Raw genomic sequence first — 57,671 nt, 5'->3', positions numbered from 1 at the left:
CGTGGCACGCGGATAGCTGCGGTGGAACTCCATCAGCGCCCGGTCGAAGATCGGCGAGACCACATGGCTCGCAACCGCAATCGTAACATGGCCGGTGACGTCGTCACTGACGCCGCGCACGAGTTGCGGCAGTTGCGAGATCGTGCCGAAGACCTCGACGCTCTGTTCGTAGAGCAGCTGTCCCACTTCGGTGAGTTCAAAGCGCGTCGCATCCCGCTCGACCAGGCGCCGCCCGACGCGGTCTTCAAGCCGCCGAAGTGCATTGCTCACGCTCGGTTGCTTGAGGTTTAGCCGCTCGGCCGCACGCGTGATGCTTTTGACCTCAGCAATCACCACGAAGGTGCGCAAAAGGTTCCAGTCGAGCTCCCAGACGAGCCGTTCCAATCGGGGTGAAGTCATTCCTGAAATCTATGCCTTCTATTTCCATTATCTATTTGCGCAATGCTGAAGCAGAAGCAATCATGAAATTCGGAAGGCGCCTGCGTGCCAGCCCAAGCGCACCAGAAGGCGCATTCACCCAGAGGAACAAGGAACATTTCATGAAGAGCCTATTCTCCGGCCTGCTGGCCGCGACGCTGACCATCGCTGCAACTTTCTCCGCTGTCTCGGCGAAGGCCGATGACCTCGAGAACGTCAAGGCGGCCGGCGAACTGAAGATCGCCATGTCGGGCCAATACCCGCCGTTCAATTTCGTCAATGAAGAAAACCAGGTCGTCGGTTTCGACGCGTCGATCGGCCAGGCAATTGCCGAGCGTGTCGGCGTTAAGGGCACGTTGGTCACAACCGCCTGGGACGGCATCATCGCTGGCCTGCTCGCCAACAAATACGATACGATCGTCGGCTCGATGACGATCACGCCGGAGCGGGAGAAGGTCGTCGATTTCGTCGGTCCCTATTACCATGCCGGTCGCGCCGTCTTCGTCAGCGAGGAATCCAGTGTTCAAAAGCTCGACGAACTCAAGGGCAAGACGCTTGGCGTAACGCTCGGCGAAACGCACGAGAAGTGGGCACGCGAGCAGGGCGGCTGGGACGTCCGTACCTATAAGGGCTTGCCGGAGCTGCTGATGGAATTGAAGAGCGGTCGTGTCGACGCGATCGTCGTCGACAACATTCCGGTCATGGTCGCCGTCAAGGAAACAGGCGAAAAGGTCCGTCGCCTGGAAACGCCAGACATCGAAGGCGGCAGCGTCGCGATCGGCATTGCTATCCGCAAGAACAATCCGGAACTGAAGGCGGCGATGCAGAAGGCGCTTGAGGACATGCTGGCAGACGGGTCCTACGAGAAGATCGCCATGGAATGGGTCGGCAGCGATATCCGCTGATCCCCAAGCTTCCTGTCTCTCCGGCCGCCGCATGAGTCGCGGCCGGAGCTCATGAATTCGCCTTCCGGAGTTTTCCCATGGACGTTTCGCTGGTTGAGCGCGTCTTCCCGTTTTTCGTGGAAGCGGCGTGGATCACGATCGAGATTTCGGTACTTGCGCTTGCGCTCGGACTGGTGGTGGCGTTCCTGATCGCCGCCGCCAAGATGTCGCGCTCGTTGCTGCTGCGCGCCTTCGGTACCGCCTATGTCAGCCTGTTTCGCGGCACGCCGTGCCTCATCCAGCTCTTCGTGCTGTACTTCGGTGGTCCGCAGGTCGGAATCAATCTGGAGCCATTTGCTGCCGGCGTCATTGGCCTTGGTCTCAACATCGGCGCCTACATGGCGGAATCCATCCGCGGCGCGGTGCTCTCGGTCGATCGCGGCCAGACGGAGGCAGCACGCTCGATCGGCTTCAGCCGGTTCCAGACCATGCGCAAGGTGATCTTGCCGCAAGCCGCGCGCCTGATGATCCGGCCGCTCGGTGTCAACGCGGTCGCCCTCGTCAAGGGATCAGCACTCGTCTCGACGATTTCAGTGGTCGAGCTCACCTATACCGCGCAGCGCTACATCGGTTCGACTTACAAGCCGTTCGAGATCTTCGGCGTTGCCGCCGTGCTCTACATGATCATCGTCTATGTCGTCGCGCGGGTCGTCGATCTCGTCGACCGACGCTACGCCATCGCTTGAGGGGGAGACGCGCATGCAAGGTCTCGATTTCAGCGTCGTTCCCCCCTATGCCGATATCCTCTGGCTGGGCGTCTGGTGGACGGTTGTCCTGACCATCTCCGCCGCCCTGATCAGCTTCGTCTTCGGCATCGTTTTCGCCCTCGTCGTGCTCTATGCACCGAAGACCGTGGCCCTGCCGGTGCGGGCGTTCATGTGGCTGTTCATGGGTACGCCGCTGCTCCTCCAGCTTTTCCTGATCTACTACGGGCTCGGACAGCTGGGCTTCAAGATCCTGGCGCTGATCGCCGGCATCATCGGCCTCGGCCTGCATTTTGCCGTCTACAATGCCGACATCCTTCGCGCCGGTATCGTGGCAGTCGATGCCGGACAGACGGAGGGCGCCCGCAGCCTTGGCTTCGGCCGCATGCAGACGCTGCGCTACTTCATCGTACCGCAGGCGATCCGCAACACCATTCCGGCAATGGGCAACAACCTGATCGTGCTGCTGAAGGAATCCTCGCTCGTCTCGATTATCGGCATCGCCGAACTCGTCCACGCCGCACAGCTCGCGATCAGCGAGACTTTCAGGCCGTTCGAATTCTACATCACGGTCGCGGCTCTCTATTACATCCTCAATCTCGTCCTTGAAGCGGGTCTGCGCCAGGTCGAAAAGAACGTGGAGGTTTCACGATGACGGCTCAGAGACCTATGGTCGAAGTCAAGGGTGCCCGCAAGAATTACGGCGCCTTGGAAGTCCTGAAGGGCATCGATCTCTCCGTGGCGCGCGGCCAGATCGTCGCGATTATCGGCCCGAGCGGTTCGGGCAAGAGCACGCTCTTGAGATCGATCAATCATCTGGAGACGCTGAATGGTGGCGAAGTCTGGCTTGATGGCGTTCAGGTCAACCAGAACCTGAGAGGTCAGGCCTTCGAAAGGCACATCAATGCGGTGCGCCAACAGATGGGCATGGTGTTCCAGCACTTCAATCTGTTCCCACACCTGACCGTGCTCCAGAACATCACCATGGGGCCGATCATTCTGAAGGGCATGGCAAATGCGGCGGCGCGTGAACTCGCCATTGAACTCCTGTCGAAGGTCGGCCTTGCCGACAAGGTCGATGCCTTTCCGTCCCGGCTTTCCGGCGGACAAAAGCAACGCGTCGCAATCGCCCGGGCGCTTGCGATGCAGCCGAAAGTGATGCTCTTCGACGAGGCGACTTCGGCCCTCGACCCGGAACTGGTCGACGAAGTGAATGCGGTCATGAAGCAACTCGCCGCCGAGCACATGACCATGCTGATTGTCACACATGAGATGCGGTTTGCCGGTGAGGTCGCCGACCGTGTCCTGTTCATGGATGGCGGTGTCGTCGTCGAGCAGGGGGCGCCAGGCGAGATCTTCCGCCAACCGACGCAGGAGCGCACGCGGGCCTTCCTCAAGAAGTATCTGGCGGCGTGAAGGGGGGCATGATGGAAAAGAACAACCAGTACCCCGATTTCGGCCTGACGCCGGACCAGCGCCGCGAAGCGGTCCTCGGTCACTATTACGAATATCCGGGCATGGATGGGGAGCGCGGCGAGATCTGGTGCTACACCGATGCCTATGCCTATCCGCCCGGCGCCACGGTGCGCCTGCAGGTCAGCTCGACGGCACCCCGCTTCTCGCTTGAAATCGTTCGCGACGGTGCAGTCGAGCAGAGCGTTGTGAAGCGTGACGGTCTTGCCGCGTGCTGGCAGGAGACGCCTGACCAGTGCTCGGTCATCGGCTGCGGCTGGGAGACGAGCTTCGAGTTCAAAGTCGAAGACGATTGGCCTTCCGGCGCCTACCGCATCACACTGAGAGCAGAGGGCAGGGACGGCACGCCGATCCATTGTCATCATCTCTTCATCGTGCGGCCGGTCGCTGGCCGAAAGCCGGGCCGCGTGCTGCACGTCGCTGCGACCGGCTCCTGGACCTCCTACAATACCTGGGGCGGATCCAACCACTATCAGGGCATCACGGGTCCCAACCGCGATCAGTATGCGACGACGGTCAGCATCGAGCGTCCCTTTTGCCGTGGCTTCGTCGTGCTGCCGGCCGACGCGCCGCGCGTGCCGCTAGAAATCTACGCGCCAATGGCCGTCGCTCCGCGTTACCCGCATATGGAATGGGCCTACGCCAACGGCTATTCCAAGAAATATGCCTCCTCCGGCTGGGCGAGCTACGACAGTCATTTCTTCCGCTGGGCGGAGCGGCAGGGCTATTCCGTCGATCTCGCCAGCCAGTACGAACTGCATTTCAATCCTGAGATCCTTGACGGCTATGATTGCGTCGTCTTCGTCGGCCACGACGAATACTGGACCTGGGAAATGCGCGATGCGGTCGACACCTACGTCGAGCGCGGCGGCAGGGCGGCCCGCTTTGCCGGCAACTTCATGTGGCAGACGCGCCTCGAAGACGGCGGCAAGCGCCAGGTTTGTTACAAGTACCGGTCACGGGCCGAAGACCCCGCCTATCGCTCGGCCGATCCGACGCGCACCAGCGGTTCCTGGGAGGCCGCCGAGATCGGTCGGCCGGGTGCGGCGACCTTCGGGCTCAATGCCACTCGCGGGCTTTATGTCGGCTGGGGCGGTTGCGCCCCGCGCGGCGCACGGGGCTTTCCGGTCTATCGGCCCGAGCATTGGGCTTTTGCCGGAACGGGCATCTACTACGGCGATATCCTCGGCGCGGAAGGTCATGCCTTCGGCTATGAGGTCGATGGTCTCGACTACATCATCCGCGGCGGACTGCCGGAGCCTGCCGAAGACAGTGGTGCGCCGAAGGGCCTCGAAATCCTCGCGCTCGGCATGTCGTCGTTGAAGGAAGAAAGTGCCGACATTCCCGCTGACGACCAGTTCCTCTCGGATGCCGACGCGAAATTCGTCGCCGAGACGCTGATCGGCGACGATGGCCCGCGGGCCGTCGAACGCGTCAAGCGCGGCTCAGGCATGATCGTCAATTTTCCGCGCGGCAAGGGCGAGGTCTTCCACGCCGGAAGCTGCGAATGGGTGGCGGCACTCAAACGCGGCGACGCGATGGTCGAGCGCGTCACCGCCAACGTTCTCAATCACTATCTCAACCGCTGACAGAGACTTGCCATGCTCAAGACGACAGCTTCCAACGAACGACCCGCCTCTCACCTCTTCTACCAGTCGCGCCTGCGCCGTCCGCTGGTTGACCGCGCTGAAGGCATCTATCTCTGGGATCAGGACGGACGCCGGGTGATCGACGGTTCTAGCGGCGCCATGGTGGTCAATATCGGCCATGGCAATCGCAATGTGCTCGACGCGATGAAGCGCCAGATGGATCGGGTGACCTTCGCTTACCGGCTGCATTTCGAAAACGAGCCTGCGGAAGACTTGGCCCGCCGCGCCGCCGAAAAGCTGCCTCAGGGCATGGACAAGATCTTCTTCGTGTCAGGCGGCTCGGAAGCCGTCGAGTCCTGTCTCAAGCTCGCGCGGCAATGGGCTGTCGCCACCGGTCAGAAGGATCGCTGGAAGGTAATTTCGCGCTTTCCCTCCTATCATGGTGGCACGCTCGGCGCCTTGGCCGTCACCGGTTATGCCGCACTCTCAGATCCCTTCTCTTCGATGATGCGCGAGATGCCGAAGGTGCCGGCGCCAACCGCTTATCTCGACCGGGACAACCTGACGATGGAGCAGCGCGGCATCAAATATGCCGACATGCTGGAGGAGAAGATCCAGGCGGAAGGCCCCGAAACGGTGCTGGCCTTCATCATGGAGCCGATCGGCGGCGCCTCGACCGGAGCTCTGGTGGCGCCCGACAGCTACTACCCGCGCATTCGCGAAATCTGCGACAAGTACGGCATCCTGTTGATCCATGACGAGGTGATGAGCGGCGCCGGCCGCACCGGAAAGTTCCTCGGTGGCGACCACTGGAATTGCCGCCCGGACCTGATCGCTCTCTCCAAGGGCTTCGCTTCCGGCTATTGCCCGCTCGGTGCCATGGCCGCACCGACGCGGATCGTCCAGCCGGTTCTCGATGCCGGCGGTTTCCAACATGGCTTCACTTATGCCGGCAATCCGCTTGCCTGCGCCGCCGGTCTTGCCGTTCTCGACGAGATTGATCGGCTTGGCCTTATAGACAATGCCGCCGCCATGGGCGAGGCGTTGAAGGCAGAACTGGTGGCGCTGTCCGGTCGCTTCCCTTTCATCGGCGACGTGCGCGGCAAAGGATTGCTGCTGGCCGCCGAGTTCGTTTCCGACCGCGAAACGATGAGGCCGTTGCCGAAGGAGTTGAACGCACACCAGCGCATGGTCGATCTCGCCTATGAACGCGGCCTGATCATCTATTCCAGGCGCACGCGCGGCGGCGTCGAGGGCGACCATTTCCTCGTCTGCCCACCGATGATCATCACCCGCGAGCAGGTCGGCGAGATCGTCGGCATCCTCGGTGATGTTCTCGAAGTCCTTGCCGAAGAACTCAACCTTCCCGTCAATCGCTGAGGGCTTGACCATGACGAAAGCCAAGACATCGCGCAAAGTGATCATCACCTGCGCGGTGACGGGATCGGTGCATACGCCGACCATGTCGCCTTACCTGCCGATCACGCCCGACCAGATCGCCTCCGAAGCGATTGCAGCGGCCGAGGCCGGCGCTTCCATCCTGCATCTACACGCGCGTAACCCGGAGGACGGCCGTCCGTCCGCCGATCCGGCATTGTTCATGAAATTCCTGCCGCGCATCAAGCAGTCGACCGATGCGGTCGTGAATATCTCCACCGGCGGCTCGTCGCTGATGGCGCTGGAAGACCGGCTTGCCGCATCCCTTCGCGCCGAACCGGAAATGTGTTCGCTGAATATGGGCTCGATGAATTTCGCGCTGTTTCCGGCGCTCGACAGACCGACGGAATGGAAGCACGAATGGGAGCCGGAGCTTCTGGAAGCAACGCGCAGTTCGATCTTCAAGAACACCTTCGCCGATATGGAGTTCATCCTAACGCGGCTCGGTCAGGGCTGCGGCACGCGCTTCGAATTCGAATGTTACGACGTCGGCCATCTCTATTCTCTGGCGCATTTCCGCGATCGTGGCCTGGTGTCCGGTCACCTTTTCATCCAGTTCGTGTTCGGCGTTCTCGGTGGCATCGGCGCCGACCCCGAAAATCTCACGCACATGAAGCGCATCGCCGACAAGCTCTTCGGCGACGACTACAGCTTCTCGGTGCTGGCTGCCGGCCGCCACCAGATGCCGATGATCACAATGGCTGCCGCCATGGGCGGCAATGTGCGCGTCGGGTTGGAAGACAGTCTCTATAACGGCCGCGGGACGCTTGCGACCAGCAACGCCGAACAGGTCCACCGCATCCGCGCAGTTCTCGAGGCCTTGTCGCTGGAGGTTGCCACGCCAGCCGAGGCACGCGATCTTCTCGGCCTCAAGGGCGGAGACAAGGTCGCGTTCTAATGCCGCAGCCCGCCGCTAAAGCGCGGGCCGCCATGGCCATGGGAGTAAAGGAAGAATAGGTGATGACACTAGGAGCCGATGCCTTGGATGTGGCGATCCGCCCCGGGCGGCCGGAGGATGCCGAGGCAATGCACCGGGCAATCCTTGAAATGGGGCGCGGGCTTGGCATGGAAGCCAAGATTACCAGCAGTACCGAGGATTTTCGCCGATGCGGCTTCGGGCCTGAGGCCGCCTTCGGAAGTTTCGTCGCGGAAGCGCGCGGAAAATTGGTCGGGCTTTGCCTCTTTTTCCCGATCTTCTCCACCTGGCGGGGTCGGCCCGGCGTTTTCATCCAGGACCTGTATGTCGATGGACGCCTGCGCGGGCAGGGCATCGGTGAGCGGTTGCTACGCGAGGCGGCAAGCTGGTCGAAGGCGCGGGGTGGCGACTACTTGCGACTGGCGGTCGATGCCGAGAACTTCGCCGCTCAACGCTTCTACGAGCGGCTCGGCATCACCTGGCAGAAAGCCGACCATGAACACGCCGCCTATGGTGACGCCTTTCTGGCGCTCGCCGATGGACTGAATTGATGAGGATGGAGCGAGCATGAAAGCCTTCTATGCAGAGGAACAGAAGCGCCACGACCCGAAAGCCTTTCTGTCGAGCGGCGCGCCGAAGCCGAATCCCGAACAGCCAGAGCGCGTCGAGCGATTGGTCGCCGGGGCGAAGGCGGCAGGCTGCGAGATCTTGCGGCCCCGCGATCAAGGGCTCGGCCCGATTGCCGCGGTGCATACGCCCGAATATCTCGATTTCCTCGAACACATCTACGCACGCTGGCAGCGTATCGCGGAGGCCTCGGAGGAGGTTATCCCGAACATTCATCCGCTGGCGCGCGATGGTCGGTATCCGGCTTCGGCCGTCGGGCAGGCGGGTTATCACATGGCTGACACCGCGTGCCCGATATCCGGTGAGACATGGGACAGCGTGCGCTGGAGCGCCTGGAGTGCGGTGGAAGCGGCAGATGCAGTCATGGCGGGGGAGCGCGCGGCTTATGCGCTATGCCGGCCGCCGGGGCACCACGCCTTCGCCGACGTCGCCGGCGGCTTCTGTTTCGTCAACAATTCGGCCGTCGCCGCACAGCGCTTTCTCAAGAGCGCTGCCCGCGTCGTGATCCTCGATGTCGACCTGCATCACGGCAACGGCACGCAAGGCATCTTCTATCAGCGCGCCGACGTGCTCACCGTCTCGATCCACGCGGATCCCGTGCGTTTCTATCCGTTCTTCTGGGGCCATGCCGATGAGCGCGGCGAGGGCCCGGGTCTGGGCTACAACTTCAACCTGCCGCTCGAACGCAAATCCGGCGATGCGCAATTCCTGGCCGCACTCGTTACCGCTTCTCGCCGGATCCGAGCCTACGCGCCGGATGCGCTGGTCGTGGCGCTCGGACTCGACGCCTACGAAGGAGATCCCTTCGGCGGCCTCTCCGTGTCGACGCCAGGATTTGCCCGCATTGGCGAAGCGATCGCCGGACTGGGGCTTCCCACGGCAATCGTCCAGGAAGGCGGCTATCTCTGCGATGCGCTGTCCGACAATTTGACGGCCTTCCTTACGGGCTTTGGTTCAGCCTCGCGTTAGCCGATCGAAGGCGCCAGTCGTCACCAACGCGAGTGACGGTCTAGAGTCAGGAATACGGCTGTGTCGACCACCCGACGGACGTTGAGGGCGCCGGCTCCCTCAACGTTAACCAGCGGAAGAACGGACGACGCGCTCCGCGTGAACTGACACGACCAAGCGCTTATTTTCTCGAAATAATAGCCGTTTTACCCGCCGGTCTCGAAGGATGTCCGGCGGCCGTCTTTTTTTGACCGTTTCGCTGAAGATGAGAGGCCCTCCATTCGTGAAACCGATCGGCAACCGCGCGTTGGCCTTCCGAGCTGTATCCGACCTTCAACATTTATGCATACAAAATTGTCGACAAAATAGTTGACATTGTCGCCAACAGCTTCAAATCTAGGCTGACTTGCTCAAGCGTGGCGAGACCGCCGGGCTATGAGGACCGACGAGAAAATAGAGGGAACCACATGAAACTGAGAAAGCATCTCCTTGCGGGGCTGGCATTCGCCTTCCTTGCAACCACCGCATCCGCAGAAACGCTGCGTTGGGGGAGCCCGCGGGATATCTACTCGCTCGACCCGTATTCTTACGGCAGTACCTCCAACCTGGCCTTCCTCAACCATATCTACGAGGGCCTGACCCGCTATACGCCCGAGTTCAAGGTCGAGCCGGCGCTTGCCACCAGCTGGGAGATGGTCAAGGACAAGGTCTGGCGTTTCCATCTGCGCAAGGGCGTGAAGTTCCAGAACGGCGCCGACTTCACCGCTGACGACGTCGTTGCCTCCATGGCTCGCGTCAGCCACCCGACGTCGCCGCTGCGTGGCAATATTCCGGCCTACGTCTCCACCACCAAGGTCGACGACTACACCGTCGATATTGAAGTGAACTCGCCGAATCCGCTGTTCCTCAACGACATGACCAATATCTTCATGTTCGACAAGGACTGGCTGGTCGACAACAAGTCCGAGCTGCCAACCGACGTCGGCGCCAAGGTCGAAGGTTACGCCACCCACAACACGAACGGCACCGGCCCGTTCAAGCTCGAGTCCCGTGTCCCCGACAGCAAGACGGTGCTCGTCAAGAACGAGGGCTGGTGGGATACGCCGAAGCACAATCTCGACCGTATCGAGTTCATGCCGATCACTTCAGCCGCCACGCGCGTGGCAGCACTGCTCTCGGGCGAGATCGATCTCACTGACGGCGCGCCAGTACAGGATCTCGAGCGCCTGAAGAGCTCGCCGGACATCAAGGTCGTCGAGCGCACCGATTTGCGCACCGTGCATATGGTCTTCAACCGTCACGAGACCTTCGCCGACGGTCGCGAGAACTTCTTCAACAATATCAAGGTGCGCCAGGCGATCGACCATGCAATCGACCGCCAACTCATCTTCAAGCGCGTGATGCGCGGCAAATCGCATGTCGCCGGCACCATGGTCGCCCCGGAAATCCCGGGCTACAGCGCCGAGCTCGACGTGCCGACGAGCTACGATCCGGAACTCTCAAAGAAGCTGCTTGAAGAGGCCGGCGCCGTCGGCAAGGAGTTCACGCTCGTTTGCATGAATGACGAGAGCGTCAACGAAGAAGACGTCTGCAGCGCACTCGTTTCGATGCTGTCGCGCATCGGCCTCAAGCCGACCCTCGACATCGGCCCGCGCGCGGTCCAGGCACCGAAGCGTGCCGGCGGTAAATCCGACGCCTACATGATCGGCTGGGCCAACGAGCCGACGCTCGATGCCTATTCGATCCTGGTTCAGGTGCTTTCGACCCGCGAAGGTGCGGCCGGTGTCGCCAACTACGGCGGATGGTCCTATCCGGAGCTCGACGCAATGGTGAAGAAGGCCGCGCTCGAGATGGATCATGACAAGCGCCTGGCAATCGAGACCGAGGCGCTGAAGTTTGCGAAGGACGAGGTCATCATGATCCCGCTGCACCAGCAGCCGATGGCCTGGGCGATGTCCAAGAACGTCACGGATGTGACTATTCGGGCCGACAACAAGCCGCGTCACTGGCTGACCCGTATCGGCGATTGAGTTTCCTTGCCCCGGCAGGGTTCGCTCTGCCGGGCCTTCTCATTCAGCGAGAAACCCAATGATTGTCTTTCTCATCAAGCGGCTGGCCAATGCCGTGCTGGTCATGCTCGCCGTCGCGCTGCTGGCCTTCCTGATTTTCCGCTTCGCCGGCGATCCGGTCGAGCTGATGGCCAACGAGCAGATGTCGCAGGCCGACCGCATCGAACTGCGCGAAAAGCTCGGGCTCAACGATTCGTTTCTGAGCCAGTACGGCCGCTTCGTCGTGAACGCGGCGCAGGGCGACTTCGGCATCAGCTACCGAAACGGCCAGGACGTCATGACGCTCATCGCCGAGCGATTCCCGGCGACCATGGAACTTGCACTGGTTGCGACCATCCTGTCGCTTTTGATCGGTATTCCACTTGGCGTCGTCACCGCCATCCATCGAGGACGATGGTATTCGGAGGGGCTGCAATTCGTCAGCATCATCGGCGTCTCGCTGCCGAGCTTCGTCGTCGGTATCCTGCTGATCCTCGTCTTTGCCGTAACCCTCGGGCTTGTGCCGGCCTTCGGTCGCGGTGATGTCGTGCAGCTCGGCTGGTGGAGCACCGGCCTGCTGACGGCCTCGGGCCGCGCATCGCTGCTCTTGCCGTCTCTCGCGCTCGCGCTCTACCAGATCACCCTGGTGATGCGCCTCGTTCGGGCCGAGATGATGGAGGTTCTGCGCTCCGACTTCGTGAAGTTCGCGCGTGCCCGCGGCGTGCCGCGCTGGCGCATCTATTTCCGCCACGCGCTGCGCAACTGTCTGATGCCTGTCGTCACCATGACGGCGATGAATTTCGGCTCGCTGATCGCCTTTGCGCTGATCACCGAAACCGTCTTCCAGTGGCCGGGCATGGGCATGCTCTTCATCCAGGCGGTCACCTTCCTCGATATGCCCGTGATGGCGGGTTATCTCTGCATCGTCTCGTTCATCTTCGTCACGCTCAACACCCTGGTCGACATCGCCTATGCGGTCATCGACCCGCGGCTGCGCGATGCCACCCGTTGAGGTCGCTGTCATGACAGATCACGTTCAGCCAACCACGCCGCCACGCCAGCCCTCCAGGCTTGCTCGCTGGCGCCAGAGCGATCTCTGGTGGTCCTTCACCCACAAGCCCTCGGCGATCGTCGGGGCGGTTATGCTCACCTTCCTGATCGTGACGGCTTTCGCGGCACCGCTGATTGCGCCGCAGAACCCCTTCGATCCGGCTCAGCTCGAACTTTGGAATTCCGAACTACCGCCGATCTGGGAGGCCGATGGCCAGTGGCCCTACGTGCTCGGCACGGACACGCAAGGCCGCGACATGCTCTCGGCCATCCTCTACGGCTCACGCATTTCGATCCTGATCGGCGTCGCTTCCGTCATGCTGTCGCTCGCCGTTGGCCTCAGCCTCGGTCTCATTGCCGGCTATTTTGGCCGGTTTATCGACAACCTCTTGATGCGTATCGGCGATGTGCTCCTGTCGATCCCGACCATCCTGATCGCCATCCTCGTCAGCGCGGTCGCACGCCAGATGCTGCCGCCGGAACTGCGGGACGTTGGCGCCGCCGCAGTGCTGGTGCTGGCGATCACGCTGAGTGCCTGGGTGCAGTATGCCCGTACTGTGCGCGCCCAGACGATCGTCGAGCGCGGCAAGGAATATGTCCAGGCCGCGCGCCTTTTGAAGACGCCGGCTCGGCGCATCATGCTGAAGCATATCCTGCCCAACACGCTGACGCCGATCATGGTCGCTGCGACCTTGAACTTCGGCATGGCGATCCTGACGGAGGCAACACTTTCGTTCCTCGGTATCGGCATGCCGCCCAGCCAACCGAGTCTTGGAACGCTGATCCGCCTTGGCAACCAGTTCCTGTTCTCGGGCGTATGGTGGGTCGTGCTTTTCCCTGTCATCCAGCTTTGCCTTCTCGTCGTCTCGGTCAACCTGCTCGGTGACTGGCTGCGAGATGCGCTAAATCCGAAATTGAGGTGAATGATGTCCAGTCTCCTGATCCGTAACGTCAGGCCATATGCCCGCGAAGCGACCGACATTCTCGTGCACGACGGCAAGATTGCGGCTATCGGCAAGGGGCTTTCTGCGGAAGGCGCTGCGACCGAAGAGGGCAACGGCCATATCGTGATCTCCGGGCTCGTCGAGGCGCATACGCATCTCGACAAATCGGTCTGGGGCATGCCCTGGCATGTGAACGCCAAGTCTGCGACGCTGCGCGAACGCATCGACTTCGAGCGCGAGAAGCGGCTGGAAATCGGTATCGATCCGCACCGTCAGTCCATGCGCCAGGCGATCATGCTCGCGGCCAATGGCGCAAGCCACATCCGCAGCCATGTCGACATCGACACCACCCACGGCCTGCGCCTGATGGAAGGCATCGTCGAGACCCGCAATGCGCTTGAAGGCGTCATTGATATCGAGATCGTCGCTTTCCCGCAGTCGGGCCTCGTCACCCGCCCGGGCACGGTCGAGCTCCTCGACCAGGCTCTGAGCAATGGTGCGGAAGTCCTTGGTGGCATTGACCCCTGTGGCATCGACCGTGACCCGAAGGGTCATCTCGACGCGATCTTCGGCCTCGCAGACAAGCATGCAAAGCCGATCGATATTCACCTGCATGAACAAGGCGAGCTTGGTGCCTTCAGCATGGAGCTGATGTTCGAGCGCATCCGCGCGCTCGGCATGCAGGGCAAGGTTGCAATCAGCCATGCCTTTGCGCTCGGCGCGCCGGACTACCTGCGCGTGGCGGGTCTGATCGAACAGATCGCCGAACTTGACGTCCGCATCGTCACCACAGGCTCGCCGTCTTCGACCGTGCCTTCGATCCTCCGGTTGAAGGACGCCGGCGTGAAGGTGGCGGCCGGCTGCGACGGCATCCGCGATACCTGGGGTCCATGGGGCCAGCCCGACATGATGGACCGCGCTCGCGTTCTCGGCATGAAGAACGGGCTCCGCCGTGATGTTGATCTCGAACATGCGCTGCATGTCTGCTCCAAGGGCGGCGCGGAGGTCATGGACATCAAGGGCTACGGCCTGGACGTCGGCTGTGACGCCGACTTCACCCTGCTCACCGGCGAGACGCTGGCGCATGCTGTCGTCGACGTGGCCCCGCGGCCGCTGGTCGTCAAGCGTGGTCGCGTCATCGCGCGTAATGGCATTGCGGAGGTAGCCATCCCATGAACAGCATCAAGGATTTGACACTCGGCCGTCGCCCGGACGGCCGCACGCTTCTGACGGCCCAATGGGTGCTCGGCCACCGCGACGGCTCGCACCGGCTGATCCCGAATGGCGAGGTCGTCATCGAAGGCGGTACGCTGCTCTATGTCGGACCGCGCTTCGAGGGCGAGGTCGCCCGGCGGATCGATCTCGGTGCGGCCATGATCAGCCCCGGCCTGATCGACCTCGACGCGCTTTCCGATCTCGACACGACCGTGCTCTCGATCGATCACCAGCCGGGCTGGGCCAAGGGTCGCGTCTGGCCGCGTTCCTATATCGAGCGCGGCCCCTATGAGATGTACACGCCTGAGGAGCTCGCCTTCCAGAAGCGCTTCGCCTTTGCGCAGCTCCTGTTGAATGGCATCACCACGGCGGCGCCGATTGCTTCGCTCTTCTACCGCGAGTGGGGCGAGACCGTCGCGGAGTTCGCCGCTGCTTCGGATGCTGCCGGCGATCTCGGCCTGCGCGTCTATCTGAGCCCGGCCTATCGCGCCGGCGGCATGATGGTCACGGCCCCAGGGCAGCTCGAAGCGATCTTCGACGAAGAAAGAGGACTGAAAGGCCTCGACGATGCCATCGGCTTCATTCGCGATCACGAAGGGCGTCACGGCGGCCTGATCAAGGGCCTGCTCGCTCCGGACCGGGTGGAAACCTGCACCGAAAAACTCCTGCTTCGCACCGCCGATGCGGCTCGCGATCTGGACTGCCCGATCCGCCTGCATGCAGCGCAGGGCACCATGGAGGTCGATACCGTTCGCCGCCTTCACGACAAGACTGCACCGGAATGGCTGGCAAGCTTCGGCTTCCTGAGCGACCGGCTGATTGCGCCGCATGCGACCCAGGCAACGGACAACGATCTGCGTCTCTATGCCGAAAACGGCGTCAGCATCGTTCATTGTCCGCTGGTTTCAGCCCGCGGTGGTAGCATGCTGAATTCCTTCCGCTCGGTCAAGGCCCGCGGCATCAACATCGCCATGGGCACCGACACGACGCCGCCGGACATGCTGATGAACCTGCTGGTCGGCCTGATCACCTGCCGCGTCGTCGAAAACGACGCGACCGCCGTGCGCTGCGCCGATCTCTTCGATGCCGCGACGCTTGGCGGCGCCAAGGCGCTCGGCCGCTCGGATCTTGGTCGCCTGGAGGCGGGCGCGCGCGCCGACATCGCCGTCTTCGACCTCATGGACCACCACATGGCGCCGGCGGTCGATCCGATCACCACGCTGGTGGTCGGCGGTTCCGGGCGCGTCACCAAGGCGGTTTTCGTCGACGGCCGCCTGTCGATGCGAAATGGCGAAGTCGCAGGTTTCGACATGAACGAAGCCCGCGCGAAGGCGCAGATACAATTCGACGGTCTGATCGCAAAATACCCCGAAAGAAGCTGGGGCCACCCGCCGGTCAGCGAGATCTTCCCGCCGAGCTATCCTCTGGAGGAGCAGCGATGACGGAACATGCTTCATCGGCCGCCGTGCTTGACGTTCGCGGCCTCTGCGTCGAGTTCCCCGGGCGCCATGGTACCGTTTCGGCGCTGTCCGACGTGTCGCTCACCATCCGCCCGGGCGAAATCCTCGGCGTCGTCGGCGAGTCCGGCGCCGGTAAGTCGATGACCGGGCTGGCGGTCCAGGGGCTGCTGGAACCCCCGGGCCGGATTTCCGGGGGCGAGGTCTGGCTCGCTGGCCGCAGGATCGACAAGCTGGACGATAAGCAGATGCAGCAGGTGCGCGGCCGGCAGATCGGCGCGATCTTCCAGGATCCGCTGACCTCGCTGAACCCCCTGTTCACAATCGGCGCGCAACTGGTCGAGACCATTCGCCTGCACCTGAAGCTCTCCAAGGCCGATGCCAAGGCGCGTGCCATCCAGCTTCTGAAAGAAGTCGGTATTCCGGCACCCGAGGCGCGCTACGACCACTATCCGCACCAGTTTTCGGGCGGCATGCGTCAGCGCGTCGTCATCGCTTTGGCGCTCGCCGCCGAGCCGAAGCTGATCATCGCCGACGAGCCGACGACTGCGCTCGACGTATCGATCCAGGCGCAGATCACTTCGTTGCTGCGTCGGCTTTGCGACGATCATGGCACCGCGGTCATGTTGGTCACCCACGACATGGGCGTCATAGCAGAGACGGCCGATCGGGTCGCGGTCATGTATGCCGGGCGGCTCGTCGAGATCGGTCCGGTTGGCGACGTGCTGAAGAACGCCCGCCATCCCTATACCCGCGGTCTGATGGGCTCGATCCCGGCACTCGGCCGTCGCGTCGAGCGGCTGAACCAGATCGACGGTTCGATGCCGCGGCTGAACGCAATCCCGGCCGGCTGCGCCTTCAACCCGCGCTGCCCCGAGGCGGGTCCGCGCTGCCGGAAAGATCGCCCGGAACCGGCGCCGGTCGGCTCAGGCGTCAGCGCGTGCTGGCTCAATGCAGGAGGAGTTCTATGAGTGATGCCCTGACGGTCAAGGACCTGACCTGCAATTTCGATGTGTCCGCGCCCTGGCTCAACCGCGTGATCGAGCGCAAGCAGAGGCAATTCGTGCGCGCAGTGGACGATATCAGCTTCACCGTGCCGATGGGGGGGTGCCTCAGCCTCGTTGGCGAATCCGGCTGTGGCAAGTCGACAGTGGCAAGGCTCGTCACGGGTCTTTACCGGGCGAGCGAAGGGGAAGTGCGGTTTGCGCCCGGCAAAAGCGGGCAGCCCCTCTCCGCGCAGATGATCTTCCAGGATCCCTATGCCAGCCTCAATCCGCGCTGGCGGGTGCGCAACATCATTGCCGAGCCGCTTCGCGAGTTGAAGCTGCGCAACTCGGAAGACGAGATCATGGAGCGCGTCGGCGAGCTGCTGACGATCGTCGGCCTCGCACCCTCGGATGGCGCCAAGTTCCCGCACGAATTCTCCGGCGGTCAGCGCCAGCGCATCTCGATCGCACGCGCGCTCGCCGGCGAGCCGGAGTTCCTCGTCTGCGACGAGCCGACCTCGGCGCTCGACGTCTCCGTCCAGGCCCAGATTCTGAACCTCATGCGCAAGCTGCAGGACGAGATGGGGCTGACCTATCTTTTCATCAGCCATGACATGAGCGTGGTGCGCCACATGTCCGACCGTATCGCAGTCATGTATCTCGGCCGCATCGTCGAGGAGGCGGACACGGAGACGCTCTTCGCCAATCCGCGACACCCCTATACGCAGCTGCTCCTGGAGACGATCCCGGATATCACGGACCCGAAGCGCGGGCGCAGCATCGCTGCCGGTGAGGTGCCGAGCCCGCTCAATCCGCCAACCGGCTGCACGTTCCATCCGCGCTGCCCGTTCGCGGACCAGCGATGCAAGAGCGAGCGCCCGGAAATGCGCAATTTTGCCGATGGCTCGCGTGCCGCGTGCCACCGCATCGAAGAGACGGTGAAAGCCATCTACGCCGCTTGACGCAGCTTTCTTCCCTGAAGCCTTGGGCTCCGTGTCGTGCCAGTCGCGGAGCCTCTTTTTTTCGCCGCAGTTCGAGCGAGCCTTTGCGGCGTGTTTCGCATTGCTGTCGTCAGGCGCATGCAACAGTGCTAACCGGAATTCAACGAAATAGACCGATGACCATTTCCGGACCTCGACACCCACGTTAGGGTAGGGACCGAAAGCTGGGCCGCACCACGCTTCGCGGGCGCGGCTCGGATCAATGCGTTGATTTGAAGAGTTGGCCCATGAACACGACCTCCGACACTGATTTTCCCGTCCTCAATGCCGTTGAAGCTCGCGTTCTCGGATGCCTGATTGAAAAGAAGGAAACGACGCCCGACGTCTATCCGCTGACGCTCAATTCGGCACATTCGGCGGCCAACCAGAAGACCGCACGCGATCCCGTCATGGCGCTCGAGCAGGTGGACGTCCATCGTGCGCTCGCATCATTGGTGCAGAAGGGGTTGGTCCGGCAGGCGTTCGCGTCCAGGGTCGAGCGCTACGAGCATCTGGTGGCAAACCGTTTCTCGCTGACATCGCCGCAGATCGTCGCGTTGGGCCTGCTGCTTCTTCGCGGTCCGCAGACGGCTTACGAACTTTGGGCGCGCAGCGAGCGTATGGCGCGGTTCTCATCGATCGAGGACCTGAAGGACAATCTGGATCTGATGATAGGCCGCCGGCCGCCCCTTATCGTTCAACTGAACCGGGGTGCCGGTCAACGCGAGGACCGCTTCGCGCATCTGCTTTGCGGGGAAGTCGAGCAGCCGACCTTTGAAAGGGTGGCAATGTCATCGGCGTCCAGCGGTTCGGCGCTATCTGCCCTTGAAGAGCGGTTGGAGGCGCTTGAGCAGAAGGTGGCAACGCTGCAGGAGCAGCTCGACGCCTTGATGCGCTGAAAGCCTGAGGTCTGGAGAGCGGTAGCCTGAGCTTCGTCAGCATAACAAGGTGACAGACGCCTTGCGCCGTTCAAGACGACGCCGCTGAACGCGGAAGGATACTTCACAGGAAAGCTCCCAACCGATGGCGAGAGCCGCTCGGTCTCAAAATCCCTGGTGCGCGGAGGGTGGCGGCCTATGATCGCATCAGGCTTCCGATTAGGCCTCTCAGTCACTTCCCCATGCGCCCATCAGCATTTCGAGAAATCTCTCCGCTGCAGGCGACAAGGTCCCGCCACGGCGGCGGACCACCCCGATCGTGCGCGATATCTCGGGATCGCCAATCGGGCGCGTGATCAGAAACGGATGGTCGTCCTGCGGGGTCGCCATGCGCGGCAGGACCGAAATTCCAAGGCCGGCCTCCACAAGGCCGAGGGAGGTGGACAGATGGGTCACCTCGTAGAACCAACGTAGTTTGATATTCGATTTTGCCAGCGCTGCGTCAAGCAAGGTTCGGTTGCCGCTCGATCGATGAACTGTAATCAGATGGTAGGGCTCAAGATCTGCCCAGCCGACCACGGGCTTGGCGGCGAGGGGGTGATCCCTGCGCGCTGCAAGCACGAATGGGTCTTCCACGAGCCGGTCGAAAATCAGGTCCGGATCCGATGTGCCCATGATATTTATCCCGAACTCCACCTCGCCCCGTGCCACGGCTTGGAGGCCGTCGGTGGCCGGCAGGTCGAGGATACGGAAGCGAATGTTCGGATACTCCTCGTTGAACTGTCGGATGACGGTCGGCAGGAAGTAGAAAGCTGCAGTGGGAAGGCATGCGATTGTTACCAATCCGCCTCGATTGGTACCGACATCCCGGACGGCGAACAAAGAACCGTCGAATTCCTCCAACATGCGCCGCACAAGCGGAATGAGTTCTGTCCCGAGCGCCGTCGACGACACATGCCTCGTCGTTCGCTCCAGGAGGGGCGCTCCAATCGCCTGCTCAAGTTTCTGAATACGGCGGCTCAGGGCGGGCTGCGACAGATGCAGCGCATCGGCGGCGCGATGAAAGCTCTCCAACTCCACGACGCTCAAGAACGCCCGAAGATCAAGGATCTCACAATTAATGCTCATCTTGCATCAATTTCCCAATTCTTAGCATTTCACAAATCAACCGTAGTTCCGATAATTGGATCAAACAGGCCGATTGATACGGCGATGACATAATTCCAACGGAAGCACAAGCGATGAACGACCTGCTGGCGATCCCTTGCGTCCTCATGAGAGGCGGAACCTCGAAAGGTCCCTTCTTTCTGGCAAGCGATCTTCCCGTCGATACTCAAGAGCGGGACAAGATCTTGCTTTCCGTGATGGGTTCAGGTCATCCCCTGCAGATCGATGGCATTGGGGGCGGCAATCCCGTCACGAGCAAGGTGGCCATCGTCGGCCCCGCCAGCATTCCGGGCGCCGACGTGGATTATCTTTTTGCCCAGGTGCGCGTCGATCAACAGATTGTCGACACGTCCCCGAACTGCGGCAACATGCTTGCTGCGGTCGGCCCTTTCGCCATCGAGGCGGGTCTCGTTCCGGCTCGAGGGGAAACGACACTCGTCCGAATCCACAACGTCAACACCGGCAAGATGATCGAAGCCGACGTTCCGACGCCGAATGGCAACGTCTCCTATCTCGGTGAAGCGGCGATCGATGGTGTGCCGGGCAACGCAGCGCCGATCGCGCTGACCTTCATGGATGCAGCCGGCGCGCGTACCGGACAGCTCTTTCCCACTGGCAAGCCGATCGATTGGATCGACGGTGTGGCTGTCACGTGCATTGATTGCGCCATGCCGATGATCTTGATCGAGGCTGGCGCGGTCGGCGCAACCGGCTTCGAGTCAGCGGCTGAACTCAACGCCGATAAGACGTTGCTTGACCGGCTGGAGAAGCTGCGCATCGCGGCCGGGGAGCGGATGGGCCTTGGCGACGTGCGCAACCAGGTGACTCCGAAGCCCGTGCTCATTTCCCGACCAAAGTCAGGAGGAGATGTCAACGTGCGCTATTTCATGCCGCATCAATGTCACCCTTCGCTGGCGACGACCGGGGCCGTGGGAATTGCCACTGCCTGCATCCATGAAGGCACTGTTGCTTCCCTTCTCGTAGGCACACGCAAACCGCCGGTGGTGCTTTCGATTGAACACCCGAGCGGCCATCTGGACGTCAGGCTTCACGAAAGGGACAGCAAGGTCGTCGCCGGCATCCTGCGCACCGCCAGGCGGCTGTTCGAAGGCCATGTCTTTGCAAAACCTGTCACGCAACTCGGTTGCGCGGCATAATAATCGTGGCTGCCGGGAGGGCGCCACCAACAGGAGGAGAATATCATGCGCAAGCTCATGCTCGCCCTCGCGGCAACCGTCGCCTTTGCCGGTTCGGCATTGGCGGATCCCGTCCGCATCAGCGTCGGTTCCTATAATCTTAACAATCTTCCCTTTCCGGTCGCACAGGGGCTCGGCCTCTACGAAAAGGAAGGCTTGGAGGTGACCGTCGAAAACTTCGCATCGGGCGGCTCAAAGACGCTTCAGGCGCTTGTCGCTGGCTCGACGGATATCGCCGTTGGCTTCTACGACCATACGATCCAGATGCAGTCGCAGAAGAAGGCTGTGGTGGCGTTCGTGCAACTCGCCCGCAATTCCGGGCTCGTGTTGGCGGGCGGCAAGGACAGCACTTTTGACCCGGCAAAACCGGAAACCATCAAAGGGGCAAAAGTCGGGATCACTTCCCCAGGCTCGTCTTCCGATTTCTTTGTCCGGTATTACCTGCAGCGCAACGGCATGTCCGCGGACGACGTCTCGCTGATCGGGGTTGGCTCCGGGGCTGCCGCCGTCGCGGCGCTCGAACAGGGCAAGGTTGACCTCCTCGTCAACTACGACCCCGCAGCGACCTTCATCGAGGCCAAGGGCGTCGGCAAGATCCTGATCGACGGACGCAGCGACGAGGGTGCCAGGGCGATCTATGGCGGGATCTACCCGACCTCCGTCCTCTATGCCACGCAGAGCTATATCGAGGAAAATCCGCAGACCATCCAAAAGGTCACGAATGCGACGGTCAAGGCGCTCGAATGGATGAATAGTCACTCAGCGGAAGAGATTGTCGACAAGCTCCCCAAGGAGTTCATCTCCGGAGACCGTGATACCTACATCAAGGCGGTCGAGAATGCGAAGGCGATCTTTTCAAAGGACGGCCGTATCAACGAGGAAGATATCAAGACTCCACTCGCCGTCTTGAAGAGCTTCAACGAAAAGGTCGCGGCGGCTGAAATCGACCTGACGAAAACCTACACGAACGAGTTCGTCGGCAAGGCCCCGAACGTCGCCGCCAACTGATAGGAGGAGGTCATGGCATTGGCTGTAGTGAAAACCGCACCGCCGGCAGACAGTCGGCATCAGGTAAAGCCGATGGTTTCCATCGACGCGGTCACCATGTCCTTCGGCGCCTATGTGGCCGTGCAGGATGTGAACCTGAGTGTCGCCGACGGTGAGTTTCTCGCGATCGTAGGTCCGACCGGCTGCGGCAAGAGCACGATACTCAATGCGATTGCCGGACTGTTGAAGCCATCGAGCGGTAATGTCGCTATTGACGGTCAGCCGGTACGCGGGGTCCAAAATGATATCGGCTATCTGTTCCAGCAGGATGCGCTGCTTCCGTGGAAGACTGCGCTCGAGAACGTGGAACTTGGCCCCATGTTCAAGGGCACAGGCGCTGCCGAACGGCGCGAGCAGTCGTTGAAGTGGTTGGCGAAGGTCGGTCTGAAGGGCTTCGAGCACCGCTATCCGCACCAACTGTCGGGCGGTCAGCGCAAGCGTGTGCAGATGGCGCAGGCGCTGATTACGGGCCCCAAGGTCATCCTGATGGACGAACCCTTCTCAGCGCTCGACATTCATACACGTCACCTCATGCAGAACGAGCTGCTGCGGCTTTGGCAGGAGGAACGGCGCGCCGTGGTGATGATTACCCACGATCTTGAGGAGGCAATCGCTCTCGGGGATCGAGTGGTGGTGCTTGCCGCCGGACCGCGCTCGCGCGTGATCGACAGCTTCCCCGTCGATCTCGAACGTCCACGCGATGTCGCCGAAATCAAGCTCGATCCACGCTTCATGGATCTTTATCGCAACATCTGGTCATCGCTGCGCGGCGAAGTGGAGAAAAGCTATGAACGCCATGACTGAACGCCTCATTCAGGTCGTACTGCTGCTGGCAATCGTCGGCGGCTGGCAGTTCGGTGTCGCGGCCGGCGTCATCGACGTCTTCTTTTTCCCAGCTCCGGCCGACATCTTCAACCAGGTGGCTTCTTGGGTGGTGGACGCCAGCTTCTATAACCATGTGGCCATCACGCTGACCGAAACCGTACTTGGCTATCTGGTCGGAACGGGACTTGGGGTGGCAGCGGGCGTCTGGCTCGGCCTCAGCCGTTCGACCGCGCGCATTCTGGACCCTTTCATCAAGGGCCTCAATGCGATCCCCCGCGTCGTGCTTGCGCCAATTTTCGTGCTCTGGCTCGGCCTTGGTCTCTGGTCCAAGGTTGCGCTCGCCGTGACGCTGGTGTTCTTCGTCACCTTCTTCAACGCCATGCAGGGCGTTCGTGAAGTCAACCCAGTGGTGCTGTCTAACGCCCGCATCCTGGGAGCCAAGCGATCGGATCTGCTTCGCCACGTCTATTTCCCGGCAGCGGCAAGCTGGATTCTCTCCTCGCTGCGCACGTCGGTCGGCTTTGCCGTCGTCGGGGCGATCATCGGCGAGTATCTTGGCTCGTCTGCCGGCCTTGGCTATCTGATCGCTCAGGCGGAAGGCAACTTCGATGCGGTCGGGGTCTTCGCAGGCATCTTCATCCTCGCGATCTTTGTCCTGATTATCGACAGCATCCTGGACGTCGCCGAGAAGCAACTCATCAAGTGGCGACCGAGCGCTTCCGACCGGCCCGCGTGACGATCTTTAGCGGCAACCCTGAAGCAGCATATTTGCAAGCGTTCTCCCTTTTTGCCAGAAGGGAGAACGCAGGCGTTCTGAGCACTCTCCGGGACGTATCAGCTTCCAAGCCTCGTTCAATTTGCGGACCCCCTAGGGATATTGAGCGGCAAATCTACCCTGCGCTCTCTACCGGGCGGGGATGTGCCCGGGGACAGGCGGAGACTTAGCCGGCGGCGTCAACCAGTCGGCAGGCCGGCGCTTCTTTGGCGCGGGGATAGTCGTAGGCCCCCACTTTCGAAGTGGCATAGCCGCCGCCGACAAGGGCTTCGGCGAGCTTTACCGCAGCGGTCACACCGTCGATGACAGGCATCCCCGTGCGCGCCTTCAGGCGGTCACAGAGTTCGGACATGCCAGCGCAGCCGAGAATGATTGCTTCCGCACCATCTTCCTGCCGCGCCTTGAGGATCTCCTGCACCAGCATCTCCTCGGTATGCGCGAGATCTTCTTCCAGCGCCAGTACCGGCATGTCCACCGAACGGACCTTGCGGCAGCGATGGCCCGCACCATAAGCCTCCGCCAAATCCTCGATGATCGGCACGGAGCGGGGCAGGGTGGTGATGATCGTAAAGCGGGTGGCGATGTTCATCGCCACCTGCACTGCCGCCTGACAGATGCCGATCACCGGACCGCGGGCAATTTCGCGCGCGGCGCCAAGGCCTGGATCATCGAAGCAGGCGATCACATAGGCGTCGATCCCGCGCGCCTCGCCCTTGCGGATCTCGGCAAGCATCGCCGGGACGGCCATCGCCTCGTCGGCGTGGCCCTCGATGCTGGCCGGGCTGGACGTCGGGTTGACGGACTCCAAACGGGTCCCGGGTGCTGCGACGCGCTCAGCGCTGCGATGCGCCTGTTCCGTCATGGAGCGGGTGGAATTCGGGTTGATGAGCAGGAGACGCATTGGGATCAACTCGTTTTCCGAAGGACGATTGCAAGGAGCGCATGGGCCGTGATGTCGAGAGTGCGCATGACGGCCCCCTCCTGGTGCGGCAGTTCAGTGAATTCAAAGTCCATCGGGGCTCTCAAGTGGCACCACGCACCGGCTTCGGGCCGATCGCGTGATCGTGTTTAAGCAGTTGCCATTGCACATCAAGTTGCGGTACACAATATTGTCTACAATTTTGTAGTCAATATCTAACTGCAGCGGATGGAATTGACTTTGAGCGCCGCACGGCGAGAGTAGGCGAACGGCTAAGGGAGATTTCATGTACAACGCGGACGAAGCCGCCGGTGCTCCGACGGCGATCATTTGCGAGAAGATCTGGCTTGCGATCGCAGAACGGCGGCTACGGCCCGGCACGCGGTTGAAGGAAGAGCAACTTGCCGAAATATTCTCCGTCAGCAGAGCCCGCATTCGCCAGGCATTGACCGCGCTGGAACGCGACGGCCTCGTGACGATCATGCCGAACCGCGGCGCCTTCGTCTCCGAGCCTTCCGTCGATGAGGCCCGCGACGTATTCGTCGCCCGACGCGCGATCGAGCAGCGCGTCGTCGAACGCTTGTGCGAACGCGCCACCCCCAAGGATATCGTCCGCTTGCGAGGCCATATCGAAGAAGAGCGCATTGCCGGGCGCTCCGGCAATCTCTCTGATATCGTTCGGCTTTCCGGTGGCTTTCACCTGTTGCTCGCGGAGCTGTCTGGCTCGGCCTTTCTCTTCGGCATTCTGCGCGACCTCGTCTCGCGCACATCTCTGATTACCGCGATGTACCGCTCGAACCATCTGCACAATTGCGGTCCGGACGAACATCTGGCCGTCGTCGAGCACATCGCGGCGCGCAATGTCGCGGGCGCGATCAAGGAAATGGCCGAACATCTGAACCACGTCGAAGCGGAGCTGGATCTGGACGAGGAGAAGGATCAGCCCCGAGATCTTCGCACCGCATTGCTTTGAAGCCGACAGCGTCGCGCGTCTCATCCGATGCGCAAAGGTCGCTGTAGCGCTTTGATTTACTGCATGTTTTTGTCCTCAAGTCGGAGCCGATTTCAGGACAGATGCAGCAGCGCAGGACCAATTGCACCGCATTTGAAGAAGAGGCGGTGCCTGCCAGCAGACTGAAGGAAGATATGACCAACCGTAGTTACTATGCGCCGCATGGCGGCAACCCGGCACAAACCCAACTCCTGACGGATCGCGCGGTGTTCACTGAAGCCTACGCCGTGATCCCGAAGGGCGTGATGATGGATATCGTCACCAGCTACCTGCCGTTCTGGGACAAGACCCGGCTGTGGATATTGTCGCGTCCACTCTCCGGTTTTGCTGAAACATTTTCACAATATATCATGGAAATCGCTCCGGGCGGCGGCAGCGACCGGCCGGAACTCGACGAGGGCGCCGAAGGCGCGATCTTCGTCGTCGAGGGCGAACTGACCGTCACGCTTGACGGCAAGGCGCACAAGATGCAGCCGGGCGGCTTCGCCTTCATTCCGCCGGCCAGCAATTGGACCGTTCGCAACGCAGGCGAAGCGCCTGTTCGCTTCCACTGGGTGCGCAAGGCCTATGAGCACGTCGACGGTTTGCCCGTACCGGAAGCCATTTTCACCAACGAGGCCGAGATCACCCCGGCACCCATGCCCGGCACGGACGGCAAGTGGGCGACGACCCGCTTCGTCGATCCCTCGGATCTGCGCCACGATATGCACATCACCATCGTCACCTTCGAGCCCGGTGCGATCATCCCCTTTGCTGAGACCCATGTCATGGAGCACGGCCTCTACGTGCTCGAAGGCAAGGCAGTCTACCGCCTCAACCAGGATTGGGTCGAAGTCGAGGCCGGCGACTACATGTGGCTGCGCGCCTTCTGCCCGCAGGCCTGTTATGCCGGTGGCCCAGGCAAGTTCCGCTACCTGCTCTATAAGGACGTGAACCGCCATATGAAGTTGCGGTCGCGCTAAGGAAGCTCACGCAAGGCAAAGCAAAACCGCGCGTCCCATGAATGCGCGGTTTCCTTTTTCTCAATGCGTTGCTGCCACTCCTGGATGTCTCGGTTGACAAGTGGCAAGGGCAGGCCGTGCCCGTTGCTCTTTTGCTTCAATCCACCAGTTGCGGATCGGCGGGCTGAAGGCTCCTCGGCTGCAGCCGGCGCAGCGTATTGCCCGCCGGGTTCTTGTCCAGGTGCAGCACGCGGCTGAAGAAGTCGCTGCCGCGCTCCATCCGTCCGATGTTGACGATCGCGACACCTTTGAGTTCTTCGTCCATGAATTTCAGAACGCGCTGGTAGGCGTCGTCCTCGAGCGTGTCGAGCGCTTCGTCGATGATCAGCCACCGCGGCTTGTGCAGGCTGAGCCGGGCGATGGCCAGGAGGCGCTGCTCCGCTTCGCTGAGGTTCATCTGCTTTCGTGCATCCTGGTCAAGCCGGCCGCTAAGCCGACCGAGGCCGACCTTGGAGAGCACCGCCGCAAGTTCTCCTTTGCCATATGTATCGGCCGGGCTGGGATAGGCGAGAACGTCGCCAAGGGTACCGGGCGGGAAGTAAGGTGACTTCGGAACGAAGGCGAGACCATCGTCCACCGGCAGTGCAATGCGGCCGTGACCCCAGGGCCAAAGGCCGGCGATCGCCCGGAAGAACGGGGCCTTTTCCACTTCCGGAGCACCGGTGACCAGCACCCGTTCGCCCGGGTCGATGGTGACGCTCTGTTCCCGAAGCTTGATGCAGCCGGTCGGCGAGACGATCTCGATATTGTCGAAGCTCATCTGCGGCGTTTCCGCCGTCTTGAAGTCGATACGCTTGTCGCCCTCGTGCCGTTCGTCGGTCATCAGCAATGCTGAACGGAAGGCGGCGACGCGTAGCAGCGTGGCACGCCAATCGGCGATCGCGCCGATATTGTCGACGAACCAGCGCAGCGACGCATGCACCTGGTTGAAGGCGCCGACCGCCATCATCAGCCCGCCGAAGCTCAAGTCTCCGGAGAAATAGACCGGTGCGGCAATGACGATCGGTGCGACGACGGTGATCCAGCCGTAGCCCCCTGTGACCCATGTCAATCGCGTGACCGCACGCAACAGGCCGTAACTGATCTCGAGTACCGAAGCAAGATCGCGCTGCAAGCGCTTCTTTTCATTTGCTTCTCCCGACGAAAGCGACACGGCTTCGATATGTTCGTTAACCCGCATCAGCGAGAAACGCAGCGCCGCCTCGCGGGCATAGTGTTCGCCGTTCAGTCCCACCAGCGGACGGCCGACGAGCCAGCTTAGCCAGGAGGCCGTGCCCGCATAGAGAATGGCCGCCCAGACCATATAACCGGGAATGGCAAAGGCGTAGTCCGCGACATGGAAGACGAAGCCGTCGGACAGGGACCAGAGAACGCCGATGAAGCTCACCAGCAGAATGCCCGACTGCAAAAGGCCGATCGAAAGCCCGGCGGAAAGATCGGTCAGGTGGCGTGCGTCTTCGTGGATGCGTTGATCCGGATTGATACCGATCGCGCCGGCATTCGCCAGGCGAAATGCCCGCGTGGGACGCATCCATTCGTTGATGAGATCCTCCGTCAGCCCCTCTCGCAAGCGCAGCTTGATGACCTGCCCAAGCCAGGTTTGCACGACATTGAGCACGAGAAGCACGCCGGCGATCTGGGCGAAGACGACGAGTTGGTGAAGGAAGGCCGGCAGGTCACGTCGCTCGAGCGTGTCGTAGAACGGCTTGTACCATCGATTGAGGATGATCTGGCCGAAGGCTGTTACAACAATGACGACGACGATGCTTATGCTCAGCCAGATGATCTTGTTGCGTAGCGGCGAGGCCATGAAGGCCCGATGCATCATCCGCAATTGATCACCGAGGGGTTGTTCGTCGCTGGGTTCTATCCGGCCGTTATTCTTGCCGTTCGTCCGGTTCGACATCGGTGCGAATCTCTCCTTCCCAGTCTCCTTGGTTAGAATATAGCGTGCCTTGCCTCCCCACCCTAGAGCGGATTGTCTCAGCGCACATGTAACCATGGTCACAAAGGCCCTCGTCCCGCGGCGCAAAAGTGATTTGTAACGTTCCGCGGCGAGTTCATAGTTCCGCCAGACGAGGTCGGAAAATGGCGCCAAGGGAGGAAGCTTTATGTCCGCGCATCTCGATCAAATCCGCGACCAGCAAAGAGAAACCTGGGACCGGTTCTCCGCCGGCTGGAAGAAATGGGATGCTCTGGTTCTCGGATGGCTTGCCCCCTTTGGCCAGGCGATGATCCGGCAGGCGGCCATCGAAGACGGCGATCAGGTGCTCGACGTCGCTGCCGGTACAGGAGAGCCGGGGCTCACGGTCGCAGCATTGATTCCGAACGGTCGGGTCACCGTCACGGATCTATCCGAGCGCATGCTTCAGGTGGCAAGCGAGAACGCGACGAACCGCGGCCTGACGAACTTTGAAACCAGGATCTGCGACGCCGGCGCATTGCCGTTCCCGGATGCGGCATTCGACGCCGTCCTTTGCCGGTTTGGGTTCATGTTCTTCCCTGACGTTGCGGCAGCAGCTGAACAGTTGAGGCGGGTCGCGAAACCGGGCGCACATGTCTGCGCCGCCGTCTGGAGTTCGCCGGAAAAGAATACCTGGGCAACTACGATCATGGCGACCATCGCGCGCAACGTGGAACTTCCGAAGCCGCCGGTTGGAGCGCCGGGCCTGTTCCGCTGTGCACCCGAAGGCATGATGACGGCCGTCTTTGCCGACGCCGGCTTGCGTGACGTTCGGGAGGAAGAGATCACCACCACGATGGTTCACGACAGTCCCGAAGATTATTGGGCCTTCATGACGGAAATCGCAGCACCCGTGGTCGCCGGCTTGGGGCAGGCAGATATTGCGACGCGGGAGCGTATCAAGGCGGAAGTCCTGGATCTCGCCCGGCAGTCGATGCGGGCCGGCAAGGTGGAACTGCGCTCCACCGCAACCGTCGTGGTCGGGACGCGCGAACTGCCTTAGGGCCACAGCTCGGGGGCGAAACCTCTAGGCAGCGTGGAGGAACGCGCGGCCACGAGATTAGAGCAAGTTGCCGGCTCTATCGCGCCACATCGTGGACGACGATGCCGACTACCGCGGTGGAGTAGGTGAATGACCGGTATGGCGCAATATGCCGGCCACAGTACACGAACGCTTCGCCGCGGCTTTTCCGTGCAAAATTGGGAACGGCGATGACGCAATTGAGCATTGCGATGCGCTCCAATTCGCTGCTTCGGTCAGACATGCCTCATCGAGCCCGCAGAAGGGAGTGCCGGCAGCAGTTGAGAGAAGGGGCATGGTCGTGGCGAGCCGCGTAACGTCATCGGCTAATGGCGCTAAGCCAGGTGACATGCTGTTTAGCTCAGGCCATACCAGGTTCCACGACCTGCTCCGTGCAGGGTCAGGTGTCCCTGCTCGGTTAACGCCCGCAGGTGGTCCTTTACCGTGTTCCGGCTCGCGCCCGTCGCATTGGCCGCGTCCATAACGGTCACCCTCCCACGCTCACGCGCCAGTTCGAGAATAGCAACGGAAAGCTCCGGCAGGTCGCCAAGCAAGATGCGCTCGCGCTCGATTTTGCGCTCCAGACGCTGCTTCTGGCGCTGGAGGCTTCTCAAGAAGAACTCGATCCACGGGTTCCAATCTTGCTGATCAGTGCGGATCGTGCCCTGTGTGCGGCGAAGCGCGAGATAATAGGCCTCCTTGTTCTGCTCGATGACGCTTTCGAGAGAACTATAGGCCACATAGGCATAACCAGCTCGAAGAAGCAGCAATGTCGTCAGAGCCCGCGACAGGCGGCCATTGCCGTCCTGGAACGGGTGGATTTCGAGAAAAACAACCACGAAGACAGCAACGATGAGCAGGGGATGAAAAGTGCCGTCCTTCTCCTGAGCCTGTTGCCAGGCCACAAGGTCTGCCATTCTGCCGGGCGTATCGAAAGGCGAGGCAGTTTGGAAGACAACTCCCAAGCTTCGACCGTCTTCATCGAAAGCTTCTACATTGTTGGGCAGCGTCTTCCAATTTCCGCGGTGCCGTTCATCCTTGGTCGAATGGGCGAGGAGATCACGGTGCAGTTGGCGGATATGATTTTCGTTGAGCGGGATCGAGTTGAAGGCCGCGAAAATGGTCTCCATGACCTCAGCATAGCCTACGACCTCCTGCTCGTCGCGGCTGGCAAATGAGCCGATGCGCAAATTCGAGAGCAACCTCTCGACTTCACGGTCGGTTAGTTTTGCACCTTCGATGCGGGTCGACGAACCGATGCTCTCGATCGTTGCAACCCGCCGCAAGCTGGAGAGTCGATCTGGGGCGATGCGCCCCAATGCACGCCAGGCACCTTTGAACTCATCGATCTCGGCGATCAATGACAAAATCTCAGGCGTGATCCGCAATTTTGAAAGGTCGAGCGCCGGCATCCATTATCCCATCCGTTTCCATCCAAAATGGGTATGGCATAGTCGCATCCATTAATCCATCCATTTCCATCCAATACCGCACATCGGAATGGCTTTTCGACGACGGATTGGCCCCGCCTTGGGGCGGGGCAGGCGCTCCTCAGTCCCGGTTCGGGCGGGACCAGATGCGTTGGTAGCCATCTTCGCCCTCAACTTCCGTCAGCGTCGCGTAGATGGGAGCCGCGAAGCTCGGGTCGTCGAGCTTGGCCGAGAGGTAGTCGCGGTCGGTTTGGTCGGAGCGCTTCTGCCAGGCGGCGCCGAGCCCGACATTGCCGGCGTAGATGCGCTAGTGCGGCCCCTTATCGGAGGGGTTTTCGACGCGGGCGATGCGTGCCTTGACGTTGAGGGCCAGTGTGCGGATCGAGCCGGTGAAGCCGTTTTCGTGGAGGTAAAGGTGCCGATGGTAGCCATGTCCAAGTCCCTTTTTGCTGTTTTGGGCCGCGCCTTCGCGGCCTCGATGGCAGTAGCAAAGACCGGGGAGGATCGGACCGCACCCAAGGGGCCGGAATGAAATGGAGGGGCGGACCTCTTGCGGCATGTCACCTGAGGCGAGCCACAACTCGAACTCGTGGCGCCGACGAAGAGGTTGTTCGGCTGGGGCAAGAGATTTTCGCGGGCGGCACAACCGTTTGGGGCCTCGTTTACTCGTGAGCGCAAGCTTCAGCGGGTCGCGGCAGGCTCTTGCGGTGGCGCTGCGTGCCCTGTCGTTCCAGCTTCGAGCATTCGGACCATTTCGCCTATCGCCACCTCCCGTTGCGGATCCTTGCCCGCCGCATAGGCAAGTGGAAACGGCACCGCCCGGTCCGGTTCGATGCCGATCCCCTCAAGCCGCAGATCGTTATCGATCACCGCGTCCGAAACCGCGAGTTCGAGCAGACTGTCATCTGGCAGCACATAGGCGCGGCCTGCGAGCAAGGCGCCTGCGCTCCGTTCACCGACCAGCGGGATGGCGTTCTGCCGCAGAGCATAGGCGAAGAGTTCCAGGCCGCTGCGCGTACCCTTGTCAATCAGCGCGACGACCGGCTTTCGCCAACGGAAGTTTGCAAGCGTCGCATCTCCGCGGCGGGGCACCAGCCGGAAGGTCGGCGTGTCGCCGACGAAAAGCTCGGCGGCGTCGGCAGGGCCACCACCCCAGCGTCCGCGCAGGTCAACGATAACGCCCTCGGCATCCTTGAGGCGGCCGGTCGCAAGGGCCTCCGCGACAATATCAAGGCCGTTGCGCGTCGAGAGCGTCCATAGCCGCACGTAGCCGATTTTGTGACCTTCGCGTTCGCTCAAGGCAAGGCTTTCATCGATTGCCCGCTCGAACATCGGCAGCGGCCGCAATCGCTCGACCTGGACTTTCGCCGAAAATGGTGCGGCATCGCGATGGCGTCGAAGCCGGATCTCGACACTTCGGCCTTCTTTGCCGGCGAAGGAGCCGATTTCCCGGTAGGGTAGCCCGTCAATTGACAGAATCTCGTCACCAACGAGCAGGCCGGCCTTCTCCGCCGGCGATCCATCGTAGACATCGGCAACGAAGCGCCGCCCACCATCAACGGCCGTCACCATGCCGATGCCGGGATAGCGGACCTCGCCATCGGGCGGAAAGAGGCGACGCACGTCATCCCGGATTGCGAAACGGAAAATGTCCGAGAGTTCAAAATAGTCGATCGTATCGGGCTTGTAGCGTCCCGTATGCGAGACCCGAAGGCTGGCAAGAACCGATGAGATTGCGTCGTCGACGTCGCTGGGCGGGCTCGCTGCCGAGATCGCGTGCGTCCTCCCGTCGATTAGTGCCCGGGCAGCGGTGTTGAAGCGGGCCAGCGCCGTCGTGTCGTAGAAGTCCTCATCAACCAGTTCGACGACGCGGTCAAACACGGGCTGGCCCGAACGCTTGACGTCGCCCGCATCGGGAGCAGCCGGTGTCGACAGGAGCAATGAAAAGGCCAGCAACGTGCCTGAGAAGCCAGGGCGCATAGCTCGTCCTCCGGTTTCCGGTCGCTCGATTATCGGCAAAACACGGGCGACTTGGGAGGCGGCCTGCTTGCAAATTCGCGTGATCTCGACAGCGACCACCGTCCGCTCTGTCTCCTTCCGGTCGGTTTTCGGGTCGGACTTCCGGTGGCAGGCAAGACAGCGCCACGATCTAGGATCATTGAAATGCAATTAGGAATTGTAAATCCGCCGCTCGTTTAGCGCGTTGCGATTAGCTGATACCCAAGTGGCGCGTACAAACCGGCGCTCGACAGATCGGGCCCTGATCACTTTGGGGCATCGAGAGGAGGCGGACGAACTAGCTCGTAAGAGCTATAAAAGCCAGTCAAACCAATCCGTTAATGGCGGAAGCTATATTAGGAAATTTGTGTAACGAAGTTGTCATATGTTTTACGGCTTAAGTAAAAACCTAGCGAATTATGAAGATTTATCGACAACGAAAGATTACGGCTTGTCTTTCCGCATTAGTGTTTGTTAACATTCGAATATAGGGGTTTCATTACAGCTTTGAACGCGGGAGGGTGGCATGCCGCTGTCGTCGATGCTTGATTCCAGGAATTCCCGTCACCTTCGCCGAAAATCAGCCGCACAGGATGGGCCACCCGCTAAGGAAACGGCGATGATCGAACGCCTTTTCCGATGGTTCGGTGGCAGGAAGGCGCGAAGCTTCACACCGCGCTCCGAAACCACCCATCTGCCCGGGCTCGCGCTCGAGACGCTTGAGCCTCGCTACCTGCTGTCGGCCGATATCATGCCCTTTGCGGTGGATATGGTCGGTGATGGCGGCGCTGACTACAGCCTGCGTTATGACAACCTCATCCAGGCGGTTCAGGTCTACGACAACAGGTCGAGCCTCCTCGTTGCGCAACGGAATGCTGCGGAGATCGACTATATCCGGGTGACCGGTACTGCAGCGAACGACACGCTGACGATCGATTTCGGTACGGATTTCCTTCAGGCGCTCGACATCGATTTTCAAGGCGGCGACGGCGACGACAAGCTCTCGCTGACGGGCGGCGTGTTTGATCTCGTCGAGTTCGCGGCCGATGGCGCAGGGTCCGGCGTGTTCACCGCCGTGGACGGCCAGATCAACCATCGGATCGGTATCGGCGGCGTCTCAGCCGTGACCGACGCGACGACTGCGCAGGAGCGGATCTTTGCCGATGTGACGGGCGAGGGGCAGACTCTGCGCCTCAGCGACGCCGGCACGCCGGGAGATGGCTTCTCGACGCTCGACAGCATCAATGGCGGCGCGCTGGTGTCCTACACCTTTGCTTCGCCCAATCTGAAGCTGACGATCGACACCGGCGCCGGCGACGACACCTTCGTCCATAACGGCTTCGACAACGCCATTTCGGGCAAGGTTCTCCTGAGTGGCGGTGCAGGCAGCGACGCAGTGATCGGACCTCCGGTAGATACCAACTGGAACATAACCGGGCTCAACGCCGGCAGCGTTTCAGGGGTGTCCTTCGTCGAGGTTGAGAATCTCAGAGGTTCTGCCGACAACGAGGACACCTTCTTCGTTTCGGCCGGCGGGGGACTGACCGGCGTCATGGACGGGGGCGCCGGCGGCTTCGACAGCCTCGTTCTCGATGGCGGTGTCTTCCATTCCGTCACTTACGTTGCGACCGGTCCCGCGTCCGGCACGATTACCCGCGATGGCCAGGTTCTGCGCTACGACGGCCTCGAGCCGATCACCGACAATACGGTCGTCGCCGACCGTATAATCGCGACCAGCGATTTCGACGACGAATCTCGGCTAAAGGATAACGGTGACGGAACTCTGACGCTTGAGTCCCTGTCGCTGATCCCGACCTTCGAGAAGGTCACCTTCGCCAAGCCCACCAACAGCCTGACGATCAAACTTGGCGCAGACCTCGGCATCCCGCTCCTGTCGAAGGATGTCCTGACGGTTACCGGCGTTAACCTCGGGACTGCAAGCCTTACCGTTTTTGGCGAGAACGCTGCCGATACGGCCGGCGATGACGGCAAGGACGAAGTCCTCATCGAGGGGACGAACACATTCGGCGCCTTGGCGGTTCATGCCGAAAAGATCACGGTTTCAGGTAATGTTTCGGCGACGACGGTCACCCTTGTGGCGCTCGCCGAAGACGACGGCAAAATCACCGGCGGCGCCTATTTCGCGACACCCGAGGCGATCATCGACCTCAGCGGCGCGACCATCACCGCCTCTGGCGCCGTTGAGATATCGGCGACGGCGGATGCGACCGTTTCGGCTTCGACCGCGGAAGTCGGGCCGCTCGAAGGTGTCATCGTCACGGTTCTACCGGAGGCGAGGATCAAATTTGACAACAGCACGCTGACAGCTACGAGCCTTTTGGCCGGCAGTTCGGTCAGCGTTTCGCTGACCGCGGCCGACGAAGGCGATGCAAGCGAAAACGACACGACCAAGGACGCCGCGGTTTCCGTGACGGTCGTCGTCAGCGATTCCATCACCGAAGTGCTGGGCGGCAGCGCCCTCAACGTATCCGGGGCGGTTTCGCTGACCGCCGACACCAATCTCGCATTGACGACAACCGCCGATGGCGGCTCCGGTTCCAAGGGTGCCAGCGTTGCCGTTTCGGAAGTGAACGCGACGACGCGCGCCTATATGGCGGGCAATTCGGCGCTCAACGCCAATAGTGGTAATCTGCCCGATTCCGTCGCCTTTAGCGCAACATTGACCAGCAATGTCAGCACCATCGCGATTTCCAGTGCCGGCGGTTCGAACCAGGGCGACGGCTCAAACGAATCCGAGAAACGGCTCGCCGACCCGAATCAGGACAGCAATACCTCGGACAAGGCCACGACGAGTGGCGGTGACATCACCTTTGCAGGTGCCGTCACGGTTTCCGATTACCGGACCACAACCGAGGCCTATGTCGACAGTTCGACCCTTGTTTCTGCGAGCACCCTGGGCTTGACGGCAACCTCCACCGAGAGCGTCACGGCATCGGCAGACGGCTCGGCCACGGGTAGCGCCGGCACCGGAGTCGGCGTGGCTGTCGCGCTCGGCATAGCCGACGTGACCACGCGAGCCTATATCGCCGGCACCTCGGACCTGACGGCAAGCGCTGTCAACCTCAATGCCACGCTCAATGCTGGCGACAGCTTCGTCGTGACGGCGGAAGCCGGTGCTGGCGGCGCCGAAACAAATGTCGCCGGCGCTCTGGCGATCAGCATCATCATGACCGACGTCGAGGCCGTTATCGAGGCCGGCGCCTCGGTCGACCTCAATGGTGCGGACCTCAGCCTCACGGCTTCGTCGACCACCCATGCCGAGACCGCCGCGACCCCGAACGGCGACGATCTCGGCGAAGCCGGCGAGACTGGCGTCGGCGGCTCGGTCGCGCTTGCCGTCATCGACAACAATACGAACGCCCTCATCGAAAATGGGGCGACGGTCACGGCCGCAGACGGCGTGACGCTGTCGGCAACCGGCAGTCATGAATCCGAGACGACGGCGGAAGCCGGCGGCACCGGCGGCAGCACCGGCATTGGCGGTGCTGTCGCGATCGACGTGATCGACAACACCACCCGTGCCTCGCTCGGAACGGATGACGTCGAGCTTGACATAACAGGAGATTTCTCAGCAACGGCGACCCATCATGGGCTGAGCACGGCCACGGCTGACGGCACCGCTATCGGTTCGACCGCTGTCGGCGCGGCGATCGCGCTTGCCTTTGTCGACAACCGTGCAATCTCGACCACCAACCGGAATCTGCGTGCTGACGGCTCTGTCAGCCTGTCGGCGCTGGGCGACGGCTCCAGCAAGGCGGAAGCCAAGGCAAGCGCGAAGGGTGCCGACAAGAACGACGAATCCGCTGATGGCAACACCAAGGCCGACCAGCAGAAACAGAAGCAGGTCGACTTCGCCAACAGCAAATCAGGCGATGCAGACAGCACGAGCCAGACCGCCAATACCGGCGGCGGCAGCGGTGGCGATGTCGGCGTTGCTGCCGCCCTTGCGATCAACGTCTCCGACAGCGAAACGCTCGCCAGCATCGGCAATGGCCGCACCATAACGGCCGGCGACGGCGCCGGAACGGGCGGCGTGAGCCTGCAAGCGAAAAACAACATGGATGCCTCGGCGATCGCCGATGGCAGCGCGACGCTCGAAAGCGAAACCTCGGGCACGGCGGTCGGTGCTGCAGTGGCGATCAACGTCGCCGACATGAGCAACCGGGCGATCATTGGCACCGGCGCGATCGTTAATGCCGACGGTAGCGTCACGCTGTCTGCCACGATGAAGAACGTCGGCGGCGACCAGAAGAACGTCTTCGAAGCGCATTCGACTTCCGGCGCCAGCGGCGGCGACACCGGCGTTGCCGGATCGTTCGCGCTCAACGTGTCGGATGCCACCGCGGAAGCGGCGATCCGGCCTTCCGCCAGCGTCACGCTCAGCAGCGACGACGCTTCGCTTACAGCCTCCAACACGTCCGAAAGCAGCGCTGTCGCCGAGGCGGATGCCGAAAGTGCCAGCACCGGCGTCGGTGCCTCCGTCGCGATCAACGCCGCCGACAATACAGCATCGGCGAAGGTCGAGAATTCCGCTGTCCTCAGCGGCCTCGATGACCTGACGCTCAGCGCCACGGGCAGCCACAAGACCACCACGACGGCAGAATCCGGTGCGGCAGCTGAAGATGGTACCGGCGTCGGTGGCGCGATTGCGATCACCGTTGCCGACAATGTGACGGACGCAAAGCTCGGCACCGGCGGTCTTATCGACCTTGACGGTGCCTTCAGCGCCACCGCGACCCACCATGGCGAAAGCACCACATCGGCACTGGGCGATGCGCTTGGCGGTGACACGGCGGTTGGTGCGGCAATCGCGCTGGCGTTTGTCGACGACAGCGCCACTGCGACCACCGCCCGCAATATAACCGCTGATGGCAATGTCAGCTTCGCAGCCCATGGCGATGGTGCGAGCACGGCCGAAGCCACGGCCAGCGCCGCCGGCGCGGACAAGGACAAGGAAAACACGAGCGGCAACACGACCGCTGACGATCAGAAGAACAAGCAAAAGCAGCTCGCCAACGAGAAATCGGGCAAGACGAACACCGGCGACAAGTCCGCAACGAGCCAGGGCGGCACCGGTGGCGGCCAGGTGAGCGTCGCGGCTGCACTCGCCCTCAACGTCTCTTCGTCGCTCGCCGTCGCTTCGATCGGTGATGGCGTTACGATCATTGCCGGGCAGGGCGCGGGGACCGGAGCGATTCAGCTCCAGTCCTCCAACAACATGAATGCCAGTGCCACCGGCGACGGCAAGGCAACGACCACGAGCAGCGGCACCGGCGTCGGTGTTGCCGTTGCCATCAACGTTGCGACGATGCGCAACGAAGCCTCGGTCGGGGCAGGCGCCCATATCACGGCCGATGGCCTCACGGCTTCTGCGACAATGAAGACGGTCGGCGGCAACGCCGAGCACAATTTCGGTGCGAAATCCACGTCAGGTGCGAGCGGTGGCGACACCGGCGTGGCGGGTTCGTTTGCCTTGAGCGTTGCAACCACCAATACGCTCGGCACGATCGGGCTCGACCACGGCGGTGGCGGTACGACGACCGTGGCGCTCACTGGCGGCAATGTCAGCCTGCAGGCGACCAACACGACCAAATCGACGACAGAGGCGACCGCCCATGGCGCCGGCAGCGGTTCCGGAAGCACCGGCGTCGGCGCTTCGATAGCGCTTGGAATTTCACTCAACACGACCTTCGCCGGGATCGAAAACGGTGAAACGGTCAGCGGCAACACCGGTAATTTCCAGGTTCTTGCGACCTCGAACGATACGGTCACCACCACGGCCAAAGCTGGCGCTGCCGGCAACACCGCCGTCGGCGGCGCAATTGCAGTCGCCTACGTGGATAACGACACGGATGCGCATATCGGCACAGGTGCCGGCGGCGCGATCACGCTCACCGGCAATCTCGCCGCGCAGGCGACCCATGCGAGCACGATCCATGCCCTCGGCGACGGTGAAGCGGCCGGCAGCAATGTCGGTGTCGGTGTTTCGCTCGCTTTGAACATCGCGGAAGTGACCAACGATGCCTATGTCGGCAGAAACTTCTCCGGCGCCAACAATGTCAGTGTCACCGCCACGTCGACCTTCGACACGAAGGCAGAGTCCAAGGCCAGCGCCAAGGGCAACGATACCTCGAAGGCGAACTCCGACCAGGAGACCAGCAACCAGACGAGCATGGCGCAGAACCAGAGTGGCGGCTCGAAGGCGCCGACCCAATCTGGCAGCAGCAGCCTCGGCACCGCCGATAGCAAGAGCACGAACGAGACCGGCAAGTCGACACAGGGCGGGACGAGCGTCGCCGCAACGATCGCCGTCAATTTCCTCGACGCCGATAACACCGCGACGATCGCAAGCAATGTCGTGATCGGGTCGTCGGGTGCGATGAAAATCGAAGCGACGATGACCACCGACGCGCGCGCACTCGGCACGGCGACGGCGACCAACACCAGCGCCAACACCGGCGTCGCCGCCGCGGTCGGCCTCAACATCGCCTTGCTCGACAATACCGCGCAGGTCAATTCCGGCGCCGACCTTACCGCCGGCTCGATCAAGGTACGGGCAGTCACGGCCGATGGCGAAAGGAATACCTTCCAGGCGCGGGCACTGGCCGGCGCCGTGTCGAAGAATACAGCCGTCGGCGGCTCCGTCGCGATCAACTATCTCGACGTCAATTCAAGTGCCAAAATCGGCAACAATGCCGATCTCGACGCCAATGCCGGTGGCATTGCCATCAATGCAGTCAGCGTCAACGAGATGCAGAGTATCGCCGGCGGCGCGGCGCTGAGCCTAAATGGTGGCACCGGCGTCGGCGTCGCGGTCTCCATCAACATCGTCAACGATCTCAACACCAAGGCCGATGTCGGAACCGGCGTCGATGCCGAGGCAACCGGCGCGATCGGTGTCACCGCGCATGCCGAGCTATTGCCGATTACGGAGAACCTTCCTGTCATCGGTAATCTGGCGGTGACCAGTTTCGCCGCCGGCGTGGCGGCAAGCAACGGAACGGCGGTGGGTGGCTCCTCCAGCGTCAACGTCATCTTCATGGAGACGCATGCCTTCATTAATGACGCCTCCGACTTTGACGGCGATGGCGGCGTGACCGTCGAAGCGACCGACGTCTTGACGGTCGTCAGCGGTGCTGGCGGCATCGGACTATCCGGCGGCAGCAATGCCGGTGTCGGCATCGGCCTCGACGTGAACGTCATCATTCGCAACACCAGCGCCTGGGTCGGCGGAACCGCGGATCTCGGTGCGATTGCCGGCAATATTCTGGTCAATGCGGATTCGTTCGACACCATCACCTCGATTGCCGCCACGTTTGGCCTGAGCCTCAGCGGCTCGGGCGTTGCCGCCTCCGTCGGTGTCGTCGTGCTCGACACCTCGACCGAAGCCTATGTCGAGACGGGAACGGCACTCGACAAATCCGAGCTTCATGCCGGCGGAAATGTCTCCGTCAAGGCAACTGGTGACGCCAAGATCTTTGCTCTCGCCGGCGGCGTCGCCTTCGGCCAGGGGGCTGGCATCGGTATCGCCGGCACCGTCTTCGTTCACATCGACGACGTGAAGGCCGAGATCCGCGGGCACGCCGACGTTGAAACCGGTGGCCCTGTCGGTCTCGATGTCTCGGCGATTTCGACCGAGGACGTGACCACGATCGCCGCCGCCGGCGGTGTATCGACCAGCAGCGCCGCCGTGGCTGGCTCTGTTGCCGTCACGGTGCTGACGGAAACAACGATCGCACGCATCGGCTCGAACACGGCGGTGACCGCCCAGTCCGGTGCAAACGATCCGGGGGTCGCGGTCTACGCCTATGGCGAGACGGATCTGCTCACAGTCGCCGGATCGCTGGCGGTGTCCGGCGGCAGCGCGGCGGTCGGCGCCGGCGTCAATATCGCGACGCTCATCAAGACCACGCAGGCGTCGATCGATTCCGGCATGGACATGGACGCTGACGGCAACGTCAAGGTCGAGGCAACCAGCAATGAGGACATTGGTTCCTTCTCGGTCGCGGCCGGCGGTGCCTCCTCCGCCGGCATTACGGTTTCGGCGGATGTCTTCGTCTTCGACATGACCACCCGCGCCTTCATCGGTGACGATCCGCTCGACGGCATCGCGAATGCGGGCCTGACCGACGTGCGCGCGCTTGGCAGCGTGCTCGTACAAGCGATCGACGAAACGGAACTCGACCTGATCGTCGGCGGCGTCGCCGTTGGCGGCAGCGCCGGCGTTGGTGTCGCTGCCGGCGTCGCGGTCGTCGATAAGGTGACGGAATCGTTCATCGGCGAAAATGCGCGCGTGACGGGCGAGGGTCAGCATAGCGTGGCGGCACGCACCGGTCGCTTCGATATCAGCTTTGCCGGTTCGCAAAGCATGGGCGACGGCTACGATCCGAAGACCGACGGCCAGGTCAGCAAGGACAGTCTCGAAGCCGGCGTGCCGGTCAAGGAAGGGGGCGGCGGCCTCGGGCAATTCAACGACCTCGACCAGGATCACAGCGATGACGGGACGCCAACCGATCCGGGCCTGACCCAGCAGCGGATTGCAACAGCCTCCGTCGACAGCGGCTTCCGTGGCGTCGCGGTCTCGGCAAGCACCAAGGACGATATCGAAACGGCGGCGATCAGCGTTGGCGGCGGCGGCTCCGTCGGTGTCGCCGTCGGTGCGGCGGTCAACGTGCTCAATACGACGACCACTGCGCTGATTGGCGAGGGCGCCCGCATCAATCAGGACATGAGCGGCGGCGGCAATGGAGCGCAGTCCGTGCTCGTCGCCGCGGCCAGTGACTTCAGCCATCTCGGCGTTGGTGCTGGTGCTGCCTTCGGCGGTTCGGCCGCGGCCGCGCCTGCGGTCGACGTGTCGGTGGTTACGACGAAAACAACCGCAACGATCGGCGACGACACCCTTGTCGATGCCAACAATGACGTGGCAGTGATCGCGACGGCGAAGGAAAAGGTTCTCGTCGTCTCCGCCGGCCTGGCGCTCAGCGGCACGGTCAGCCTTGCCGGCGGCGTCTCGGTCGTCTCGATCGATGCCGACACCTTTGCGCGCATCGGGGATTCGACCGTCGAAGCCGGTGGCGACGTCGCCGTCATGGCGAAGGACGACTCCCAGTTCACGATCGTTTCCGGCGCGGTTGCCATCGGCCTTTCCGGGGGTGGCGCCGCCGGTTCCGTCGGCGTCGTTAACGTCACCAAGGACACCGAGGCGACGATTGGCGCCAACGCCACCATTGATGCACGCGCCAACGGCGCAGGCATCGCGAACGTGCTCAACGGCAACATTGCCACCAGCGGTGGCGATCCGACGGGCTTTTCGACGCTTTCGGGTGAGGCCCATGGTGTCATCGTCCAGGCGCAATCGTCCGAAGTGGTCACCCACATCGCCGTTGCCGGCGCGGGCGGGCTTTATGTCGGCATTGCCGGCGCGGTCAGCGTGACCATCATTGATTCCGATACCTTCGCCGCCATCGGCGCGGGTGCTGCGATCAACCAGGGCTTTGCCAACTATCAGCTCCACCCGGCTGCTGTCGGCCTCGGACAGGGCGTCTACGTCAACGCGGCCAATGATGTCCGCATCACGTCCTTTGCCGGTTCGGCAGCCGTCGGTTTCGTTGGTCTTAGTGGCGGTATCGATTTCGGCAGCATCAAGAACGACACCACAGCATCGATCGGCGCGAATGCCGATATCCTGGCGCGCAACGATGTCGCCATCAGTGCGGACTCGATCCAGGTCCTCAAAGGCTTCGCCTTCAGCGGCTCCCTCGGCGTCGTCGGCCTCGCGGCATCGGTCTCCGTCTGGTCGATCGGGCAGGACTTCAAGGACGATTATCAGAACGAGAGGGAAGGTACGTCTGGCAATGCCACCGCCGGCGGCGGTGACACGGCCGCGGCCGACGCGGGCGAGAAGACCGATGGCGGTGTCGGCGAACTGACCGGTCAGATGACCGGCTTCACTGGCGACGGAAATGCGCGTACCGCCGATTCGCGCGTCCGGGACAATATGCAGGGCGCATCGAACCGGTTGAGCGATCCATCGTTTTTCTCTGCCGCTGACCTGAATGCTGCCCTGGCCCCGACGAGTGAGGAGCATGGCACCACTGCGACCATCGAAGCCGGTGCGGACGTTGAAGCCGGTCATGACATTCTGGTCGTCTCGCGCCAGAACATGAAGGTCGATCTTCTGATCGGAAACGCAGCCGGTGGCCTCGTCGGCGCCGGCGCGGCGGTGACGGTGCTCAACGTGTCCGGGCAGGTCAAGGCGAAGGCCGGCGGTAAACTCACTGCAGGCAACCAGATCAAGGTCGAATCCGAGTTCGACGAAGAGGTCGATGTGACGACCGTCGCCTTCCAGGGCGGCTTTGCCGGTCTCGGCGCCTCGGTCATCGTCATCAACGATACCAGCCGCGTACAGGCGCGCCTGCTCGACGGAACGGTGGTGGATGGCGCAAGCCTTCTTTCGGTCACCGCATCGAACACGCAGGATTTCGACCTCACCACGACGGGCATACAGGTCGGCCTTTTGGCAGCCGGTGCCTCCTATATCGACCTTAACATCGGCGACACGGACGACAGCACGATTGAGTCTCTGGCGACCATTGGTTCCGGCAGCCAGATCGGCCAGACCGACACGGTAGGCGCGATCACCGTGCATGCGGATTCGACCGTCGACGCCAAGGCGAAGACCTTCGCGCTCGCCGGCGGTGCGCTCGGCCTCTCCTTCAATTTCGCGCTGATAGATGTCGAGACCAACATCGAAGCCTCGATTCTTGGCGGCGCCAACATCGATGCCTCCGGCACGGTGACGCTGGAAGCGCTCTCAAGCCACAATGCCAAGGGTGACGTTTTCGCGCTCAGCATCGGTCTCGGCGCTGTGGGCACGAGTTTCGTGACCGTCAATGTCGTGCCGACGACAAGCGCGCTGATCGGCGGCGGTTCGACCATTACGGCCGGTGGCATCGTCATCCTCGCCTCCCATAACTTCTCCGGTGCGACTGCCACGGATCGCGGCGCCAAGGCCTTCGCGGAAGCCTCGGGCGGCGGTCTGTTCAGCGGCCAGGGCGCAGTGCCCACCGCCAGGTCCAATGCCGTTGTAACCGCTTCGATCGGTGCGGGCGGTGCCCTGACGATCACCAACGACATCGATATCAAGTCGCGGCTGCGCAACTACGCGGTCGCCAATACCGAGGCAAACTCCTTCGGTGCGGCTGCGGTGGGTGCGACCGATGCCGAGGCGGTCGCCAACGGCCAGTCGAATGCATCGATGAACGCCAACATCGTTTCGGTCCGCGACATCGGGGTCGACGCGCTTGCGATCAACGGCGCGCTTGCGGTTGCGGAAGCGACTGGCGGCGGTGTCCTTGGAGCGCTAACGCTCAACAGCGCCACGGCAACGGCAAGCCCGTCCTCCGTGGCGGCGACCATCGGTAACAACACATCCATCCAGTCGGCCCGTCACATTCGCCTGAAGGCACTCGCCAACACGGAAGGCGACTCCAAGGTCGTCGGCGTGACGATCGGCGGCGTCTTCGGCGCCGGCGACTCCGACGCGACCACCAATGTCAGCCCGACCGTCTCCAGCAGCATTGGAACGGGCAGCGTCATCAATGCGACGGGCGACGTCTCCGTCGAGGCGATTGCCGCGCCCATTCCTGGGACGCAGCCCGACTATGCGGTCGTCGACGCCGACGGAGTGGCGAACACGATCACGGTCAATAACCACGGCCTCGTCACGGGCGATACCGTCGAATACGATGCGGGCACCGGCGGCGCGGTGATCCCGGGCCTCAACTGGCCCGATCCTCAGGATCCTGCGGTCAATCGACAGTACAATGTCATCAACGTCGTCGATGGCGGCAATGTCGACCCGAACAAGCTATACTTCGGCTCGACTTTCGATGCGGCAAGCATCGATTCCGAAACCGAGATCATTACTTTCCAGGGTGCGCATAACTTCATCAGCGGTGATGCCGTGCGTTATTACGCCGGCCCCGACGAAACGGTGAACAGCTTCGGCCTGACCGAGGGCAATCTCTACTACGTTCTGGTTATCGACGAGTCCCATATCAAACTGGTCAATACGCATGACAAGGCGGTCAATCCGCAAAATTACTTCAAGAACTTCCAGCCCGACGACATCGCCGGCAATCAGATTACCATCTCCGGTCACGGGTTTACCAATGGCATGGCCGTCACCTATGACGCGCCAGACGCCAAGACCTTCGTCAGCCGGCAAGTCGACGTCCATCCGACGGCGCTCAATCCCGACGGTTCGCCGATCGACGACAGCACGCAGAACAACATTCGCTTCTTCGACGACAATGGTAACGCGCTGAACCATGGGTTCAGCGAGGGCGAGCACGTCGTCTATCATGTCGAAACGGAAACGGGAGCGCCGGGAACGGCGATCGGTGGGCTGTCGGATGGCCAGACCTATCGCGTCCACGTCGTGAATTCGACCACGATCCAACTGAAACGCAACGACGTCGTCACCGAACAGGTTCAGTTCGTCCGCAATGGAGCTGGAGACCGGATCATCCGCACCGACGGCGAGAACTGGGCCGATTTCGGCTTTGGAACCGGTACCCTGTTCATCAGCGGCGCCGGCGCCAACAGCGGCACCTACACCGTTACCGGCGTCAGCGGCAGCACGTTGATCCTGTCAGTCGTCAACAGCGTCACGGAAACGACGCTCACCAAGACCTTCGATCAGTCGATCATCACGCTCACGCCCAACAAGGCGAAGACCGCCGACGATATCCATTCGCTGATCAACGCCAAGAATCTGCCCATCGGCGGGCTTGAGGACGGCAAGACCTATTATGTCCGTGGCGTCAGCGGCCCCGGCGACGACACTTTCGAATTGTGGGACGCGCCGACTGGCGGCACACAGATGACGTTGACGCCGACCGGGCTGTCCGGCCCCTATGCCAACCATCGGATCGGCGCTCTGGCCGTCGATATTTCGAGCGATGCCGCGAGCGAACAACAGCTGCGCATCGATCTCAACGATGCCGTGACTTCGGCGGCTGGCGGGCAATTCCTGTTCGGCCCCGGCCGGGTGTCTCTCAGCGAAATCGCACCGCAGTCTGGTGACGGTGTGTCGTCAGCCTATTCAAAGGGGTCGGGCGGCGGCTTTGTCGGCGTCAACGGCAACGACGCGAATATCACCAGCAACGCGAACGTGAGCGCCACGATTTCGGCAACGCTTGTGACGACGACCGGTGACGTCTCGGTCAGCACATCGGCGACCACCAACACGACAGCGCACGCGGTCAACGGCACCGGCGGCTTCGTCGCCGTCGGCGATGCCGATGCCAACAGCTACCAGGACGTCGACAGCGTCGCCTCCATCGGCGCCGGCACCCGCATCGTCGCGGGCAAGAATGTCACCGTGGCTTCCAGCACCAACGTGAATACCGGAGCTTCGTCGCATGCAAGCGCCGGCGGTGCGGTCGGCGTGGCCTCGCCGACGACCGTTGTCTGGATTGAGTACAACAGTGCGGCAACGATCGGCGCGGACGCGATCGTCGTTGCCGGCGAGCTCGCCAAACTGACGGCCTATTCCGAAGCCGGCGTTTCCGCCAACGCGACCGGTTCGGGCATCGGCTTCGGCGGCGATGGCGATGCCGATACGCATGTCTATATCGGTGTGGCCGATCCGAACCCCGATCCGGATCAAGCTGACACCATTGCAACCCTCGGCGACCGAGCGGTTCTGAGTGCCAAACGTTCTGTTGCTAGTGCGAAGGTCGGGCGGTTCGACATCTTCGCAGGCAGCGACGGCCGTGGCGCAGGCTTCTATGGCGAGGGTACTGCCGAAAGTACGCTGACAGCCCGGCCAAAGGCAGAAGTGCATATCAATGCCGATTCCGAACTGACCGGCTGGGAAGGCGTCGACCTCGTGACGCGCTATGACAACGTCAAGACGCATACCAAATCCTATGCCCGTGCCACCGGCCTCTTCGGCTATGTCGATTCCGTTGCGCACAACGACACCGACGTGGCCTCGAAGATATTCGGTGCTGCCGGCGCTCTGGTGACCGCCGGCCCGCGTGACAATGGGGATGCCGTGCTCGGCCATCCGGATTATCCGCAAGAGCCTGCAGCGTCGAGCGAACACCTGGCGCTCTATGCTTCCACGGTCAACGGCTCGATCTCGCAGACGGATGACGCCGACTACAGCAAGCGCTCGCTTGCTGCCGGCGGCTCCGATGGCAACAGCCCGGACGACCGGCCGCAACAGATCGATTTCAATTCGGATGTCCTCATCCTTTCGGGACGTTCGCCCGAACTTGTGGTCAAACAGCTCGTCATCGGCGCCGACGGCCAAATCGATGTCGCGGTCGAAGTGACTGTTAACGACAGTGCGAGCGGCGGCGGCAGCAGCGAAGGAGAGGGCGATACGATCCAGAGCGCCGACATCGTCGTCAATGACATCGTCAATCCCGGCCCGGGTGATGTCGTCTTCGATTCCGACTCGATGATCGGTTCCGGCGGCACCTGGACCTTCCGCGACACCCTCCAGCGCGTCACGATCCGCAACGAGTCCGACAAGGACATCATCATCAACAACATCGACGTCGTCACCGACGAGCAGCCGCTTGCCTGGCTGAATCCGTCGAAGACGGTGACGCTGACGTTCAACATCGAACGCGAGGTGGCGCCGACGCTGATCGAGATCACCGACACGGGTGGTCACTCGGACATCTATATCAACGGCACCATCGAAAACCCGATCGGGACCACGTCGATCGTCAATACCGACGGATCCGTATTCGCCACCAATGACCGTGGCGTGACCGGCAGCGACGGCCGTCAGTCCCTCATCCGCACGCATATCCTCAACGTCCGTGCCGAGGAAAATGTTGGAACGACAGGTAACCGCGTCAATGTCGACATCGTCGACAGTGCCGGCCTGCCGCAACTTATCAGCTTCGATACCGGCCGCGTCAGCGGGCTGACCGAGCAGATCTTCCTCGGGCACGAGAACCGCTTCTACACCGGCCAACTCGTGCGTTACGACGCGGTCAGCACTGCCATCGGCGGGCTCGTCGACGGCGGCTACTACTATGTCATCGCCTCGTCCGATGGCTTGAGCGTCAGGCTGGCAAGCACGCTCGCGAACGCGCTCGCAGGTGTTGCAATCAACCTTTCTCCGAGCGGGCCGCTCACCAACCAGCACAGCCTGATTTCGGCCGAAACCTTCACGGTTGATGCCGCCCAGAACGTCAATCTCGACCTCAAAGCCCTGCTGCGCGAAGACCTCGGCGGCGGCTATTACATCGTTGAAATCGACCGGATCAGCGCCGGCGATACCGCTAACGTGCTTCTGCAGGCAAGCATCGAGCAGGCCGGCGCTGGCGCGTCTGGCGGCGTGCTCGTCAAGGCGCCGAGCCAGGCGGTCGGCCTCACCCATTACAATTTCTTCCGGCCGGACAGCGGGTCCCCCGAACCGCTCAGCCGTGGTGTCTTCGGAACGGGCAATACGGCGATCGCCTCGACCTATGACTTCCGTGGCATCGACCCCGCGACTGGCAGCCGGACTCTGCCCGGCCTCCAGGCCGGAGCGGTCATCAGTGGTGGCGACATCATCGTTGCTGCCGCAAATCCCGCGCCCACCGCAACGACCATCAACGTTCTCGGCATCACCGAGATCAATGGAACCGGCGATATCGATGTGGTGACGAACGGCTATATCGCTCTCAGCGAAAAGACCGGCGACATGCGCGTCGAGCGCATCAAATCGACCGCGTCGGATGTACTGCTCTATTCGCCGCGGCGCATTCTCGATGCGCGGGGCCTGACGGAGGGCGACGTTGAAGCCGATGTCGCCGGGCGCAACATCACCATGGCGGCCGGCGTCGGTCTCTTCAATCCGAACCATGCGCAGGTCGCCGCGCAAGTTCTCAACCCGACGCTGCTCGACATCAATTCGCCGCTTGGCGGTATCGGCCTGCCGACGGATTTCCTTGAGATCAACGTCGACATCCGCAACGGCGTCGGCGGTCTGGGCGTGCTCAGAGCCTTCGACACGACCGCCGACAACACGCTTGGTGTCTTCCTCGACGAAGTGGCCGGCGATCTTCTCGTCCATACCGTTCACACGACCAGAGACATCTCGCTGCGGACCGTCGCCGGCTCGATCCTCGATGCCCGCAACAACGGCGCCGGCGACGATTTTGCCGACCTCATGGGCCAGAGCATTGATCTCGACGCCAATGGCGGCGGCTCCATCGGCGCCTTCAACAATGACCTCGAAATCGACTCCTCGCGTGGCTCCTCGAACGACGATGTCGCCCTCGAGGCTGACAACAACATCTATCTGGCGGAAGCGCCCGTTAACCCCGGCCAAAGCGCCGGCAACCTGCGCCTCGTGCTGGCGCATGCCTATGATGGCGATATCCGCATTACCGTTCGCGAGACAGGGGTCCAGGGTGAGAACCTCGATCTCCTGCACAGCGGCAGCGCGCGCTTCTCCGAGGACGGCGCCACCTTCCCGACCTTCCAGGCGGACGCCGAGCGTCTCATCCCGCATGGTCAGATCTTCGCCGAGAAGGGCAATGTGCAATTGCGCGTCGGCGACAACGTCACGCTCGACTCGAACAGCGAGATCCTGGCGGCCAAGCGCATCGACATCTATGGCGACGTAACCGCCTTCGACGAAACCATCAGCCTGCTTGCCAATGCCGACATCGGCTTCGGCTCGGTCATGCTGTTGCGTGGGCGCATCATCGCCAATGCCGCAGTAACACCCGGCAACAAGAACAATGGCACTCCGGTCGGAACCGCCGCGCCGAAGACCTCTGCACCGCACGCCACGAATCTGACCTGGATCTTCGGCAATACCGATGTCGATACCATCCAGTTTGGCGATCCCTCGGGCGCCGGCGGCACCAATACCCAGGGCAGCCCCGGCTACATCTTCCTCGGCTCGAAGACCCGCGCCTATGGCAGCCAGACGCTCAACCCGGCGGTTGCCGATGGCGAAGACCGCTTCACTGTCTATTATCTCCAGGATACGGCGACGCAGACATCGCCCAACATGACGACCGCGGCCGAGCATACGCTGACGCTCGACGGCGTCTCCGGCAGTGATCTCTACGAGGTTTACACGCTCGGCTCGAACAATCCGGGCCGCGGCACGGCCGGCACGGACTTCAACCGCAACTACGTCATCAACGTGCTCGATACCGGGCGGTCGAACGACGGCGTCGATGCGCTGAACATCTACGGTTACAACTCCGCCTTTAATGGCAAGGACGGCGACGGCAACAAGCCGATTGACGACATCTTCCTGCTGCGCGGTGCGAACTACCTGCCACACGAAACAGCCGATCGGCCCGCCTATGTTGCGATGGTTTATGGCCAGCCGACCACCTATGCTGACACGATCGAGGACAACGAGCCTTCGAACGAGAGTGCGCGCATCAACTATGACACGGCGCTCAATGGACGTGTCACCATCGAAGGCCTCGGCGGTAACGACAATTTCTATTCGGACGATACGACGGCCATCGTGTCGCTGCAGGGTGGAGCGGGCGACGACTCCTTCCAGATCGGGCAGATTTTCGGCAACAAGCGCACCGACGATCCGGAAAACGGGGCGACACCGTTCTTCGGCGGCGGCCTGCTTGCCCAGGATGTCTTCCCGGACATGGTCGCAACGACGCGCGGCTGGCTGAGTCCCGGCATTAGTGCGCCGCTGGTCGCCCAGGGCGGAACCGGCAATGACGAGTTCCGCGTCTATTCGAACCAGGCCGAGCTGAGATTAGAAGGCGACGACAACAACGACCTGTTCATCGTACGGGCCTTTGCGATCGCCGCGGTCGCCAATCAGGATTGGAACGGCGACGGCACGATCGATCAGGACGATCTGCCGGCCGTTACCCTCGACACCAATGGCGATGGCGTCATCAACTTCGCCGATGCCGATTCCACACCCGACGACTATACCGACGACGTGATCGTGCGCGACGATCAGGGCGTTGCGATGCCGATCATCGGGCTCGGCTTCTCTGTTGCGCGGGCGCCCGATATCCGCGCCGGCGGCGGTGAGGACGAGGTTCAGTACAACGTCAACGCACCGGTTTCCGTTGACGGCGGCACAGGCTTCGACAAGCTCGTTATCCTCGGCACGGAATTTGCCGACGACTTTGCAATCACCGAACGCGGCATTTTCGGCGCCGGCCTCAATGTACGCTACACGACGATCGAAGTGGTCGAGGTCGACGGTCTCGAAGGCGACGACGAATTCTTCGTTCAGTCGACCGCCTTTGGCGTTGCCTATCGCGTCATCGGCGGCCTGGGATCCGATACCATCAACGTCACCGGCGACGTGACCGAAGACATCGTGACCCGGGAGCTCGAAGGAGCCTCCGGCGCTGTCGATCATCTCGTCACGTCTGGCGACGCGCTTTATGACGGCGTGCTCGTCGACGGCTTCGACTATAACGTCGCTTCCGAAGACGAAGGCATTATCCGCATCGACGAAACCGGCGGCTTCACTGCCGTGCGCGAAGGCGGTCCGGTCAATGTCGACAGCTATACGGTGAAGCTTGCCGTCGCTCCGCTTGCGGGGCAGGTCATCTATGTCACCGTCTCGGCGGCACGCTCACCGCAGGAAGAGGAAGACGGCACGCTGTTGAACCCGGCGCCCTTGCCGAACGGCCTCGGCGACACAATCTGGCTGTCCACCGTCAACCCCGGCGGAACCGTCACCGACAGCGACTTCCAGCATGTCATCACCGTCAACGGCGTATTGCGAACCATCAACGATCGCGCTGTCGTGCTCCGGTTCGACAGCAGCAACTGGATGAATGCGCAGACGGTCTATGTCTACGCGCCGGACGATCCGCGCGCAGAAGGCGACCGCGTGGTCGTTATCCAGCACAGCGTGATTTCCGATCTCAGCGGTGTCGACACCAGCGTCATCGATATCGATGCCGAATACCCCGACGGCGACCCCTTCGACGCGGCTGACGTCCGCAATGTCGAAGTACTCGTCAGGGACAACGACACGCCCGGAATCTATGTGACCGAGGTCGCGGCCGGCACGAACATCGAAGACGGCCGGTCTCTCGTCATCGAAGGCAGCCCGACGACCCAGCTGACCGACGAAATCCTCGTTCAGCTGCAGACGGCGCCGGAGGTAGGCGACATCATCGTCGTCAAGCTCTTCCTCAACGAGGCGAGTGACGAGGATATCCAGATCTTCGATGTCGACGATCCGACGAACACCTTCAACTCGGTCGGCGACCGCATGTACAAACATGCCGACGGCTACTGGCGGCTGACCTTCGACCATACCAATTGGGACGATCCGGTTCGTATCGGCGTGCAGGCGCGTGACGATATCCCGCGCGAAGATCCTCATACGGCAGTCATCTACTTCCAGCGCGACGACGTACTGACGACCGACGCCGACCACGACTATGTCTTCCCGAATCTTAGGTCCGGCCCCGGCTATGTCGATATCGAAGTCATCGACAACGACACGGCGGGCGCTGTTGTGCTCGAAAGCGGCGGCACGACAGTGCTCAATGCCGATGGCAGCGACACGGACGACTACACGATCCGGCTGACGAAGGCGCCAACCACCACCGTGCAGGTCGCGATTGTTACCGACGGCCTGGCGGATGTCGTCAGCGTCAATGGTGTCGCCGTCACACCCGGCTCCGGCTATACGGTGATCGGCGGGCTGAGGCCGACGCAGATTTTCGACGGCAACCTCGTCTTCAGCAATGACGGCCTCAACGGCAAGATCACCCGCGGCACGGTCGCCGATCTCGGCAGCTTCGTCGACGAAGGCTTCTTCGTCGGCCAGCAGATCCGCATCGGCAACGCCGGCGGCAACAGCGGCGATTATTACATCACCGCGATCGACACGGTGGACGGCAAGTTCATCAAGGTCGACCGGACGTTCGGTACCGGCGGTCAGCTTGCCGACGTCATCCTTTCGGATCTCGCCAGCGAAGGTGCCTTTACCGGGAATATCCAGTTCCATACGGTTGTCGAGAACGGTACGCTCACCTATCGGATGACGATCGCCGGCCTTGCCGACGAAGCGGACGGCTGGCTCGCCTATGGCTTCCTGGAAGGCCAGTGGATCCGTGTCTTCGACGCCGCCGACAACGTTATCGGCAACTTCAAGATCGCGATCATCCGCGGCGAGAACGACACCAAGGATGCCACGATCCAGGTCACCTCGGAAAACGCCGGACTGCTGCCGGTCGGCAGCACGCTTTCGGGCGTCAAGGTGCTGCGCACCGCGGCGGTCGCGACCTTCAATCCGGGGAACTACTCTGTCCAGCAGACAGTCGTCCTGCAGGCGGATGAGAACTACGATATCCCCGTCACGCGCGAAGGCGTGAAGGTCTTCCCGGTCTCGGGACATTACCTGTCGAAGTTGCGCGGCCCGCTGGCTGTCGAAGGCGGCCCGACGGGTGCCGACCGCTCACTGGAAAACGGCCTGAAACTGCCGGGTGAAGCGGACGACTTCCTGATCGCGATCGGCGCCCAGCCGCCAGAATCGCAACAGATCGACGTGCTCAACATCTTTAACGACACCAGCAAGGAAGATGTCGACGGCGTCATGACGCAAACGACGCTGACCGGCTTCAATATGGCCGACGATCTGAGCCTCGGCCTCGGTGTCAGCGGTGACCCGACCTTTGGTGAATCCGGCTTCTTCCCGGGCGGTATCAGCTTCGGCAAGATCAGCGTCGGCGCTGACGGACAGTTCGGCACCAATGCCACGAAGAGCACGATCGAGGTTGTCAACCTCATGCTCGGCGAGGGCAATGACGGCCTCGTCATTCAGGGCACGCTCGATCCGGCACCGTCCGTTCAGGTCACCAACACCTTCGCGGTCACGCCGAACGGCAGCAATGGCGGTACGATCGTGCGCACAGGCTTCGATTGGAAGGCCATGGGCTTCCTCGTCGGCCAGACCGTGCAGATTGCCGGACAGGCAGGCACATGGACCGTCGTCGCGATCAATGACGCCCTCATCGATCCGCTGCATCCGGAGGAAGGTGCTGATCCGAACGACAACTCGATCCTGGTCTTGAGCGGCCCGTCGCTCGCCGGCGTTGCCAGCGGCTCGCTGACGATCACCGCGATCGACAAGGACGTGATCACCGTCAACAAATCCGTCGACGTCTCTCAGACGATTGCCGGAGGGATCATCGTGCGCACCGATGGCGGCGCCTGGACCGGCTTTGCGGTCGGAGACTTCATCAGCATCAACGAGGACTTCGCCAAGGGCGAGTATCAGATCGTCTCGATTTCCGGTTCGACCATGCGTGTCGTCGGGGGCCAGCTTGCGCTGGTCAGCGATGCACCGAGGACCATCAACCGCATCAACCCGGTCACCAATGCGATTCTGCAAACGGTGGTCACCGATGTCGACATCGACCCGACCTACACCGGTGGCATCGTCACCCGTCAAGACGGCATCAAGTGGGCGGATGAGGGGTATCTTGCCGGTCATCTCATCACCATGGTCGATGAAAACGGAAAGCGCGACTTCCGCATCATCGAGATCTCCGATGATGGCTTCTCGCTGAAGCTCGAAGGCGCGCTCCTCGCCACACAGAACGATGCGGTCAAGAGCTTCTATGTGCAGGGTGCGCATGGCGGCCTGACGCTCGTCCATGGCGGCGGCAACATGTACCTCGAAAGCGCCGGCAAGATGAACATCGCCAGCGCCGGCGGTGGCTCGATCGTCGTAACCCGCCTCGATGGGCGCGACTGGTCGGAAGATCGCTACCAGGTTGGCCAGGTCATCCAGCTGGAGGGCGAGACCTTTACCCGGACGATCCTTGCTATCGTCGATGCGACCTTGCCGCCTCCGCCGAATTCTGCCTTGACCTGGGGCGACCTCAGCGCCCTGGTGCTGAGTGCGCCGAACACCCACGTCGGGCAGGGGGCAGGCGTCACACTGGCGGCCGATGCGTTCAACAGCTATGCCGAACGCTCGCTGCATGTCGCCGAAGCACGCACCGTCACTGCTTCCGGCACGTTGAACGTTGCCACCAACAGCCTGACCCGCAGCACCGGGAGCTGGTTGGCGGATGGCTTCTACGTCGGCCAGAAAGTCTATGTCGGCGGCTACGCGGGACCGTTCACGATCCAGGCGCTCACCGCTGCGGTCATGACGCTGCAGAACGTGGCGCTGACACCGGCAAGCGGCGTCTCGCTCACCGTCTTCGGCTATGACTTGACGCTTGACGGCGGCAAGCGCGTCGGCGGCGACTACATCAAGGTCAATGGTGGTGCCGGTCCGAACTCGCCTCTCGTCGTTTACGGCGACACCAGCCAGGACGGCATCTGGTATTCCGGTCAGGCGCACAATGTGCTCGGCATGGAATTCGGCGAAAAACCGTTCGATCCCTTCCCGCAATTGCAGGACGGGGAGAATGAGGACGACGAATGGGTCTTCCCGCTCGCCAATCCCTTCAAGCTGGCCGGCAACGACATCATCGATGCCAGCGCGCTGTTTGTGAACGTTCCGGGCGGGCAACTGCCGAGCGTCGGGCTGACGATCTACGGCGGCGCCGGCAACGACACGATCTACGGCAGCCAGGCCGGCGACCATCTTGCCGGCGGCTCCGGCGACGACCTGATCATCGGCAACCGTGGCGTCGACCATATCTATGGCGACAGCGGCGTGAACGTGAACATCTTCACCCGCCAGTTGTTCATCGACACGGTCGACAACAGCCCGCTGCCTTCCGCCAACCCGAACACCGACACCAACGGCACCACGATCAAGCCGGTGAAATCCTCGGTCCGCGATCTCATGCAGGCGGGCCGCGACCTGATCTTCGGTGATGGTGCTTCTCATCTTGGCTACGGCCCAAGCGCCGTCGCTGCAGCGGGCGTGCTCGGCGATTTCGACGACATCATCTTCGCCGACCACGGCGTCATCGAGATGTTCGTCGACGATCCGAACCTGCCGTCCGGTCTGAAGCAGCGTATCCAGACGACCGAACTCGTGCTCGTGACGGCGATCAAGTCGGCCGAGCTGCAGAACGGTGCCGATGATATCGTCTTCGGCGGACTTGACCGCGATGTGATTGTCGGCGGTGCCGGCCATGACATGCTTGACGGCGACCAGCAGGACGATCGCATCTTCGGCGACAACGTCTACCTCACCCGCCAGGGCGGCGCCGACGGCAACCTGCTGGACGACACCTTCAGCAAGCGCTTCCAGACCTTGGCCGGCGCGCTGCTCTACAGCCGCACCGATCGGCCGACCCCGGCAGGCTTTGGCACCGTCACCGGCGACAACAGCGGTCTGCTGCTTGTCGACGGTAATGCACGCCGTTACCGCGACCCGGACGGCGCGCCTTGGTGGAGCGAATATGCGGTCGACTATGCGGCCCTTCACACCTTCGCCTTCGACCAGGGAGCCGCCGGCGTCGGCAGTTTCGGCAACGACTACATCGCCGGCAGCGAAGGTCATGACGAGATCTTCGGTCAGCTCGGCAATGACGTCATCCAGGGCGACGGCGGTATCGAACTGGCGTTTGCCGGAACTTCGCATGTCGGCGCCTCCCGGACATCTGGCGGTGTTGCCGATCCGATCGGTCCACTGACGGTGATCGCATCCTTCGCCGCTGCAAGTGACGGCCAGGACTACATCGAAGGCGGCGGCGGCGATGATCAACTGTTCGGCGGTCTTGGCCAGGACGACCTGATTGGCGGCTCGTCATCGTTCTTCAGCCTGACCGATGCGAATGCACGGCCTGACGGCGACGACTACATCTTTGGCGGTACCGGCGGCGAAATCGACCGAAACGACCTCGACCTTCCGGGCGACGGCACTCTTGCGGCCGCGCGTTATGCCCGCGATGCCGACACCATGGTCGGCGACAACGGCAACATCGTCCGTATCGTCGGGATCAATGGCGTCGATATCAATCCGAATGGACTGGCAAACCAGCAGCTCTACGTCCAGTTCAATTACGATGTGAACGATCCGGCTCGCGTCGGTGCCGAACGCATCGTCGTTCGTGGCGTGCACCTCCTCGACTACACGCCGGGCGGCCCGGACTTCCGTCCCGACCTGTTCTCGAAGACCAATCCGAACGATCCGGCCTATCGCTACGAATTCGGTCTGTGGGCGAAAACCGACATCGGCGGCCATGACGAGTTCCATGGCGAAACCGGTGACGACATTGCCTATGGCGGCGGCGGTCACGACCGCATGTTCGGCGATGCCGAGAACGACGATCTGATCGGCGGTTGGGGCAATGACTGGATCTCCGGCGGTACCGGCCAGGACGGCATCCTCGGCGATGACGGCCGGATCTTCACAAGCCGCAACAGCGCCACCTATGCCGAACCGCTTTACGGTGTCCTGGCGCTCCTTGCCACTGACCCGGATGATCGCACAAGCCAGGGCGACGTGCTCAACGAGTTCATCTATACGCCCGGGCAGGTCCAGACCGAGACGATCAACATCGGCGGTCAGTTGAAGAAGTCCGTTGATCTGACCCCCTATAACCTGAAGCCGAATGCGCAAGGGGCCGATGATCCGCTGTTCGACGCCAATGTCGTCGACGACATCATCTTCGGCGGACTTGGTGACGACTTCATCCACGGCGGGGCCGGCGACGATGCCATCGGCGGAGGCGAGGCCCTGCCGCTCAGCTATACCCAGCGCTTCGAAAACGGCGCCG

31 protein-coding genes and 1 pseudogene (2 of these 32 cut by a window edge) are annotated in these 57,671 nt (G+C 62.1%); 25 read left to right on the top strand and 7 right to left on the bottom strand.

The annotated features are described in order from the left end of the window. Nucleotides 1–399 carry the 5' end (the start) of a LysR family transcriptional regulator gene (locus AC1Z3V_RS00370; protein WP_483496580.1) on the bottom strand. 561 nt of this gene lie to the left of the window's left edge, so the window shows 399 of its 960 coding nt (coding positions 1–399); it begins with the start codon at nt 397–399; its stop codon lies beyond the left edge, outside the window. 140 nt (nt 400–539) lie between these two features. On the opposite strand from AC1Z3V_RS00370, the gene AC1Z3V_RS00365 reads away from it, so the two are divergent. The 17 genes from AC1Z3V_RS00365 to AC1Z3V_RS00285 all read left to right on the top strand — a co-directional run bounded on the left by AC1Z3V_RS00365 (nt 540) and on the right by AC1Z3V_RS00285 (nt 18,634). Continuing rightward, nucleotides 540–1,322 (top strand): ABC transporter substrate-binding protein, encoded by a 783-nt coding sequence (locus tag AC1Z3V_RS00365; protein WP_483496578.1) that lies wholly within the window; start codon nt 540–542, stop codon nt 1,320–1,322. 77 nt (nt 1,323–1,399) lie between these two features. Then, nucleotides 1,400–2,047, top strand: a complete 648-nt coding sequence (locus AC1Z3V_RS00360) for an amino acid ABC transporter permease (RefSeq protein WP_483496576.1) — start codon at nt 1,400–1,402, stop codon at nt 2,045–2,047. Nucleotides 2,048–2,060: 13 nt separating this feature from the next. Further along, nucleotides 2,061–2,720, top strand: a complete 660-nt coding sequence (locus AC1Z3V_RS00355; RefSeq protein WP_483496575.1) for an amino acid ABC transporter permease — start codon at nt 2,061–2,063, stop codon at nt 2,718–2,720. Continuing rightward, nucleotides 2,717–3,481 (top strand): amino acid ABC transporter ATP-binding protein, encoded by a 765-nt coding sequence (locus tag AC1Z3V_RS00350; RefSeq protein WP_483496573.1) that lies wholly within the window; start codon nt 2,717–2,719, stop codon nt 3,479–3,481. Before AC1Z3V_RS00355 ends, AC1Z3V_RS00350 begins: the two co-directional genes overlap by 4 nt. 8 nt (nt 3,482–3,489) lie before the next feature. Then, complete coding sequence (locus tag AC1Z3V_RS00345) at nt 3,490–5,127, top strand: N,N-dimethylformamidase beta subunit family domain-containing protein (RefSeq protein ID WP_483496572.1); 1,638 nt, start codon at nt 3,490–3,492, stop codon at nt 5,125–5,127. Between the two features lie 12 nt (nt 5,128–5,139). Then, nucleotides 5,140–6,507 (top strand): aminotransferase family protein, encoded by a 1,368-nt coding sequence (locus tag AC1Z3V_RS00340; RefSeq protein ID WP_483496571.1) that lies wholly within the window; start codon nt 5,140–5,142, stop codon nt 6,505–6,507. A gap of 10 nt (nt 6,508–6,517) precedes the next feature. Further along, complete coding sequence (gene kce / locus AC1Z3V_RS00335) at nt 6,518–7,462, top strand: 3,5-dioxohexanoate:acetyl-CoA acetone transferase (protein ID WP_483496570.1); 945 nt, start codon at nt 6,518–6,520, stop codon at nt 7,460–7,462. A gap of 62 nt (nt 7,463–7,524) precedes the next feature. Beyond that, nucleotides 7,525–8,031 (top strand): N-acetyltransferase family protein, encoded by a 507-nt coding sequence (locus tag AC1Z3V_RS00330; protein ID WP_483499483.1) that lies wholly within the window; start codon nt 7,525–7,527, stop codon nt 8,029–8,031. A gap of 16 nt (nt 8,032–8,047) precedes the next feature. Then, nucleotides 8,048–9,076 (top strand): histone deacetylase family protein, encoded by a 1,029-nt coding sequence (locus tag AC1Z3V_RS00325; RefSeq protein WP_483496569.1) that lies wholly within the window; start codon nt 8,048–8,050, stop codon nt 9,074–9,076. Nucleotides 9,077–9,522: 446 nt separating this feature from the next. Continuing rightward, on the top strand, nt 9,523–11,085 hold the full coding sequence (locus tag AC1Z3V_RS00320) for an ABC transporter substrate-binding protein (protein ID WP_429817800.1): 1,563 nt from the start codon (nt 9,523–9,525) through the stop codon (nt 11,083–11,085). A 58-nt stretch (nt 11,086–11,143) separates the two neighbouring features. Next, nucleotides 11,144–12,115, top strand: a complete 972-nt coding sequence (locus tag AC1Z3V_RS00315) for an ABC transporter permease (protein ID WP_429817802.1) — start codon at nt 11,144–11,146, stop codon at nt 12,113–12,115. 10 nt (nt 12,116–12,125) lie between these two features. Continuing rightward, nucleotides 12,126–13,076, top strand: coding sequence for an ABC transporter permease (locus AC1Z3V_RS00310; RefSeq protein ID WP_483496567.1), 951 nt, complete (start codon nt 12,126–12,128; stop codon nt 13,074–13,076). Nucleotides 13,077–13,079: 3 nt separating this feature from the next. After that, a complete protein-coding gene (locus AC1Z3V_RS00305; RefSeq protein WP_483496566.1) occupies nt 13,080–14,273 on the top strand; it encodes an amidohydrolase family protein in 1,194 nt (397 codons plus the stop codon). Further along, nucleotides 14,270–15,754, top strand: a complete 1,485-nt coding sequence (locus AC1Z3V_RS00300; RefSeq protein ID WP_483496565.1) for an amidohydrolase family protein — start codon at nt 14,270–14,272, stop codon at nt 15,752–15,754. The genes AC1Z3V_RS00305 and AC1Z3V_RS00300 overlap by 4 nt, the downstream gene beginning before the upstream one ends. Beyond that, a complete protein-coding gene (locus tag AC1Z3V_RS00295) occupies nt 15,751–16,740 on the top strand; it encodes an ABC transporter ATP-binding protein (RefSeq protein WP_483496564.1) in 990 nt (329 codons plus the stop codon). The genes AC1Z3V_RS00300 and AC1Z3V_RS00295 overlap by 4 nt, the downstream gene beginning before the upstream one ends. Further along, nucleotides 16,737–17,717 carry an ABC transporter ATP-binding protein gene (locus AC1Z3V_RS00290; protein WP_483496563.1) on the top strand — a complete coding sequence of 327 codons (981 nt, stop codon included), beginning with the start codon at nt 16,737–16,739 and terminating at the stop codon, nt 17,715–17,717. The genes AC1Z3V_RS00295 and AC1Z3V_RS00290 overlap by 4 nt, the downstream gene beginning before the upstream one ends. Before the next feature lie 266 nt (nt 17,718–17,983). Beyond that, complete coding sequence (locus AC1Z3V_RS00285) at nt 17,984–18,634, top strand: YceH family protein (RefSeq protein WP_483496562.1); 651 nt, start codon at nt 17,984–17,986, stop codon at nt 18,632–18,634. Between the two features lie 207 nt (nt 18,635–18,841). Here the strand turns inward: AC1Z3V_RS00285 and AC1Z3V_RS00280 are convergent, their stop codons facing one another. Continuing rightward, complete coding sequence (locus AC1Z3V_RS00280; protein WP_483496561.1) at nt 18,842–19,741, bottom strand: LysR substrate-binding domain-containing protein; 900 nt, start codon at nt 19,739–19,741, stop codon at nt 18,842–18,844. Between the two features lie 113 nt (nt 19,742–19,854). On the opposite strand from AC1Z3V_RS00280, the gene AC1Z3V_RS00275 reads away from it, so the two are divergent. From AC1Z3V_RS00275 to AC1Z3V_RS00260, 4 genes are read left to right on the top strand one after another with little or no spacing between them, the layout of a single operon-like run. Continuing rightward, a complete protein-coding gene (locus tag AC1Z3V_RS00275; RefSeq protein ID WP_483496560.1) occupies nt 19,855–20,937 on the top strand; it encodes a 4-oxalomesaconate tautomerase in 1,083 nt (360 codons plus the stop codon). Nucleotides 20,938–20,982: 45 nt separating this feature from the next. Further along, nucleotides 20,983–21,984 (top strand): ABC transporter substrate-binding protein, encoded by a 1,002-nt coding sequence (locus tag AC1Z3V_RS00270; protein WP_483496559.1) that lies wholly within the window; start codon nt 20,983–20,985, stop codon nt 21,982–21,984. 12 nt (nt 21,985–21,996) lie between these two features. Then, on the top strand, nt 21,997–22,827 hold the full coding sequence (locus AC1Z3V_RS00265; protein WP_429817822.1) for an ABC transporter ATP-binding protein: 831 nt from the start codon (nt 21,997–21,999) through the stop codon (nt 22,825–22,827). Next, nucleotides 22,811–23,584 carry an ABC transporter permease gene (locus tag AC1Z3V_RS00260; RefSeq protein WP_483496556.1) on the top strand — a complete coding sequence of 258 codons (774 nt, stop codon included), beginning with the start codon at nt 22,811–22,813 and terminating at the stop codon, nt 23,582–23,584. Before AC1Z3V_RS00265 ends, AC1Z3V_RS00260 begins: the two co-directional genes overlap by 17 nt. Before the next feature lie 205 nt (nt 23,585–23,789). Here the strand turns inward: AC1Z3V_RS00260 and AC1Z3V_RS00255 are convergent, their stop codons facing one another. Next, nucleotides 23,790–24,524, bottom strand: a complete 735-nt coding sequence (locus AC1Z3V_RS00255) for an aspartate/glutamate racemase family protein (RefSeq protein ID WP_483496554.1) — start codon at nt 24,522–24,524, stop codon at nt 23,790–23,792. A 304-nt stretch (nt 24,525–24,828) separates the two neighbouring features. On the opposite strand from AC1Z3V_RS00255, the gene AC1Z3V_RS00250 reads away from it, so the two are divergent. Continuing rightward, the gene (locus AC1Z3V_RS00250) at nt 24,829–25,515 is read left to right on the top strand and encodes a GntR family transcriptional regulator (protein ID WP_483496552.1); all 687 of its coding nucleotides are present in this window, start codon (nt 24,829–24,831) and stop codon (nt 25,513–25,515) included. A 173-nt stretch (nt 25,516–25,688) separates the two neighbouring features. Further along, complete coding sequence (locus AC1Z3V_RS00245) at nt 25,689–26,516, top strand: bifunctional allantoicase/(S)-ureidoglycine aminohydrolase (RefSeq protein WP_483496550.1); 828 nt, start codon at nt 25,689–25,691, stop codon at nt 26,514–26,516. Nucleotides 26,517–26,652: 136 nt separating this feature from the next. Here the strand turns inward: AC1Z3V_RS00245 and AC1Z3V_RS00240 are convergent, their stop codons facing one another. Beyond that, entirely contained in the window at nt 26,653–28,461 is a 1,809-nt protein-coding gene (locus AC1Z3V_RS00240) for an ABC transporter ATP-binding protein/permease (protein ID WP_483496548.1), read from the bottom strand. A 205-nt stretch (nt 28,462–28,666) separates the two neighbouring features. Here AC1Z3V_RS00240 and AC1Z3V_RS00235 point away from each other — a divergent pair, with 205 nt between their 5' ends. Beyond that, nucleotides 28,667–29,521, top strand: a complete 855-nt coding sequence (locus tag AC1Z3V_RS00235) for a class I SAM-dependent methyltransferase (protein WP_483496546.1) — start codon at nt 28,667–28,669, stop codon at nt 29,519–29,521. Between the two features lie 374 nt (nt 29,522–29,895). Here AC1Z3V_RS00235 and AC1Z3V_RS00230 read toward each other — a convergent pair whose 3' ends face one another. The 3 genes and pseudogenes from AC1Z3V_RS00230 to AC1Z3V_RS00220 form a co-directional block, all read right to left on the bottom strand. After that, entirely contained in the window at nt 29,896–30,951 is a 1,056-nt protein-coding gene (locus tag AC1Z3V_RS00230) for a Fic family protein (protein ID WP_483496544.1), read from the bottom strand. Between the two features lie 139 nt (nt 30,952–31,090). Next, nucleotides 31,091–31,401, bottom strand: a pseudogene (locus AC1Z3V_RS00225) (DUF736 domain-containing protein). A 249-nt stretch (nt 31,402–31,650) separates the two neighbouring features. Next, nucleotides 31,651–32,949 (bottom strand): S41 family peptidase, encoded by a 1,299-nt coding sequence (locus tag AC1Z3V_RS00220; protein ID WP_483496542.1) that lies wholly within the window; start codon nt 32,947–32,949, stop codon nt 31,651–31,653. Nucleotides 32,950–33,586: 637 nt separating this feature from the next. On the opposite strand from AC1Z3V_RS00220, the gene AC1Z3V_RS00215 reads away from it, so the two are divergent. After that, nucleotides 33,587–57,671: the 5' portion of an LEPR-XLL domain-containing protein gene (locus tag AC1Z3V_RS00215; protein ID WP_483496540.1), read on the top strand. The gene runs 2,891 nt beyond the window's last position; the window shows 24,085 of its 26,976 coding nt (coding positions 1–24,085); the start codon lies at nt 33,587–33,589; its stop codon lies off the right edge, out of view.

This window comes from Ensifer sp. 38_S197 (assembly GCF_056924495.1).
This window is presented reverse-complemented; position numbering and strand designations above follow the sequence as displayed.

Excerpts from the sequence above, each read along its gene's own strand:
- AC1Z3V_RS00245 (WP_483496550.1), top strand. The coding sequence starts at position 25,689 with ATGACCAACCGTAGTTACTATGCGCCGCATGGCGGCAACCCGGCACAA.
- AC1Z3V_RS00345 (WP_483496572.1), top strand. The coding sequence starts at position 3,490 with ATGATGGAAAAGAACAACCAGTACCCCGATTTCGGCCTGACGCCGGAC.
- AC1Z3V_RS00290 (WP_483496563.1), top strand. The coding sequence starts at position 16,737 with ATGAGTGATGCCCTGACGGTCAAGGACCTGACCTGCAATTTCGATGTG.
- AC1Z3V_RS00310 (WP_483496567.1), top strand. The coding sequence starts at position 12,126 with ATGACAGATCACGTTCAGCCAACCACGCCGCCACGCCAGCCCTCCAGG.
- AC1Z3V_RS00235 (WP_483496546.1), top strand. The coding sequence starts at position 28,667 with ATGTCCGCGCATCTCGATCAAATCCGCGACCAGCAAAGAGAAACCTGG.
- AC1Z3V_RS00260 (WP_483496556.1), top strand. The coding sequence starts at position 22,811 with ATGAACGCCATGACTGAACGCCTCATTCAGGTCGTACTGCTGCTGGCA.
- AC1Z3V_RS00315 (WP_429817802.1), top strand. The coding sequence starts at position 11,144 with ATGATTGTCTTTCTCATCAAGCGGCTGGCCAATGCCGTGCTGGTCATG.
- AC1Z3V_RS00330 (WP_483499483.1), top strand. The coding sequence starts at position 7,525 with ATGACACTAGGAGCCGATGCCTTGGATGTGGCGATCCGCCCCGGGCGG.
- AC1Z3V_RS00280 (WP_483496561.1), bottom strand. The coding sequence starts at position 19,741 with ATGAGCATTAATTGTGAGATCCTTGATCTTCGGGCGTTCTTGAGCGTC.
- AC1Z3V_RS00255 (WP_483496554.1), bottom strand. The coding sequence starts at position 24,524 with ATGCGTCTCCTGCTCATCAACCCGAATTCCACCCGCTCCATGACGGAA.
- AC1Z3V_RS00295 (WP_483496564.1), top strand. The coding sequence starts at position 15,751 with ATGACGGAACATGCTTCATCGGCCGCCGTGCTTGACGTTCGCGGCCTC.
- AC1Z3V_RS00325 (WP_483496569.1), top strand. The coding sequence starts at position 8,048 with ATGAAAGCCTTCTATGCAGAGGAACAGAAGCGCCACGACCCGAAAGCC.
- AC1Z3V_RS00350 (WP_483496573.1), top strand. The coding sequence starts at position 2,717 with ATGACGGCTCAGAGACCTATGGTCGAAGTCAAGGGTGCCCGCAAGAAT.
- kce (WP_483496570.1), top strand. The coding sequence starts at position 6,518 with ATGACGAAAGCCAAGACATCGCGCAAAGTGATCATCACCTGCGCGGTG.
- AC1Z3V_RS00285 (WP_483496562.1), top strand. The coding sequence starts at position 17,984 with ATGAACACGACCTCCGACACTGATTTTCCCGTCCTCAATGCCGTTGAA.
- AC1Z3V_RS00355 (WP_483496575.1), top strand. The coding sequence starts at position 2,061 with ATGCAAGGTCTCGATTTCAGCGTCGTTCCCCCCTATGCCGATATCCTC.
- AC1Z3V_RS00300 (WP_483496565.1), top strand. The coding sequence starts at position 14,270 with ATGAACAGCATCAAGGATTTGACACTCGGCCGTCGCCCGGACGGCCGC.
- AC1Z3V_RS00270 (WP_483496559.1), top strand. The coding sequence starts at position 20,983 with ATGCGCAAGCTCATGCTCGCCCTCGCGGCAACCGTCGCCTTTGCCGGT.
- AC1Z3V_RS00220 (WP_483496542.1), bottom strand. The coding sequence starts at position 32,949 with ATGCGCCCTGGCTTCTCAGGCACGTTGCTGGCCTTTTCATTGCTCCTG.
- AC1Z3V_RS00275 (WP_483496560.1), top strand. The coding sequence starts at position 19,855 with ATGAACGACCTGCTGGCGATCCCTTGCGTCCTCATGAGAGGCGGAACC.
- AC1Z3V_RS00320 (WP_429817800.1), top strand. The coding sequence starts at position 9,523 with ATGAAACTGAGAAAGCATCTCCTTGCGGGGCTGGCATTCGCCTTCCTT.
- AC1Z3V_RS00265 (WP_429817822.1), top strand. The coding sequence starts at position 21,997 with ATGGCATTGGCTGTAGTGAAAACCGCACCGCCGGCAGACAGTCGGCAT.
- AC1Z3V_RS00340 (WP_483496571.1), top strand. The coding sequence starts at position 5,140 with ATGCTCAAGACGACAGCTTCCAACGAACGACCCGCCTCTCACCTCTTC.
- AC1Z3V_RS00250 (WP_483496552.1), top strand. The coding sequence starts at position 24,829 with ATGTACAACGCGGACGAAGCCGCCGGTGCTCCGACGGCGATCATTTGC.
- AC1Z3V_RS00360 (WP_483496576.1), top strand. The coding sequence starts at position 1,400 with ATGGACGTTTCGCTGGTTGAGCGCGTCTTCCCGTTTTTCGTGGAAGCG.
- AC1Z3V_RS00240 (WP_483496548.1), bottom strand. The coding sequence starts at position 28,461 with ATGTCGAACCGGACGAACGGCAAGAATAACGGCCGGATAGAACCCAGC.
- AC1Z3V_RS00230 (WP_483496544.1), bottom strand. The coding sequence starts at position 30,951 with ATGCCGGCGCTCGACCTTTCAAAATTGCGGATCACGCCTGAGATTTTG.
- AC1Z3V_RS00305 (WP_483496566.1), top strand. The coding sequence starts at position 13,080 with ATGTCCAGTCTCCTGATCCGTAACGTCAGGCCATATGCCCGCGAAGCG.
- AC1Z3V_RS00365 (WP_483496578.1), top strand. The coding sequence starts at position 540 with ATGAAGAGCCTATTCTCCGGCCTGCTGGCCGCGACGCTGACCATCGCT.